Origin of the sequence: Amycolatopsis sp. (assembly GCF_035546795.1) — a bacterium.
Lineage (GTDB): Bacteria > Actinomycetota > Actinomycetes > Mycobacteriales > Pseudonocardiaceae > Amycolatopsis_E.
In genome coordinates, this window is sequence record NZ_DASZWC010000025.1 from 1 (window position 1) to 44,040 (window position 44,040).

General features: G+C 68.8%; 46 protein-coding genes, 1 tRNA gene and 1 pseudogene. 21 read left to right on the forward strand and 27 right to left on the reverse strand.

Annotation, left to right across the window (positions count from 1 at the left end):
* A partial coding sequence (locus VHD82_RS16355) for a hypothetical protein (RefSeq protein ID WP_325703765.1) occupies positions 1 to 181 on the forward strand: 181 nt, incomplete at its 5' end.
* A 56-nt stretch (positions 182 to 237) separates the two neighbouring features.
* Here the strand turns inward: VHD82_RS16355 and VHD82_RS16360 are convergent.
* The gene (locus VHD82_RS16360; RefSeq protein ID WP_325703768.1) at positions 238 to 1,005 is read right to left on the reverse strand and encodes a choice-of-anchor P family protein; all 768 of its coding nucleotides are present in this window, start codon (positions 1,003 to 1,005) and stop codon (positions 238 to 240) included.
* Positions 1,006 to 1,049: 44 nt separating this feature from the next.
* On the reverse strand, positions 1,050 to 1,847 hold the full coding sequence (locus VHD82_RS16365) for a L,D-transpeptidase (protein WP_325703771.1): 798 nt from the start codon (positions 1,845 to 1,847) through the stop codon (positions 1,050 to 1,052).
* Positions 1,848 to 2,254: 407 nt separating this feature from the next.
* On the opposite strand from VHD82_RS16365, the gene VHD82_RS16370 reads away from it, so the two are divergent.
* Positions 2,255 to 2,674, forward strand: coding sequence for a DUF6319 family protein (locus tag VHD82_RS16370; RefSeq protein ID WP_325703774.1), 420 nt, complete (start codon positions 2,255 to 2,257; stop codon positions 2,672 to 2,674).
* A gap of 132 nt (positions 2,675 to 2,806) precedes the next feature.
* Positions 2,807 to 3,457: a GntR family transcriptional regulator gene (locus VHD82_RS16375; RefSeq protein WP_325703777.1), complete on the forward strand. Its 651-nt coding sequence runs from the start codon at positions 2,807 to 2,809 to the stop codon at positions 3,455 to 3,457.
* Here the strand turns inward: VHD82_RS16375 and VHD82_RS16380 are convergent.
* Positions 3,444 to 4,760 carry an MFS transporter gene (locus VHD82_RS16380; protein ID WP_325703780.1) on the reverse strand — a complete coding sequence of 439 codons (1,317 nt, stop codon included), beginning with the start codon at positions 4,758 to 4,760 and terminating at the stop codon, positions 3,444 to 3,446. The genes VHD82_RS16375 and VHD82_RS16380 overlap by 14 nt on opposite strands.
* 113 nt (positions 4,761 to 4,873) lie before the next feature.
* Between VHD82_RS16380 and VHD82_RS16385 the strand changes: the two genes are divergently transcribed.
* Both VHD82_RS16385 and VHD82_RS16390 read left to right on the forward strand, forming a co-directional pair.
* A complete protein-coding gene (locus tag VHD82_RS16385; RefSeq protein ID WP_325703782.1) occupies positions 4,874 to 5,566 on the forward strand; it encodes a DUF2848 domain-containing protein in 693 nt (230 codons plus the stop codon).
* A 94-nt stretch (positions 5,567 to 5,660) separates the two neighbouring features.
* Complete coding sequence (locus tag VHD82_RS16390; protein ID WP_325703784.1) at positions 5,661 to 6,389, forward strand: VIT family protein; 729 nt, start codon at positions 5,661 to 5,663, stop codon at positions 6,387 to 6,389.
* Here VHD82_RS16390 and VHD82_RS16395 read toward each other — a convergent pair.
* A complete protein-coding gene (locus VHD82_RS16395) occupies positions 6,386 to 7,843 on the reverse strand; it encodes a peptide MFS transporter (protein WP_325703787.1) in 1,458 nt (485 codons plus the stop codon). The two genes, VHD82_RS16390 and VHD82_RS16395, sit on opposite strands and share 4 nt — an antisense overlap.
* A 225-nt stretch (positions 7,844 to 8,068) precedes the next feature.
* Here VHD82_RS16395 and nhaA point away from each other — a divergent pair, with 225 nt between their 5' ends.
* From nhaA to VHD82_RS16410, 3 genes are read left to right on the forward strand one after another with little or no spacing between them, the layout of a single operon-like run.
* Complete coding sequence (gene nhaA, locus VHD82_RS16400) at positions 8,069 to 9,277, forward strand: Na+/H+ antiporter NhaA (RefSeq protein WP_414637528.1); 1,209 nt, start codon at positions 8,069 to 8,071, stop codon at positions 9,275 to 9,277.
* A gap of 29 nt (positions 9,278 to 9,306) precedes the next feature.
* Positions 9,307 to 9,798 carry a phage holin family protein gene (locus tag VHD82_RS16405; RefSeq protein ID WP_325703793.1) on the forward strand — a complete coding sequence of 164 codons (492 nt, stop codon included), beginning with the start codon at positions 9,307 to 9,309 and terminating at the stop codon, positions 9,796 to 9,798.
* 14 nt (positions 9,799 to 9,812) lie between these two features.
* Positions 9,813 to 10,751, forward strand: a complete 939-nt coding sequence (locus VHD82_RS16410; protein ID WP_325703796.1) for an alpha/beta hydrolase — start codon at positions 9,813 to 9,815, stop codon at positions 10,749 to 10,751.
* A 1-nt stretch (position 10,752) separates the two neighbouring features.
* On the opposite strand, the gene VHD82_RS16415 is transcribed toward VHD82_RS16410, so the two are convergent.
* Genes VHD82_RS16415 through nth form a run of 4 tightly spaced genes read right to left on the reverse strand, consistent with a single transcriptional unit; the run spans position 10,753 to position 13,899 of the window.
* Positions 10,753 to 11,949: a MarP family serine protease gene (locus VHD82_RS16415; protein WP_325703798.1), complete on the reverse strand. Its 1,197-nt coding sequence runs from the start codon at positions 11,947 to 11,949 to the stop codon at positions 10,753 to 10,755.
* On the reverse strand, positions 11,946 to 12,629 hold the full coding sequence (locus VHD82_RS16420) for a CoA pyrophosphatase (RefSeq protein ID WP_325703801.1): 684 nt from the start codon (positions 12,627 to 12,629) through the stop codon (positions 11,946 to 11,948). Before VHD82_RS16420 ends, VHD82_RS16415 begins: the two co-directional genes overlap by 4 nt.
* Complete coding sequence (locus tag VHD82_RS16425) at positions 12,626 to 13,219, reverse strand: TlpA disulfide reductase family protein (RefSeq protein ID WP_325703804.1); 594 nt, start codon at positions 13,217 to 13,219, stop codon at positions 12,626 to 12,628. Before VHD82_RS16425 ends, VHD82_RS16420 begins: the two co-directional genes overlap by 4 nt.
* Entirely contained in the window at positions 13,216 to 13,899 is a 684-nt protein-coding gene (gene nth / locus VHD82_RS16430) for an endonuclease III (protein ID WP_325703806.1), read from the reverse strand. Before nth ends, VHD82_RS16425 begins: the two co-directional genes overlap by 4 nt.
* 179 nt (positions 13,900 to 14,078) lie before the next feature.
* Here nth and VHD82_RS16435 point away from each other — a divergent pair, with 179 nt between their 5' ends.
* From VHD82_RS16435 to VHD82_RS16445, 3 genes are all read left to right on the forward strand, one after another.
* The gene (locus VHD82_RS16435; RefSeq protein ID WP_325703809.1) at positions 14,079 to 14,330 is read left to right on the forward strand and encodes a hypothetical protein; all 252 of its coding nucleotides are present in this window, start codon (positions 14,079 to 14,081) and stop codon (positions 14,328 to 14,330) included.
* 218 nt (positions 14,331 to 14,548) lie between these two features.
* Positions 14,549 to 15,223 carry a Crp/Fnr family transcriptional regulator gene (locus VHD82_RS16440; protein WP_325703812.1) on the forward strand — a complete coding sequence of 225 codons (675 nt, stop codon included), beginning with the start codon at positions 14,549 to 14,551 and terminating at the stop codon, positions 15,221 to 15,223.
* Positions 15,224 to 15,742: 519 nt separating this feature from the next.
* Positions 15,743 to 16,999 carry an MFS transporter gene (locus VHD82_RS16445; RefSeq protein ID WP_414637527.1) on the forward strand — a complete coding sequence of 419 codons (1,257 nt, stop codon included), beginning with the start codon at positions 15,743 to 15,745 and terminating at the stop codon, positions 16,997 to 16,999.
* Here the strand turns inward: VHD82_RS16445 and VHD82_RS16450 are convergent.
* Positions 16,945 to 17,766: an oxidoreductase gene (locus tag VHD82_RS16450; RefSeq protein WP_325703818.1), complete on the reverse strand. Its 822-nt coding sequence runs from the start codon at positions 17,764 to 17,766 to the stop codon at positions 16,945 to 16,947. The two genes, VHD82_RS16445 and VHD82_RS16450, sit on opposite strands and share 55 nt — an antisense overlap.
* A 70-nt stretch (positions 17,767 to 17,836) precedes the next feature.
* Here VHD82_RS16450 and VHD82_RS16455 point away from each other — a divergent pair, with 70 nt between their 5' ends.
* A complete protein-coding gene (locus VHD82_RS16455; RefSeq protein WP_325703821.1) occupies positions 17,837 to 18,742 on the forward strand; it encodes a LysR family transcriptional regulator in 906 nt (301 codons plus the stop codon).
* Here VHD82_RS16455 and VHD82_RS16460 read toward each other — a convergent pair.
* From VHD82_RS16460 to VHD82_RS16485, 6 genes are read right to left on the reverse strand one after another with little or no spacing between them, the layout of a single operon-like run.
* Entirely contained in the window at positions 18,726 to 19,496 is a 771-nt protein-coding gene (locus tag VHD82_RS16460; RefSeq protein ID WP_325703824.1) for an MBL fold metallo-hydrolase, read from the reverse strand. The two genes, VHD82_RS16455 and VHD82_RS16460, sit on opposite strands and share 17 nt — an antisense overlap.
* A complete protein-coding gene (locus tag VHD82_RS16465; protein WP_325703888.1) occupies positions 19,493 to 20,263 on the reverse strand; it encodes an NUDIX hydrolase in 771 nt (256 codons plus the stop codon). Before VHD82_RS16465 ends, VHD82_RS16460 begins: the two co-directional genes overlap by 4 nt.
* Before the next feature lie 54 nt (positions 20,264 to 20,317).
* Complete coding sequence (locus tag VHD82_RS16470; RefSeq protein ID WP_325703891.1) at positions 20,318 to 21,499, reverse strand: hypothetical protein; 1,182 nt, start codon at positions 21,497 to 21,499, stop codon at positions 20,318 to 20,320.
* A 38-nt stretch (positions 21,500 to 21,537) separates the two neighbouring features.
* Positions 21,538 to 22,158 carry a hypothetical protein gene (locus VHD82_RS16475; RefSeq protein ID WP_325703828.1) on the reverse strand — a complete coding sequence of 207 codons (621 nt, stop codon included), beginning with the start codon at positions 22,156 to 22,158 and terminating at the stop codon, positions 21,538 to 21,540.
* Positions 22,158 to 22,613 carry a RidA family protein gene (locus VHD82_RS16480; RefSeq protein ID WP_325703830.1) on the reverse strand — a complete coding sequence of 152 codons (456 nt, stop codon included), beginning with the start codon at positions 22,611 to 22,613 and terminating at the stop codon, positions 22,158 to 22,160. The genes VHD82_RS16475 and VHD82_RS16480 overlap by 1 nt, the downstream gene beginning before the upstream one ends.
* Positions 22,614 to 22,665: 52 nt before the next feature.
* Positions 22,666 to 22,821: a hypothetical protein gene (locus VHD82_RS16485; RefSeq protein WP_325703833.1), complete on the reverse strand. Its 156-nt coding sequence runs from the start codon at positions 22,819 to 22,821 to the stop codon at positions 22,666 to 22,668.
* Positions 22,822 to 22,944: 123 nt separating this feature from the next.
* Here VHD82_RS16485 and VHD82_RS16490 point away from each other — a divergent pair, with 123 nt between their 5' ends.
* The 3 genes from VHD82_RS16490 to VHD82_RS16500 are packed head-to-tail and all read left to right on the forward strand — an operon-like array spanning position 22,945 to position 25,962.
* Positions 22,945 to 23,805, forward strand: coding sequence for an esterase/lipase family protein (locus VHD82_RS16490; protein ID WP_325703836.1), 861 nt, complete (start codon positions 22,945 to 22,947; stop codon positions 23,803 to 23,805).
* 37 nt (positions 23,806 to 23,842) lie between these two features.
* A complete protein-coding gene (locus VHD82_RS16495) occupies positions 23,843 to 24,847 on the forward strand; it encodes an ArsA-related P-loop ATPase (protein WP_325703839.1) in 1,005 nt (334 codons plus the stop codon).
* Positions 24,847 to 25,962 (forward strand): ArsA family ATPase, encoded by a 1,116-nt coding sequence (locus VHD82_RS16500; protein ID WP_325703842.1) that lies wholly within the window; start codon positions 24,847 to 24,849, stop codon positions 25,960 to 25,962. Before VHD82_RS16495 ends, VHD82_RS16500 begins: the two co-directional genes overlap by 1 nt.
* Here the strand turns inward: VHD82_RS16500 and VHD82_RS16505 are convergent.
* Complete coding sequence (locus VHD82_RS16505; protein WP_325703845.1) at positions 25,959 to 26,249, reverse strand: WhiB family transcriptional regulator; 291 nt, start codon at positions 26,247 to 26,249, stop codon at positions 25,959 to 25,961. The genes VHD82_RS16500 and VHD82_RS16505 overlap by 4 nt on opposite strands.
* Before the next feature lie 221 nt (positions 26,250 to 26,470).
* Here VHD82_RS16505 and VHD82_RS16510 point away from each other — a divergent pair, with 221 nt between their 5' ends.
* The 3 genes from VHD82_RS16510 to VHD82_RS16520 all read left to right on the forward strand — a co-directional run bounded on the left by VHD82_RS16510 (position 26,471) and on the right by VHD82_RS16520 (position 29,718).
* Positions 26,471 to 28,630 carry a transglycosylase domain-containing protein gene (locus tag VHD82_RS16510; protein WP_325703848.1) on the forward strand — a complete coding sequence of 720 codons (2,160 nt, stop codon included), beginning with the start codon at positions 26,471 to 26,473 and terminating at the stop codon, positions 28,628 to 28,630.
* A gap of 39 nt (positions 28,631 to 28,669) precedes the next feature.
* Positions 28,670 to 29,617, forward strand: a complete 948-nt coding sequence (locus tag VHD82_RS16515; protein ID WP_325703893.1) for a metallophosphoesterase — start codon at positions 28,670 to 28,672, stop codon at positions 29,615 to 29,617.
* A 27-nt stretch (positions 29,618 to 29,644) separates the two neighbouring features.
* A tRNA-Pro gene (locus tag VHD82_RS16520) sits at positions 29,645 to 29,718 on the forward strand.
* Positions 29,719 to 29,979: 261 nt separating this feature from the next.
* On the opposite strand, the gene VHD82_RS16525 is transcribed toward VHD82_RS16520, so the two are convergent.
* On the reverse strand, positions 29,980 to 30,726 hold the full coding sequence (locus tag VHD82_RS16525; protein ID WP_325703851.1) for a class I SAM-dependent methyltransferase: 747 nt from the start codon (positions 30,724 to 30,726) through the stop codon (positions 29,980 to 29,982).
* Between the two features lie 38 nt (positions 30,727 to 30,764).
* On the opposite strand from VHD82_RS16525, the gene VHD82_RS16530 reads away from it, so the two are divergent.
* Positions 30,765 to 32,597, forward strand: coding sequence for a S9 family peptidase (locus VHD82_RS16530; RefSeq protein ID WP_325703854.1), 1,833 nt, complete (start codon positions 30,765 to 30,767; stop codon positions 32,595 to 32,597).
* A 33-nt stretch (positions 32,598 to 32,630) separates the two neighbouring features.
* Here the strand turns inward: VHD82_RS16530 and VHD82_RS16535 are convergent, their stop codons facing one another.
* The 4 genes from VHD82_RS16535 to VHD82_RS16550 all read right to left on the reverse strand — a co-directional run bounded on the left by VHD82_RS16535 (position 32,631) and on the right by VHD82_RS16550 (position 35,709).
* Positions 32,631 to 34,022 (reverse strand): glutamate decarboxylase, encoded by a 1,392-nt coding sequence (locus tag VHD82_RS16535; RefSeq protein WP_325703857.1) that lies wholly within the window; start codon positions 34,020 to 34,022, stop codon positions 32,631 to 32,633.
* An 85-nt stretch (positions 34,023 to 34,107) separates the two neighbouring features.
* Positions 34,108 to 34,584, reverse strand: coding sequence for a DNA starvation/stationary phase protection protein Dps (gene dps / locus VHD82_RS16540; protein ID WP_325703859.1), 477 nt, complete (start codon positions 34,582 to 34,584; stop codon positions 34,108 to 34,110).
* Between the two features lie 24 nt (positions 34,585 to 34,608).
* Positions 34,609 to 35,034: an organic hydroperoxide resistance protein gene (locus VHD82_RS16545; protein WP_325703862.1), complete on the reverse strand. Its 426-nt coding sequence runs from the start codon at positions 35,032 to 35,034 to the stop codon at positions 34,609 to 34,611.
* A gap of 126 nt (positions 35,035 to 35,160) precedes the next feature.
* A complete protein-coding gene (locus VHD82_RS16550) occupies positions 35,161 to 35,709 on the reverse strand; it encodes an NADPH-dependent FMN reductase (protein ID WP_414637529.1) in 549 nt (182 codons plus the stop codon).
* 128 nt (positions 35,710 to 35,837) lie between these two features.
* Between VHD82_RS16550 and VHD82_RS16555 the strand changes: the two genes are divergently transcribed.
* Positions 35,838 to 36,896, forward strand: a complete 1,059-nt coding sequence (locus VHD82_RS16555) for an alpha/beta hydrolase (protein WP_325703868.1) — start codon at positions 35,838 to 35,840, stop codon at positions 36,894 to 36,896.
* A gap of 63 nt (positions 36,897 to 36,959) precedes the next feature.
* Here VHD82_RS16555 and VHD82_RS16560 read toward each other — a convergent pair whose 3' ends face one another.
* The 6 genes from VHD82_RS16560 to VHD82_RS16585 form a co-directional block, all read right to left on the reverse strand.
* Positions 36,960 to 37,490, reverse strand: a complete 531-nt coding sequence (locus VHD82_RS16560) for a hypothetical protein (RefSeq protein ID WP_325703871.1) — start codon at positions 37,488 to 37,490, stop codon at positions 36,960 to 36,962.
* 333 nt (positions 37,491 to 37,823) lie between these two features.
* On the reverse strand, positions 37,824 to 38,417 hold the full coding sequence (locus VHD82_RS16565; RefSeq protein ID WP_325703874.1) for a TetR family transcriptional regulator: 594 nt from the start codon (positions 38,415 to 38,417) through the stop codon (positions 37,824 to 37,826).
* A complete protein-coding gene (locus VHD82_RS16570) occupies positions 38,398 to 39,888 on the reverse strand; it encodes a DHA2 family efflux MFS transporter permease subunit (RefSeq protein ID WP_325703876.1) in 1,491 nt (496 codons plus the stop codon). The genes VHD82_RS16565 and VHD82_RS16570 overlap by 20 nt, the downstream gene beginning before the upstream one ends.
* 126 nt (positions 39,889 to 40,014) lie before the next feature.
* Complete coding sequence (locus tag VHD82_RS16575; RefSeq protein WP_325703879.1) at positions 40,015 to 40,368, reverse strand: hypothetical protein; 354 nt, start codon at positions 40,366 to 40,368, stop codon at positions 40,015 to 40,017.
* Positions 40,369 to 40,420: 52 nt separating this feature from the next.
* Complete coding sequence (locus VHD82_RS16580) at positions 40,421 to 42,772, reverse strand: SdrD B-like domain-containing protein (RefSeq protein WP_325703882.1); 2,352 nt, start codon at positions 42,770 to 42,772, stop codon at positions 40,421 to 40,423.
* Between the two features lie 99 nt (positions 42,773 to 42,871).
* Positions 42,872 to 43,909 (reverse strand): aspartate-semialdehyde dehydrogenase, encoded by a 1,038-nt coding sequence (locus tag VHD82_RS16585; RefSeq protein WP_325703885.1) that lies wholly within the window; start codon positions 43,907 to 43,909, stop codon positions 42,872 to 42,874.
* Between VHD82_RS16585 and VHD82_RS16590 the strand changes: the two are divergent.
* Positions 43,905 to 44,040, forward strand: a pseudogene (locus VHD82_RS16590) (ACT domain-containing protein); the annotation flags it as partial. The gene VHD82_RS16585 and the pseudogene VHD82_RS16590 overlap by 5 nt on opposite strands.

Here is a 44,040-nt window from a genome sequence, read left to right on the forward strand (position 1 = left end):
CAAACCCCGCCAGATCATGGTCGTGCCCGAACTCCCCAAAACCCGCTCCGGGAAAATCATGCGCCGCCTCCTGCGCGACGTCGCCGAAAACCGCGCCATCGGCGACGTCACCACCCTCGCCGACTCATCAGTCATGGACCTGATTTCGTCCGGGCTGCAGTCGGGCAAGGGCGAAGACTGACCTGAACGCGACTGGGGCCCCTTCCCACGGGAAGGGGCCCCAGTCTGTCTGCGGACTCAGCCGGTCACGTCGAGGTGCGCCTTGACCGGGGTCGGCGTCGGCGCCTTGCCGTTCGAGGTCGCCTTGTCCCCTGAGCCGGAACCCGAGCTGCCGCCCTTCGAGGAGGTCGGCGTGCTCGACGTGGACTTCGTCGGCTCGGTGGGCTTCGTCGTGGTCGTCTCGCCGCCGCCATCGCCGTCGTCACCGGGCGCGCAGGTCGCCGACGCGATGTCGATCTTCTGGACGTTGTCCACGTTGATCGAGATGGCGGTGACGGTGACCGAACCGTCCTTGTGCGTGACCTGCTTGTTCAGCACGACCGACAGCACCCCGGGGACCGATACCCCGGTGTTCGCCGGTACGGCCACGTCGAGCTTCAGGTCACCGATCTTCGCCTTGGCGAGCGAGGACGTGGCCTTGCTGCCGTCGCACTGCGCCTCGATGGCCGACGCGCTCAGCAGCGGCTTGCCCACACCGAGGCCAACCGACACGTCCGCGACGCTGGCCCGGGCGCCCTCAGCGCCGGCCTGCGCGTTCAGCACGTGCAGCGAGACCAGGCTGGCGGGCAGGTCGAGCTTGGCCAGCGACTCCTGCGAGAAGCCATCGGAGTCGTCGACGGCCGGGGTCTCCTTGATCGTGAGCAGCCCGGATGCGGAGATCGCGAACGCCGAGTTCACGCCGGAACCGGCCGTGGTCGCGCCGGCGGCGGGGGCGAGCAGCACACCCGAGACGAGCAGCGCGGACAGCGCGCCGACCCCGCCGACGACAGCCTTCTTTCTGGACAAGAAATCACCTTTCCTGGAATTGTTTCCCCGTTTTCCCTGCGCGATCAGACAATGTTGACGATCGTGCCGAGCGGCATTTTGACGAGCTGGTCCAATGCGTCCTGCGGAACGCGGATACAACCGTCGGAATTGGCTTTTCCGACGAAACTGTCGTTCGGCCAGGTGTGCAGGCCGACGGTGCCGGGGCCGCCGCCGAACGTCTCCAGCGAGTCCGAGTGGTAGCTCAGCGGGAGCACGATCGGGCTGTAGGTGTTCTTCGTTTCTTCGATCGACGCGATGATGTAGGCGCGGCCGGCCGGGGTGGGATGCTCCGGCTTACCGGTGCCGATGGTCCACTTCCCGGTCTGCTTGCCGTTCTCCAGGATCTCCAACGTGAACGAGGCGCGGTCGACGTTGATGGCGTAGTCGTTCTGCGCGGATTCCGCGGTGCCTTCGGGTACGTGCACCCAGCCCGCCGAAGCATTCGGCCTTGTCGGCAGCAGCACCTCGGCCCAGTCGTCCTGTTCGGCGACGACCGGAACCCAGGTCGGCGAGCCCATCTGAATCGTGGGCAACTTGGCGATCGGCTTGCCGCCCATGCTCGCGTAGACCACCAGATCGTTCTTCGGATGCAGCACCTTGCCCGCGCTCGCACCGGCTCCCGGCTGCGGATCCAGCGGGGCGCCGGTGACCGTGGCGAAGGTGTTGGCCTCCGGCAGTTGGGTCAGATCCTCCTGGCTGACCGCTGCCGGCGCGACGTCCGGGGAATCATTTCCGGAACAACCAGCCGTGCACAGCACCAGAATTGAGAAACCGGCGACCGCGAAGATTTTCCGGGCGCGCGAAACCGCAGTTTTTTGCATCTACCAATCCTCGAGACAACTTCGGACAGAAAATCCGCCGCGCCGTGTCTCCCCGTGGACACGTGACACTGCAGGGGCGTCTGGGTCAGATAGCTATCAGCAACACGTTCCGATGATCAACTATCGGGTAGCTCACCCTCAAGGCCGCCACCTGCGGAAACGTCGCATTTGCCAAGCTCGCGGAAAATCGGTCAATACACCCGATCGGGTGTTGATCTGTAACGGAAACCGCAGGCATCCACCCTGCCGTGGGCCACCCGGACGAGTGGCCACACCCCCAGCCGGGACACCGCCGGGGCTCGCCCGCACAATCTGACTCCGGGACCCACTATTCCCAAAGTCGAACACGTGTTCTAGGATTCCGGTCGTCGTAGCCGGACCCCACGAAGAGGGAGACCGCACCCGTAATGAGCTTGGACACCACGACCGCCCCGCAGGAGCAGGCCACCGACGAGGAGAAGCCTGCCGCGAAGCCCACCGAGGCCACTGAAACCGAGTCGGCCGAGGAGACCCCGAAGCCCAAGCGCGGCCGCGCGAAGGGCGCCACAGCCCGCAAGACCCGCACCGTCGAGTTGACCCTGACGGTCACCGGCACGGCCGATGGCGATTGGCAGGCAGAGCTCAAGCACGGCAGCACCTGGGTGGCGCGTGGCCTGGCGATCTCCGCCTCGGCCGTGTCCCGCGCGGTCAAGGAGCTGCACGAGGACCTGTCCACCCCGATCGACGAGGTGATCAACCAGGCCCGCGAGCAGCAGCGGGCCAAGGTCGCGCAACTGGAAGCCGAACTCGAAGAGGCGAAGCAGGCACTTGTCGAACTCGACAACTGACCTATAGTCGATAGCGCCCCAGAGACTCGCCGGGGCGGATGCTCACTCGATCAGGCATCCGCCCCGGCGTTCCGTTGTAACGGCATCGCTCCGAGTACGATCTGTATACAACGTGTATGGAGGGAGCGCCGGATGCCTGGCACAGCCAAGGCCGCAGTCTCGGGCCGTGAGAAGGCCTACCAGTTCCTGAAGCGCACGGTGCTGGCCGATCCCGAGCTCGAAGGTGCCTTCGTCAGCGAACAGGACGTGGCAGAGCAGGTAGGTGTTTCGCGAACGCCCGTGCGGGAGGCGCTGCTCCAGCTGGCGTCCGAGGAGCTCGTGCAGCTGGTGCCCAACCGCGGCGCGTACATCGCCCCGCTCAGCGGCCGTGACCTGCGCGAGCTGTTCGAACTGCGCGGAGTCCTCGAGCGATATGCCGCGCAGCGGGCCATCGAGACCGGCAACGTCCCGGTGGCCGAGCTCCAGGCCGCGATGGAGCAGCAAAAGCGGTTCGAGGACCCGGCGCACGCCAAGGAGTTCATCGAGTTCGACCACCTCTTCCACAGCGTGCTGGTCGACAGCGTGGGCAATTCGATGCTCAGCAAGACCTACGCTTCACTGCGCGCCCGGCAGATGCGTGCCGGGCTCACTGCGCTGTCCCGGTCCAGCGATCGCCAAGAGCGGGTGCTCGCCGAGCATTACGCCATCTTCAAGGCCCTCGAGCTGGGCGCCGTATCGACGGCGATCGCCGCGATCGACCACCACCACACGACAACGCTGAACACGCAGCTCACCGCGACGTGACCGACGCGTCCACCTCGGCCGGAGCATCGGCCGACCTGCGGGCGAGCACCACGCCGATCACGCTGACAATGCCCGCGACCAGTACGTACAGGGCGAGCACGAGCCAGGTACCGAATCCGGCCAGCAGGCTCGTGAACAGCAGCGGCGCCACAGCACCGCCGATCACGCCGGCCAGGGTGTACGCGAGCGAGCTGCCGGTGTAGCGCAGGCGCTCCGAGAACTGCTCGGTGATCAACGCCGCCTGCGGCCCGTACAGCGCCGCGTGGATCACCAGCGCGACCACCACGCCGAGCAGCACCGCGGCGAACGAGCGCGTCGACAGCAGCGGGAAGAACACGAACGGCCAGATCGCCCCGAGGATGGTGGCGACCAAGTACAACCGCCGGCGGTCAATCCGGTCGGACAGTGCGCCGAACGCCGGCATGAGCACGAGCTGACAGGCCGAACCGATCATCACCGCCGTCAGCCCCTCGCCGCGCGACATGTGCAACTGCTGGGTCATGTAGGTCAGCACGAAGACCGTGAACAACGCGTACATCACGTCCGGGCAGACGCGCACGAAAATGGCCGCGAGCAAGCCCCGCTTCTCGGTGCGGAACACCTCGGAAATCGGCGCCTTCGGCCGGTCACCGGTTTCGGCGATCCGGCGGAACACCGGCGTCTCCTCCAGCCGCAGCCGGATCCACAAGCCGAATGCGACGAGTACACCGGAGAGCAGGAACGCCACCCGCCAGCCCCAGGAGTCGAACTGGGCCTCGGTGAGCGCGAGCGAGAGCACGGCCAGGACGCCGTTGGCCAGTAGGTTGCCTGCCGGCGGGCCGATCTGCGCGGCCGACGCCCAGAAGCCGCGCCGGGCCGGGTCACCGAACTCGCTGGACAACAGCACGGCGCCGCCCCACTCGCCGCCGATACCGACACCCTGCGCGAAGCGCAGCAGCACTAGCAGCACCGCGGCCAGGCCGCCGACGGCCGCGTGCGTGGGCAGCAGGCCGATCAGGAACGTGGCGATACCGGTGAGCAGCAGCGTCACCACCAGCACCCGCTTGCGGCCGAGCACGTCACCGAGCCTGCCGAATACGAATCCGCCGAGCGGGCGGGACAGGTAGCCGACCGCATACGTGGAGAACGCGGCCATCGTGCTGACCAGCGGATCTCCGCCCGGGAAGAACTGATGCCCGAAGACTGTCGCGGCCGCGGCGGAGTAGGCGGCGAAGTCGTACCACTCCAGCGAAGTGCCGGACAGGCTGGCGAGAAACGCGCGACGCAGGGAAGTCGCGTCCGCCTTCGGCGTAGCGGAGGTCATTGCTCACATCCTGGTCTCGTTGGTCGGACTGATCCGGTAATACTGGTTGTATACAACCTGCATGCGCAAGGTCTGTCAGGTAAGAACTGGGTTACCCCGAAACGGAGAAGGCCATGACGACACCTCCCGAACTGCGGTTCCGGCTGCCCGACGGCGCGGAAGTGACGGTCGGCGTGCACACCCTGCTCAACGGCGGCTACGCCGGGCGGAACCAGGAAGACGTCGCGGCGCACGTCGCCGAACTGGCCGACCTTGGCGTCCCCGCTCCCGAGTCGACCCCGGCCGTCTACCCCGTCTCCCCGTACCTCGCGATGCAGACCGACGAAGTGCCCGCACAGCACGAGCGCACGTCCGGCGAGGCCGAATGGGCATTGCTCATCACCGGCCCACGCCCGGAGGATGTGCTGCTCACCGCGGCTTGCGACCACACCGACCGCGCGCTGGAAGTGCACGGCGTGGCCTGGAGCAAGAACGCCGGCCCGGACGTGCTGGCCCGCGACGCCTGGCGGCTGACCGACGTCGCCGACCGGATCGACGACCTCACCCTGCGCGCCTGGGCGGACGACACCCTGATCCAGGACGGCACGGCCGCCGAGTTGCTCAGCCCCGAGTACTGGCTCGGTTTCCTGACTGAACACAACCTGCACGAGACCGGCGTGGCCCTGCTCTCGGGCACCATCCCGATGCGCGCGGGCGTGGACCAGTTCGCCGGCCAGTGGCGCGTCGAGCTTGGGGACCCCGCCACTGGAGCGGCGATCGACCTCGGTTATCGCGTGCGGCGACTCCCGGAGTTCACCGGGAAATAGCAATTAGGCTAGCCGAAACTAACTGAGGTTTGCCTTTTCTCGGTCGACCGAACATAGCACGACAAATACGCGCGCGCTGTGTTTGAATAAAGCTGTGACCGAAACCCAGGACGCCACTTCGGCGCACTCCCACGAACCGCACAACGAGAGCATCGGCAGCAAGCTGAACTGGCTGCGGGCCGGCGTTCTCGGGGCCAACGACGGGATCGTGTCGGTCGCCGGGATCGTGGTCGGGGTCGCGGGAGCGACCACAGACCGCCCCGCCGTGCTCGTGGCCGGAATCGCAGGACTGGTCGCGGGCGCGCTTTCGATGGCGGGCGGTGAATACGTCTCGGTGAGCACCCAGCGCGATACCGAACGCGCCCTGCTCAGGCTGGAAAAGCACGAACTGAAAACAATGCCGGAGGCAGAGGAACGCGAACTCGCGGAGATCTACGAAGAGAAAGGGCTGTCCCCGAAGCTGGCCGCGGAAGTCGCGCGCGAGCTCACCGAGAAGGACGCGTTCCAGGCGCATGCGGAGGCCGAACTCGGGATCGATCCCGACGACCTGACGAGCCCGTGGCAGGCGGCGTGGGCCTCGCTGCTGTCGTTCTCCGTCGGCGCGCTGCTGCCGTTGCTGGCCATCGCGCTGCCGCCGCTGTCCTGGCGGGTGTGGGCCTGCGTGATCGCGGTGGCCGTCGGCTTGTTCCTCACCGGTTACGTCAGCGCCCGGCTGGGCAACGCGCGTGCCGGGCGGGCCGTGCTGCGCAACGTCGGTGTCGGCCTGCTGACCATGCTGGTCACGTACTACGTCGGCGCACTCTTCGGCGTGGCCACGAGTTAGCGCACGCCCGACATCAGCTTCCGGACGAACGGGCTCGCCATCGCCAGCAGCACACCGATCACGATCGCGACCGCGCCGAGGATGCCGAAATACGGGCCTTCGTTGTCGGCGCTGTAGTACTCGGCCAGCGAGCCGGAAAGCGCCGTGCCCAGCGAAACCGACAGGAAGAACAGCGCCACCATCTGCGTCTGGAACGCCTGCGGCGCGAGCTTCGTGGACAACGACAGCCCGACCGGCGAGAGCATCAGCTCGGCGAGGGTGAACACGAGCAGGATGCCGACCAGGCCGAGCAACGGGGCGCTGTTGGGCCCGCCGCCCGCCATTGGCAGGAACAGCAGGAAAGCCACACCCATGATCGACGTGCCGAGGGCGAACTTGATCGGCGTCGAGGGCTGGCGCCGTCCGAGTTTGGTCCACAGCAGGGCGAACAACGGCGCGAGCACGATGATGAACACCGGGTTGATCGACTGCACCCAGGACACCGGCATCTCCCAGCCGAACAGGTTCCGGTCCAGTCGCTTGTCCGAGTAGACCTCGACCACGGTGAACTGCTGCTGGTACAGCGACCAGAAGGCCGCGCTCGCGATGAACATCGGGATGAACGAGAACACCCGCTTGCGTTCCACCGTGGTGATCTTGCGGCTGGTCAGGATCACCACGAAGTAGATGATCGCGGCGACCGCGACCACCCACACGACGACGTCGGAGAGGTTCGCCGCGGTCACCAGCCCGGTCAGCACCGCCACCAGGATCACGGCGACCGCCAGCACGGCGACGCCGGTCATCGGCAGTCTGCCGCTCGCGGGCAACGGGTTCGGCACCGTCCTCGCCGACTCCGGCAGGTGCCGGCGGCCGATCGTGTACTGAATCAGCCCGAGCGCCATGCCGATCGCGGCCAGCCCGAAACCGAGGTGGAAGCCGACGTTGCTCTGCGCCAGCCCGGTCAGCAGCGGGCCGACGAAGCTGCCGAGGTTGATGCCCATGTAGAACAGGCTGAACCCGCCGTCGCGCCGCTCGTCCTTCTCGCCGTAGAGCGTGCCGACGACGGAGGTCGCGTTGCCCTTGAGGCCGCCACTGCCGAGCGCCACGCACACGAGGCCGACGCCGACCCCGAGGAAACCGGGCAGTACGGCGAGGGCGAGATGCCCGATCATGATCAACACGCCGCTGTAGAAGAGCGTGCGTTCCGCGCCGAGCAGCCGGTCGGCGATCCAGGCGCCGGCGATCGTCGACAGGTACACCAGCCCGCCGTACGCGCCCGTGATGCTGGTGGCGGTGGCCTCCGGCATCGCGAGCCCGCCGTTGGCGACGGAGTAGTACAGGTAGATGGGCAGGATGCCCAGCATCCCGTAGTAGGAGAACCGCTCCCACATCTCCACGCCGAACAGGTTCGCGAGCGCCAGTGGGTGCCCGAAGAACCTGCGGTCCGAATCAGCCTCGGTAGAGGTCGTCATCGCCGACACGTCCCTTTGGTCTAGACATTGTTGGCGATTCACATACTAGAACCTCGTTCTGGTTTGGTCGCGCCGGTCCCGTGCTGCGCCGTCGATTACCGATCCGATCACAGCCACGGCGGAACAAATCGCACGTCAGGCCGGCACCCTCCGTTCGCATCCGCCTGCTTTTGGCCGAATCGGTAAAATGACTTCCAGGTGCGCCGGGAAGTCTGGTCGGCAAGACTGAGCCGACCCCGAAGGAGCCCACCCGTGCAGCGCGCCGCCGCCGAGTTCGTTCGTTTCCTCCGCACCGAGACCACCGGCGGCCTGATCCTGCTCGGCGCCGCCGCGATAGCACTGATCTGGGCCAACTCCCCCCTCGACGACGCGTATCGGACGATCCGGGATTTCCACCTGGGACCGGACTTTCTACACCTGCGGCTGTCCATTGGGGACTGGGCGAAGGACGGCTTGCTCGCGTTGTTCTTCTTCATCGCGGGTCTGGAGCTCAAGCGCGAGCTGGTGATCGGCGAACTGTCGCACTGGAAGCGTGCGGCCCTGCCGGTGGTCGCCGCACTCGGCGGCATGGTGGTGCCCGCGCTCCTCGCGCTCGCGATCGCCGGCGGCACCCCGGGCATCGACCGCGCGTGGGCGATCCCGACGGCGACGGACATCGCCTTCGCGCTCGGCGTGCTGGCGATCACCGGCTCGAACCTGCCCAGCAGCGCGCGGGTGTTCCTGCTGTCGCTGGCGGTGGTGGACGACCTCGGCGCGATCGTGCTGATCGCCGTGCTGTTCACCACCGGTTTCAACCTGATCGCCGCGGCGGTCGCGGTGGTGGCGCTGGCGCTGTACGCCTGGCTGCAGCACCGCCGCGTCCGGACGGCCTGGATCTACGTGCCGCTGGCGTTGATCACCTGGGTCGCGGTGCATTCGGCCGGGGTCCACGCGACGATCGCCGGCGTCGCGCTGGGCCTGCTCACGCGCGTCCGGTCCGATCCCGGCGAGGAGCACGCGCCTGCTTTGCGCCTGGAGCACCGGCTGCAGCCGTGGTCGGCGGCGGTGGCGGTACCGGTGTTCGCGTTGTTCGCTGCCGGGATCAAGATCGACGCGCATTCGCTGACCGAGGTGTTCACCACCGCACTGCCGCTCGCCGTGCTCATCGGTCTGGTCGTCGGCAAGTTCGTCGGGCTGCTCGGCGCCTCCGCACTGGCGGTGAAACTGCGCTTCGCGGAACGGCCGCGCGGCACCGGTTGGCGAGACCTGGCGGCGTTGTCGCTGCTCGGCGGGGTCGGGTTCACCGTCAGCTTGTTGATCTCCGACCTGGCGTTGTCGGGTGAGGAGAGCGAGCTGGCGAAGACGGCGGTGTTGCTGGCTTCCGCGTTCGCGTCGCTCGCCGGGGCCGCGGTGTTGCTTCGCCGCAACAAAGTGCACGGCGCGCGGGAGGACTGACCGAGCCGCCCCGGGCGACACATGGCACGATGGCCCCCGTGAGCAGCCAGGAGCACGAACGCAACGGCCCAGACGGCCTCGGGGCCGTGCCCTACATCCCGCTGTCCGCCGATGACGGCGCGACCAACGGTTCCCAATCGATCGGCAGTCTCGTCGGGCAGGCGACACAACACCTGTCCACGCTGGTCAGGGCCGAGGTCGAGTTGGCGAAGTCGGAGGTCGTCGGCGAGGTCAAGAAGGGCGTCAAGGGCAGCGTCTTCTTTGTGATCGCCGGGGTCGTCGGGCTGTACAGCTCGTTCTTCTTCTTTTTCTTCCTCGGTGAGCTGCTGTCCGAATGGCTCAAGCGGTGGGCGGCCTTCGCCATCGTGTTCGGCCTGATGCTCGTGGTCACCGTGCTGTTCGCGTTCCTTGGCTGGCGCAAGCTGAAGAAGATCCGCGCGCCGGAACGCACCATCACCAGCTTCAAGGACACCGCGGCCGCGCTCAAGCCGAAGCGCGAGGCCGTTCCCGAGCACAGCTGACGTCCGCCGTCTCCGTGGAGCCGCCCGATCCGTCCACCGTCCGGTTCGCCGGGCCCTGGACGCACCGAGACGTGTCCGCCAACGGTATCCGGTTGCACGTCGCCGAGGCCGGTACCGGCCCGATGGTGCTGCTGCTGCACGGGTTCGCCGAGTTCTGGTGGGCCTGGCGGCATCAGCTGCGGTCGCTGGCCGACGCCGGGTTCCGCGTGGTCGCGGCGGATCTGCGCGGCTACGGCGACTCCGACAAGCCTCCGCGCGGGTACGACGCGTGGACGCTCGCCGGTGACGTCGCCGGGTTGATCCGTTCGCTCGGCGAGCGCCGGGCGCATCTGGTCGGGCACGCGTGGGGCGGCATGCTCGCCTGGACGGCGGCCTCGCTGCATCCCCGGTTTGTCGCGTCGGTGAGCGTGCTCGGCGGGGCGCACCCGCTGGCGTTCCGCTCCGCGATCGCCGGAACAGCGTTGCGGCGCAAGCACAACAGCCAGACCAGGGCGATGGGGCACCTGCTGCGTTTCCAGGTTCCGATGCGGCCGGAGAAATGGCTGGTGGCCGACGACGCCGCCGCCGTCGAGCGGCTGATGCGCGCCTGGTCCGGCCCCGTGTGGCCGACGACCGGGGATTTCCCCGACACGGTAAGGGAATTCCGCCAGGCGATGCTTGTGCCCGGGGTGGCGCACAGCGCGCTGGAGTACTACCGCTGGGCGTTCCGCGCGCAGTTCCGCGGCGAGGGTAAGCGCTTCACCAGCGCCGTCGGCACTCGCACCGCCGCGCCGGTCCTCCAGATCCACGGCAGCGCCGACACGTGCGTGCTGCCCGAGACCGCCCGTGATTCCGCGCCGTGGCAAGGGCCGCGGTCACGGTTCGAGTCCCTTTCGGACATCGGCCACTTCCCGCATCTGGAAGACCCCGGCCGCACGGACAAGGCGCTCATCGCGTTCCTCAACGAGCAGTAGCTCAGGCCGCGCAGGACCCCGTGCTGACCCGGGCGCTCAGCGAGGGCGCCTCCTCGATCACCGGGCTCACCTGCTTCGCCGTCAGCGTGAAGCCGGTGTCCGCGTCCTCCACGGAGGCCCCGAACACGACCCCGATGACCTGGCCGGACGGGTTCACCAGCGGGCCGCCGGAGTTACCGCTGCGCACCTGCGCGCGCACCGTGAAAACGTCCCGGCGCACGGTATGTGAATCGTAGATGTCCGGGCCCTGCAACGTGATCTCGTTGCGGATACGGGCCGCGGTGGCGGTGTACGGGCCGTCGAGCGGGTAGCCGAGCACGATCGCGCTGTCACCCGCCTGCCCCGGCGTGGACGCCATCGTCAGCGGTGTGGCGTTCAGCCGCGGCACGGCGAGCACCGCGATGTCGACCTCGGGATCGAAGTAAACGACCCTTGCCGGCAACCGACCCTGCGACGTCTCCACCGCCGTCTCGTCCGTGCCCGCGACGACGTGCGCGTTGGTCACCACGCGCTGCGGCGCGACGACGAAGCCGCTGCCCTCCAGCGCGCGCGAACAGGACGACGCCGTACCGCGGATCTTGAGCACACTGCCCTTCAACTGCTGCACGACGGCGCTGGTCTGCAGGCTCGTGTCCGGCGGCGCGATCTCGTTGATCTGGGTCTTCTGGAACGGGTCCACGACCGACGGGAACCCGGACGCGTCAAGGAGTTTCCGCAGGTCCGCCGGCAACCCTTCGGCGGCGGCCGGCATCGCCTTGTCGACCGCGCCGAGCACGGCCGAGTTGTTGATCGCCTTGGCCAGCCCCGGCAGCGCCGCGACCCCGGTCAGCGGGACCGCGATCAGCCAGGCGACCACGAACACCACGATGCCCTGCACGATCGCGCCGAGCGTCTGGTCGATGCCGGTGAGCTTGCTGGTGTCGAACCGCTGCTTGACCGTCATCTTGATCCGACGGCCTAGCCACACCCCGAGCGTTTCGCCGAGTGCCACCAGGAAGACCACCGTGGCGACGGCGAACGCGACCTTCGCGGCGGGGCTGCCGAACAGCTGGACCACCAGTGGGGCGAGCCGGATGCCGCCGATGGCCCCGGCGATCACGCCGATCAGTGCGGGCAGCGCGATGACGACACCTTGCCGGGCGCCGGAGATCGCGGCCAGCAGCGCCAGCACAATCACCAGCACGTCGACCCAGTTCATCGTGTCTCCCTTTCGTGATCGCGCAACGCTACGTCAAGATCGCGCACATCGTCGCGATCCCACTCGCGTTCCCAGCCACCCAGGGAAAGCAGCGCCGACAACAGGCCGGCCGTGAAGCCCCAGACGAACAACCCGTCGACGACGAAGACCGGGCTCCGGATCGGCATCCCGGGCCTGCTGACCTGGAACCGGTTTGCCGGCTCCGCCAGGTCGCGCACTGCGACCCTGGCCACCGCGGCCGTCTCGGCCGGGTCGACCGCATGCACCGGCGACGGCTTCTCCCAGTGCGCGAGCACCGGTGTCACCGCGAAATGCGACACGGGCACGAACAGCTGCGGGAGGATCGCGACCGGTCGCACACCGATGGGGTCGACGCCGGTCTCCTCCTCGGCTTCGCGCAAGGCCGTGTCGACGATCCCGTCGTCACCGTCCTCGACGCCGCCACCGGGGAACGCGACCTGCCCGGCGTGCGAGCCGAGGGTGTCGGCGCGCCGCTGCAGCAGGACGTCCGGGCCGCGCGGGCCTTCGCCGAACAGGATCAGCACCGCCGCCGAGCGGGTGTACTCGTTGTCCGGCGGGCTGAACCGCATGAACGTGCTGGAGTCGACCCGCCCGCTGGCCTCGACCAGCGGGCGCAACCACGCGGGGACCGAGCCCGCTTCGACCAGCGGGCCGCTCACGAGTACTCCTCCACGGCCTTGCGCACCGCGTCACTGTTGTCGAAGAGACGTGGGTTTTCGATGAAATGAACCTGTCCGTCCGCGGTGACCAGGTACGACGCCGGCAACGCGGAGGGCACCTTGAACGCCGAGCGCGCCGGGCCTGTCGAGCCTTCCCCGTCGAACGCGCTCGGCAGCCGCACGCCGAGCCGCTGGAGCAGTTCGAGTCCGTCCGCTTCCGAGCTGGCGACCTGCACCTCCAGTACCCGCACCGCGCCGACCTGCGCGGCGTACTGGTTCAGCACCGGTAACTCCGTCTTGCAGGGCTCGCACCAGGTGGCCCAGAAGTTGACCAAGGTCGGTGCACCGGCCAGCGCCGTACCGAGATCGATCGTCGAGCCGTCGCCGAGGCATTGCGCCTGCACGCCCTTGAGCTGCGGGACCTCACCCGTGCCGGTCGGGCAGGCCGGTAAGGCCGCCGCCGCGCGGGCCTGCGACAGGTCGGGCGCCGCGGTGTTCTGCGTCGTGCCGTTGTGCCGGGGCAGGACCGCGATGATCACCCCGAGCACCAGCACGCCGATCACCAGCGCCCACTTCGTCGCCTTGGTCACTGCCCTTGCACCATCGCCAGCAGGTGGTCGCGTTCCGGGCCCTTGACGAGCTTCGCCGCCTCTTCGAACCCGGTCGGGCCCGCGCCGTAGGACGGGCAGTCACGGGCGAGCGGGCACGCGCCGCACGCGGGTTTGCGGGAATGGCAGACGCGACGGCCGTGGAAGATCACCCGGTGCGAGAGCATCGTCCAGTCCTTGCGCGGGATCAGCTCGCCGACCGCGTGCTCGACCTTGACCGGGTCCTCTTCCTTCGTCCAGCCCCAGCGGCGGACCAACCGGCCGAAATGGGTGTCCACCGTGATGCCGGGGATGTCGAAGGCGTTGCCGAGCACGACGTTCGCGGTCTTGCGGCCGACGCCGGGAAGTGTGACGAGTTCCTCTATTTTGCGCGGCACCTCCCCGTCGAACCGCTCGACGAGCGCGGCGCCCAAGCCGATCAGCGAATTCGCCTTCGCCCGGAAGAACCCGGTGGGGCGCAGGAGTTCTTCGAGTTCGGTGCGATCCGCGGCGGCGTAGTCGGCCGCGGTTCGGTAGCGCGCGAACAACGCGGGCGTGACCTGGTTCACCCGCACATCGGTGGTCTGCGCGGAAAGTACGACGGCGACGATCAGTTCCAGCGGGCTGGTGAAGTCGAGTTCGGCCTGCGCGTCCGGATACGCCTCGGCGAGGCAACGCAGCATGCGGCGAGCGCGTCTAACAAGAGCAAGCCGGCTTTCGTCACCCTTTCGGGGTGCATAGCGAACGGCGGGGGGCACCCCGATAGCCTACGAAAGGTTCGTCGGCGGCCTCTCGGTGGCCGACACGCCGCAGCCCAGCTTGGCGCAAGAACCGAGCCAACATAAGCGAGGATCTGAAGTCAATGACGGTCTGGTTCGTAGTAGCGGTTCCGCTCGTGATGATGTTCTTCGCGCTGGCCATGGAACGCGTGGAGAGCCGCCTCAAGCACGTCGCCGTGCAGGAGGAAGAGGTCGAGGAGTTCCTCGAGCAGGCACGTCCCAACGAGGTCAGGGCACTTTACGGACACGGGATCGGGCGGGCACTGGAGTTGTTCCGGTTGCGCAGGCTCGGTGGCCGGGCCGCCAAGCTGCGTCCGCGCCGCTCGCGAGGCTAGTTCACGCACGTCACCGACCACCCTCGACGGAGTTCCCATGAGCGGCAGTTAAGCTGGGGCGTCCGGACGAGATCATTTCTCACCCTCGTGGGCGTTGGCAGCCTGCCATTCGGCGAGCCGTGCGGCGATCTCGCCCGAACGGCCTAGACTGCACGCAAGTGATCGGCGACACATCCCCATGTGGGGGTATTCAGTCGCCACCGACGAGGAGGCACGAGGTGGACGAGACCCTGGCCCGGGCGGGCATCTTCCAGGGGGTGGAACCGGCCGCGGCCGAGGCGCTCGCACAGACCTTGGAGACCGTGGAGTTCCCGCGTGGCCACGTGATCTTCACTGAAGGCGAGCCCGGCGACAAGCTGTACATCATCCAATCCGGCAAGGTCAAGATCGGCCGGAAGTCCCCGGACGGGCGCGAGAACCTGCTGTGGATCGCGGGCCCGTCGGACATGTTCGGCGAGCTGTCGATCTTCGACCCCGGTCCGCGTACTTCGAGCGCGACGACCGTGACGGAGGTCCGTGCGGTCAGCATGGACCGCCCGTCACTGCGGAAGTGGATCTCGAACCGGCCGGAGATCGCCGAGCAGCTGCTGCGGGTGATCGCCCGCAGGCTGCGCCGGACGAACAACATGGTCGCAGAGTTGATCTTCACGGACGTGCCTGGCCGGGTGGCGCGGGCGCTGTTGCAGCTGGCGCAGCGGTTCGGCAGCCAGGAGGCCGGCATCCTGCGCGTCACGCACGACCTGACGCAGGAGGAGATCGCCCAGTACGTCGGTGCGAGCCGCGAGACCGTGAACAAGGCTCTCGCCGATTTCGCCCACCGCGGCTGGCTCCGCCTGGAAGGCAAAAGCGTCCTGATCCTGGACCCAGAACGCCTAGCCCGCCGCGCAAGGTAAAACCCAAAAAGTGGCGGTCTTCCCCAGGAAGACCGCCATTTTTATGGCGGGTGACCGGCCCCCACACCGGCACCGGGTTGGGGGGTCCAGGGGGGCGAAGCCCCTCCTGGCGGGGGTTTGGGGGTTCGACCCCCAATGCGATGCCGAAGTTCACCAGCGAAGCGCGAAGCGCGAGCAGGCTGAACGATGAACGAAGGGCCGGGCGCCACCCCCGACGTGGCGCACCGGCCCTTCGCTTTGCGCGGGCCATCCCCCGACGGACCGCGCTCCCCGCCCTCCGGTTAGGCCCCGACCCAAGATCCGGAGGGAGTTCTTCTGTTATGTCAACCATGCCACGGCCCCTACCCCGAAGTTCAAGGCCGTTCATCCCAAAGGACGCGAGCGTGGCCGGTTCGTTGCGCGATTTCCGGAGAAAATCTTCGGTCGTTATCCAACCGAGATCTACTGCCCTGTTCCGGTGACCCAGATCGCCGGTAAATAAGTGGTACTCACGTACCAGATATGGGCATACTGGTACGCGTGTCTCAGTCCACTTCGCTCGCTGACTACCGGTCCGCGCTGACCACCCCCGGCTCCGGCCGCCCACTGGCCGCGTCGCTGCTCGCCCGCCTGCCGATAGCGATGATCGGGCTGTCGGCGCTGCTGTACGTCCAGCGTGAGACCGGTTCGTTCGCCGCGGCCGGGCTCGTCTCGGCGGGGTCGCTGGTGGGCGTGTCGGTCGGTTCGGTGGTGCAGGGCAGGCTGATCGACCGCTTCGGGCCGACCCGGCCGCTGGTGCTCGACACCGTGTTGTTCGCGGTCGCGATGGCGGTGCTCGCGCTGGCCATCGAGGCACATGCGCCGACACCCGTTCTGGTGGTTTTGGGCGGCGGTATCGGCATCACGGAGCCGATGGTCGGCTCCGCTTCCCGTGCGCTGTGGGGGCGGCTGGTCAAGGATGAACGCGCCAAAAACGCCGCCTTCTCCTACGAGGCGATCAGCATGGAGGTGTTCTTCATCCTCGGCCCTGGGCTGGCCGGGGTGCTGGTCGCCGCTCCGTGGCCGGGCACGGGCATGGTCATCGGCGGGGCGTGCATGGTGCTCGGCTCGCTGATGTTCGCGCTGAGCCCGGCGGTCCGCGCCTGGGGTCCGGCCGAGCAGCGGCACGGGTCGTTGCTCGGCGCGCTGGCGGGCCCGGGTATGCGCACGCTCGCGCTGGCCGCGCTGGGTTTCGGCATTGTGATCGGGTTCGTCGAAGTCGCCGTGCCTGCGGCGGCGACCGAGGCCGGGCAGCCCGCGCTGGGCGGGGTGCTGCTGTCGGTCTGGTCGGTCAGCTCGGTCGCGTTCGGCGTGGCGTTCAGCCTGCGGCCGTGGCCGCGGCAGATGTCCGCGCGGCTGCCCGCCCTGCTGGCCGCGTTCGCCTTGCTCGTCGCGTTGTGCGCCTGGCCGTCCACACTGTGGGGCCTGGCCCTGACGATGCTCGCCGCCGGCGCGATGATCACACCCCAGTCGTCGACGCATTCGGCGGCGATCGAGATCGTGGCCCCGGAGGGCACCGCGGCGGAGGCCTTCGGCTGGGTGCTCACCGCGATCACGCTCGGCCTGGCTTTCGGCCAGTCGGTGAGCGGTTACCTCGTCGAGCACCAGGGACCGTCGGCCTCCTTCCTCGCGGCCGGCGGGGCGGCGCTGGTGGTCGCGGCGCTGGTTTGGTTGCTGCGCGGGACAGTCCGCCGGAGCGAAGATCAGTCCAACGCGGTGCTCACGCTCAGTTCCTCCCAGGCGTCCAGGTCCGCCTGATTGCGGGCGTGCTTCGCACGGATGGCCTCGACGGCGTCCGCGCCCAGCGCAAGCCGCAGCGGCGGGTCCGGTGCGTCGAGCGCGCACAGGATCGCGGCCGCGGCTTTGGCCGGGTCGCCGGGCTGGGTGCCGTCCATGGTGTCGATCGCCGCGCGGGTTTCGAGCTCGTAGGCGTCGATCCGGCGCGAGCGGTGCATCCGCGCGCCGCCGAACTCGGTGCGGAAGGCGCCGGGCTCGACGATCAGGACCCGCACCCCGAACGGCGCCAGCTCACCGGCCAGCGCCTCGGAAATCCCCTCCAGCGCGAACTTCGCCGAGCAGTAGGCCCCGAACCCGGCCGGGCTGACCTGCCCGCCCATCGAGCTGATCTGTACGATCGCGCCGCTGCCCTGCGCGCGCAGATGTGGCACCACGGCCTTGGTCACCTCGACCGCGCCGAAGAACATGACCTCCATCAAGGCGCGCAGCTCGTCCATGCCGAGCTCCTCCACCGCGCCGACGGATCCGTTGCCCGCGTTGTTCACCACTACGTCGATCCGCCCGAACGCGTCGAGCGTGGCCTGCACGGCGGCTTCGATCGTCGCCGGGGCGGTCACGTCCAGCGCGCAGGTGCGCACCTGGTCGCCGGCGAGGGCTTCGAGCTGCTCAGGCTTGCGTGCGGTCGCCATCACCAGATCGCCCGCCCGTACCGCGGCCGGCACAAGCTCCCGGCCGAACCCCGACGAGCAGCCGGTGATCAGCCAGACGCGTTGTCGTCCTTCTGTCATGCGTCCAGCTTTCCGGCGGTGAAATGAGGTGTCCAACATCGGCTTCCTCCAGCCGCTACAGTCGATTCCTGTGAGGAGTCCGGAGCTACGGCAGCTGCGGTATTTCATCGCGGTGGCCGAGGAGCTGAGCTTCACCGATGCCGCGGGACGGCTCGGTATCGCCCAGCAGTCGCTTTCCCAGCAGATCAACGTGCTGGAGCGGGTGCTGGGTGTGCGGCTGTTCGACCGGGACACGCGGGGCACCCGGTTGACCGAGGTCGGCCTGCTGTTCCTGCCGGAGGCGCGGGCGGTGATCGACCGCACGACGAAGGCGATCAGCACAGTGCAGCGCGCGGCCCGCGGTGAGGTCGGCACGCTGAACCTGGCGTTCCTCGCGTCCACGGCGAACTACCTGCTGCCGCCCGTCGTGCGAACCGTCCGGGCGCGTTATCCCGACGTCGAACTGCACACCGAGGACGTGAGCATCAGCGAACTGGTTACCGGGCTGCAGGGCGGCCGGTACGACGCGGGGTTCACCCGGCCACCGCTGGTCGACGGGCTGGCCTCGCGGACGTTGCTCACCGAGCGGGTGTGCGCGGTACTGCCGACCGGACATCCCTTGGCGCAGCGGGAAAGCCTGCGCCTGTCGGACCTGGCGGACGAGCCGTGGGTGCTGACCCAGCGCAGTTCCTGGCCGCCGTGGCACGAGAAGTACGACCGGGACTTCCAGGAGGCCGGGTTCGAACCGCGCGTGGTGGAGCGGGCGTCGAGCGTGCAGAACCTGCTGGGCCTGGTGGCCGCCGGGGTCGGCGTCACCAGGCTGGCCGCTTCCGCACACAGCATCCGCCGCGGCGGCGTGGAATTCGTCCCGCTGGAGGGCGAGCAGGCGCACACCGACGTGGTCTGGCTGCCGGAGGCGAAGAAGCCGGCGTTGCGGCGGCTGCTCGAAGTGGTCACCGAACTGGCCGCCGCAACGGATCTCACTCAGTCCGGCTGACGCGCAGGTACTCCAGCTGCGCTCGCACGCTGTGCTCGGCCGGGGCCCACAGCGCCTTGTCGACGTCGGCGTAGACGTGCTCGACGATCTGCCGCGGCGTGGCGTCCTCGCCGAGCACGGCCAGCGCCGAGCGGACCTGGTCCAGCCGCTGTTCGCGGTGGTCGAGGTACTCCTGCACGACCGCGCGGAGGTCGGCGATCTCCGGCCCGTGGCCGGGCAGTCCGCTCAGCCCGCCGGGCAGTTCCAGCAGCCGGCGCAGGGAGCCGAGGTACGAGCCAAGATCGCTGAGCACCGTGGTGCCCCGGCCGAGGATGGTGTCCCCGGTCAGCACGTGCGAACCGACCCGCAGGCAGACCGAATCCGCGGTGTGGCCCGGGGTGTGCAGCACCCCGATCTCCAGACCGGCGGCGCGGATCGTGTCACCGTCGCCGAAGGCCCCGTCGCCTCTGCAAAGCGATTCGTCGAAGGCTCGCACCGGGGCGCCGACCCGTTCGGCCAGCCAGGGCGCGCCCTCGGCGTGATCGGGGTGGTGGTGGGTGAGCAGGATCAGCTCGACCGGCGCCACTTCGGCGAGTTTGGGCAGGTGATCAAGGTCCTCGTAGCCGGGGTCGACGAGCACGCAAGCGCTTTCACCCGGCGCGCGCAGCACCCAGCTGTTGGTGCCCTCGAGCGTCATCGACGACGGATTGTTCTCCAGCAGCACCGAAGCGGTTTCCGAGACGCGGCGCAGTTCGCCGTATGCCGGGTGTGTCATTCGTCCCCCACGATCACGCGGATCCGATCTCCCTCACGGCGCAGCGTCGGGATGATCGTCTCCACCTTGCGTTCGACGGCCAGAGCTTCCGCTGTGGAGCCGAATTCGGCGAGTTCGGTCAAGGTGTGCCAGGTCGGCGGCATCAACGTGCTGCGGCCGGCCTTGGCGTCGTCGAGCGCTTCCGCGGGACGTTGCCAGCTGGTGGATTCCGCCTCCGTGGTCGCGCCGTCCGCATGCTGCCCCTCGGGCAGGACCGCGGCGAAGAACCGCGTGTCGTACCGGCGCTTCTCCTGGATCGGGGTGATCCAGTGCGCCCACGGCCGCAACAGATCGGCGCGCAGGGTGAGGTCGTTGTGGGCCAGGAAATCGGCGAGGGAAAGCTCACGGGATTCCAGCTGCGCGCGGCCTTCGCGATAGCGGGCCGCGTCGGCGACGACTTCACCGGCAGTACCGGCGAGCAGAACTCCGGACTCTTCGAACGTTTCGCGCACCGCGGCACAAACCAGCGCGCGGCCGACGGACTCGGTGCCACCGAACCATTCCGCCCACTCGGCGGCCGACGGTCCCGCCCACGCGACCGAGGCGTCGGCATCTCGCTTGTCGACGGCGCCGCCGGGGAACACGGTCATCCCGGCCGCGAACGCCATCGCCGCGACCCGGCGTTGCAGGAACACCTCCAGCCCTCGGTCGCTGTCGCGGAGCAGGATCACGGTCGCGGCGTCGCGCGGGACGGCAGGGGTCTCCGGTGGTTCCACCGAGAAATCCATGCCGCCCGGCACGGAAAAACTAAGATCAGGCACGCACTGGAACTTACGCGCCGCTCACGATCCGGAGAAGCCGTCGACCCAACGCGGGTTGTCTTCGCCACGCCCGTTGAGCCGGACCTTGGAGGCTTCGGCCCGCTCACGCTCGGCGAGTTCAGCGTGCAGCTCGCGCAGCAGCTGACGGTCGCGTTCGGACAACTGCGGGTCGTTGAGGTCCAGCTCGGGGATCTCGATGACCTCGCCGGGCCCGATCGTCGCCGACGCGATCGCGCGGCCCTTCTCCGGGTCCTCGGCCAGCGCCGCCCGCAACTGGGCGACCTCGGCCGAGCTGAGGTCCATCGTGTTCTCCGCGCGGATCTCCGGCGGCGCCTCCCGCGGCCCGAACATGTGGCCGGGGCCCTCGGTCTCGGCGGGCTCGGGCGTCTCGGCTACCGGCGCCGTCGGCTCTTCCTCGGCGGGTTTCGGCTCCTCGACGGGCTCAGGCGTCGGCTGGGGTTCCTCAGCGCTGCCTGCGTTCCGCGCGACGTGCCTGCCGGACTTCTCCTCCACGGTGGCCGGCGCCGGCTTGGCCGACCGGCCGGATTTTCCCGCCGATGTTTCCCCAGCGAGCCAGACCGCGGTGGCCGAGTTAATCGCTTGTTCGTGGTAGCGGTGCCGCTCGGCGCCGTGTCCGGAGACCTCGACGACCGCACGGATCCCAGCGCGGCGCAATGCCGCGTCGACGCGGTAAGCGGCCGCGGGCGGGTTACCCTCCGGCCCGATCTCGACCAGGACCACGCGCTGCGGCAGCGGCCCCGGCACGCTGCCGGCCGGGGTGTTGCGCCACACCGCGTGCACCGAGCGCAGATCGGGCAGCACCTGCAGGGTGCGGTCGAGCGCGTCGGCGATGCCCTGCTCGGGGTTGTTGTCACCGGTGAAGTGGTGCAGCACGCCGTTGTCGGCCTCGGCGTCGTTGACGGTGAGGTGATCGGCGAGCGTCGCGTCGGAGCGGCTGAGCTCGAGCACCAGCCCGAGCTCGTGCTGCTCCGTCTCGCGCACCGGAAGCTTGCCCGCGATGAGCGCGCCCGTGGTCAGCTCGGCGGCTTCGTCGAGGCGAGCCCTCGCGGTCAGCTCGCGTGCCTCGGACAGCGCACTGTCGTCCAGCCGTCCGGCCAGCGCGAGCATCAGGTTGTGCAGCCGCAGCGGAACTGCGAACCCATCGGTTCCCAGCCCTGCGGCGTCACTGTGGACGTCCACAATTCTCCCTCCAGCGGCCCGCTCTCGGCGGAGACGAGCCGTTACGCAGCGGCGAGCCGGTGCCCCGTGTCCACAGCGCCGGTACAGACCAGCTCGGAACTCGCCAGCGCGGCACGGTGGTACGCGGGCAGGTCGAACCGCGGCGGCATCACCTCAACGCTGGGCTGTTCGTCGCCCAGCACTCGCAGTACCCGCTGCAGTTCCCCGGCCAGCCTTGGCAGGCCGGCCAGCGCGGTGATCAGCAGCACTCGCTTCGGCTCCGAACCGTCGCCGTGCCGCCAGCTCTCCCGCACCTCACCCACGTCCGGCCGGCCGCGCAACGTTGCGTGCACCAACGCGGACACTGAGTCTACGGAGTTCACCCAATCGGGTGCACTCCCCGTGAATGTGTACCGGTTCTCGGGGACCTCGTCCACCCCAAGCGTGGAACTCACCTGATGCCAGTCCGCACCGTGCGGAACCAACCCGGCGACCAGCAGCCGGTATTCGGGCTGGTCGAGGTCGATGTTGTGCTTGAGCAACGTGCGCGGCAGGGTGCGCGCGAGCGTGGTCATCGCGCCCTCGCCCAGCCAGTCCCGGTAGCGCCACAGCAACTGGTCCGGCATTCGGCCGGCCAGGCGCAGCAACAGCTCGTGACACGCAGCTTCGATGTCCGGATCCATTACTGAACCTCCACGATCAGTTCGACCTCGACCGGCGCTCCCAGCGGAAGCTCGGCCACCCCCACCGCCGAACGCGCGTGCGCGCCCGCTTCGGAAAAAATCTCGCCCAGCAGCTCGGACGCGCCGTTGACCACGGCGGGCTGTCCGGTGAATCCCTCTGCCGAGGCCACGAACCCGACGACCTTGACCACCTTGACGACGGAGTCGATGCCGGCGAGCGCGTGCACGGCGGCCAGTGCGTTGAGGACGCAGGTGCGCGCGTAACGCTTCGCCTCCTCGGGGCTGACCTCGGCGCCGACCTTGCCGGTGGTCTCGAGCCTGCCGTCGACGAACGGCAGCTGGCCGGACGTGTACACGTGCGAACCGGTGCGCACCGCCGGGACGTACGCGGCCACCGGGGCGGCCACGGCGGGCAACTCGATGCCCAGTTCGGCCAGCTTCTCCGACCAGGTCATGCGCCCTCCTCTTCGGACGGCATGGCGTTACATGATTCGCTCGCAAGCTCGCTCATGCCTTGGGCCTCTTGAGGTAAGCGACATGCTGCTCGCCACTCGGGTTCGGCAGCACGGTCACCAGTTCCCAGCCGTCCTCGCCCCATTGGTCCAGGATCTGCTTGGTGGCGTGGATCAGTAGCGGAATGGTGGCGTACTCCCACTTCGTCATGCGCCCGAGCGTAACGACCCGATCAAGCGAGCACCCGGCCACCCGAGCACTCTCACTGTCCGTCACCGGTTTCCACCCTGCTGTGTACTAGGCGCGATCGGCCTGTTCCAGGAATTTGGGAGCATGCGCCGACCAGCCGCTGTGCTCGCCACGCTCCTGCTCACCCTCTTCATCGGACCGGCCGCCGGTGCCACGCCCGCGGTCAACGAATGGTCCTGCCGCCCGTCGACGACCCATCCCGATCCGGTCGTGCTGGTGCACGGCACCGGGGACAACAAGGACTACACCTGGCGTCTCCTCGGACCTTTGTTGGCACAGAAGGGTTTCTGCACGTACGCGCTCACCTACGGGGTGCCGGCGGGCACCCCGGCGAGCGACGACCCGGTCGGCGGACTGACCTCGATGGACTCCAGCGCGGCCGAGTTGCAGTCCTTTGTGGACAAGGTGCGAGCCGCGAGCGGGGCGGCCAAAGTGGACCTCGTCGGGTATTCCCAGGGCACCTGGCTCGGCACCTACTACGCCAAACTCCTTGGCGGCAAAGACAAAATCGGCCGGTTCGTGAGCCTGGCGCCGGGCTGGGCCGGCACCGACCCGTACGGGCTCGCCGAGCTGTACGAGCTGCTCAAGGCGCTCGGCCTCGGTCCGGTCGCGCAGGCGGCGACCTGCGCGGTCTGTCCCGAGCTGCTCAAGGGTTCGGACCTGTTGAAGACGCTCCAGGCGGGCGGGGTGTTCCTGCCGCGGATCACCTACACCAACATCGTCAGCAAGGAGGACGGTCTCGTCGTGCCGTGGACCAGCGGGCTGGGTGAGGGGCCGAACGTGACGAACGTCGTACTGCAGGACGGTTGCGCGGCCGACCATGTGAACCACGCCGGGCTGCCCTTCGATCCGAACGCCCTGGGCTACGTGGTCAACGCGCTCGATCCCGCCGGGGCCAGGCCGGTCACGTGCGTGCCGATGTCGCCGGTCCAGCCCCACCACTAGCCCGACACCAGCCCCCCGGGTGATTTACGCTGCGGTAGTGAGCAACCCCCTGGCCGGCTGGACCGACGAACTCGCCCGCGCCCGGCTGCATTTCGTGACCGGCAAGGGCGGTACCGGGAAGACGACACTCGCCGCGTCCCTCGGCCTCGCGCTGGCGCGCGGTGGGCGGCGCGTGCTGCTGATCGAGGTCGAGGGCAGGCAGGGCTTCGCCCAGCTCTTCGACACCGAACCGCTGCCGTACGCCGAACAGCGCCTCGCGTCCGCGCCCGGCGGCGGCGAGTTGCGCGCGCTGCACATCGACGTCGAGGCCGCGCTGCTCGAGTACTTCGAGATGTTCTACAACCTGGGCTTCGCCGGGCGGACGCTGCGCCGGATGGGTGCGATCGAGTTCGCCACCACGCTCGCGCCCGGCCTTCGCGACGTGCTGCTGACCGGGAAGATCAAGGAGTGTGTCGGGCGGACCGAGTCCGACGGCAGGCACACCTACGACGCCGTGGTGGTGGACGCCCCGCCGACCGGCCGGGTGGTGAAGTTCCTCGACGTCACGAAGGCGCTGACCGATCTCGCCCGCACCGGGCCGATCCGGGCGCAGGCCGAAGGTGTGGTGCGGTTGCTGCATTCCGGCGAGACCGTCGTGCATCTGGTGACCCTGCTGGAGGAGATGCCGGTACGGGAAACACTGGACGCGGTGGCCGAACTGGACGGCGCCGATCTGCGGCCGGGCGCGGTGCTGGTCAACCGGGTGCGGCCGCCGCGGCTGCCGGCGCGTTCGCTGACCGCGGCCGCCGACGGGCGGGTGGACGCGTCGCGGGTGCGGTCCGGTTTGGAGGCCGCCGGGCTGGACCTTTCCGAGGCGACGGTGGACGCGCTGGTCGAAGAGACCGTCGAGCACGCCATCCGGATCGCCGCCGAGCAACGGGCCCGCGAGCAGCTTTCCGAAGCAGATCTGCCGACGCTGGAACTGCCGGACCTCACCGACGGGGTGGACGTCGCGGCGCTCTACGACATCGCGGAGTCGCTCGCCGAACAGGGGGTGCAGTGATGGCACTCGACGTGGACGCGCTGATCGACGACCCGGAAACCAGGGTCGTCGTCTGCTGTGGCTCGGGCGGAGTCGGCAAGACGACGACGGCGGCCGCGCTCGCGTTGCGCGCCGCCGAACGCGGCAGGCAGACAGTGGTCTTGACCATCGACCCGGCGCGCCGGCTCGCACAGGCGCTGGGGTTGCGCGAACTCGGCAACCATCCACGTCAGGTTCAGGTGGAGGGTTTCGACCCCAAGGGCGAGCTCTGGGCGATGATGCTCGACATGCGGCGCACCTTCGACGACATGGTGCGCGCGCACGCCGGCCCGCAACGAGCCGAGCAGCTGCTCGCGAATCCCTTCTACCAGACCATTTCCACGTCGTTCTCCGGCACGCAGGAGTACATGGCGATGGAGAAGCTCGGCCAGCTCGCCGCCACCGGCGACTGGGATCTGATCGTGGTGGACACCCCGCCGAGCCGGTCCGCGCTGGACTTCCTGGACGCGCCGACCCGGCTGTCCACCGCGCTCGACGGCCGGATGATCCGGCTGCTCACCGGGCCGGCGAAGGCGGGTGGCTGGGGCCTGCGCAAGGTGGTCACCGCCGGGTTCTCGATGTTCGCCAAGGCGGTTTCGACGATCATCGGCGGCCAGCTGCTGGCCGACGCGTCGGCGTTCATGCAGGCGTTCGACAGTATGTTCGGCGGTTTCCGTGAGCGCGCACGCAAGACCTCGGAACTGTTGCGCAGCAAGGGAACGGCGTTCCTGGTGATCGCCGCGCCGGAGCCGGACGCGCTGCGCGAGGCGAGCTATTTCGTGGACCGGCTCTCCGAGGAGTCGATGCCGCTTTCCGGGCTGGTGGCCAACCGGACGCATCCGGTGCTGGCCGATCTTTCGGCGGGCAAGGCGACAGCGGCGGCGGACCGGGTGGAGTCCAGCGCTCCACTGGCCACCGCCGTGCTGCGGCTGCACGCGGACAGGGTGGCGCTGGCGGAACGCGAGAACAGGCTGCTCTCGCGCTTCACCCGCGCGCACCCCGAAGTGCCGATCGTCCGCGTACCCGCGCTCCCCAGCGACGTGCACGACATGGCGGGCCTCCGCGACATCGGAGACCGGCTTTCGAACGGCGCCTAGGAGACCTTGACGTACTCCCGCTTCGCCGATTCCAGTAGTTCGGACCAGGAGCCGACCTCCGGGCGGCGGCGCAGCAGTGCCCGCCGCTCGCGTTCGGTCATACCACCCCAGATACCGAAGCTGATCCGGTTGTCCAATGCTTCTGCCAGGCATTCCGTGCGCACGGGGCAGCCCATGCACACCACCTTGGCCCGGTTCTGTTCCGCGCCGCGCACGAACAGCTCGTCCGGGTCGGTATCCCGGCACAAGGCGTCCAGGCGCCAGCTCTGCTGCTGATTCGAGTCCATGATGCCCCCAGCTCCTCACCCTCGGCTCACCTTGCTGAAGCCCGGCACCTCCCCGGCACCGGTCTTCGTGAGACGTTGACGGACTGTAGGGCCAGACGGTTCCCCTCGCCAAGATCCCGGCGAATTTTGTTACCGGAACACGTCGCATCGCACCGCCGGACGTGGTATCCGAACCCCCGTGCCCCGGCGGCGATATGCCCGTTCCCACTACCCTGGCTCCCGTGCGGAAGACGGATGGTCTGTTCAAACTGCTCGGCCTGTGCCTGCTCGCGGGGATCCTCGTCGCCGGGGTGCTGTTCCCCATCGTGGGAGCCGCCGGGGTGGCGTCCAACAAGGCGAGCGAGACGGTGGACAGCATGTCCGCCGAGCTCGCGAACGTGCCACCGCCGCTGGTCACGACGATCACCGACTCGGCAGGCAACCCGATCGCCACGCTGTACGACCAGTACCGCATCCCGACCGCGTCGAACGAGATCAATGACGCGATGAAGTGGGCGTTGGTCTCGACCGAGGACCGTCGCTTCTACGAGCACCACGGGGTGGACTGGAAGGGCACCTTCCGCGCCGCGCTGAGCAACAGCACCGGCAGCGAGACCCAGGGCGCCTCGACGCTGACCCAGCAGTACGTGAAGAACTACCTGATCAACGTCGTCTACCGGGACGATCAGGTGGGCCAGCAGAAAGCGCAGGAGCAGTCGATCGCTCGCAAGCTCAAGGAAGCGCGGGTCGCGATCCAGCTCGAGACGCAGATGAACAAGGACCAGATCCTCACCAGCTACCTCAACGTGGTCGAGTTCTCGCGCAAGATCTACGGCATCGGCGCCGCCGCGCAGACGTACTTCAACACGACCGCGGCCAAGCTGACGGTGCCGCAGGCGGCGCTGCTGGCCGGGATGGTCAACAACCCGCCGGTCTACGACCCGTGGAGCCACCCGGAAAAGGCCACCGAGCGCCGGAACCTGGTGCTGGATCGCATGGTGGAGAACCAGAAGCTCGCCAAGGAGGACGCGGACCGGTTCAAGGCCGAGCCGCTGGGCGTGGTACCCGGCGGGCCGTCCAAGCCGGCCGCGAACTGCACCGGCGCCGGGCCGGAGAACGGCTTCTTCTGCCAGTACGTGCAGGATTACCTGCTCACCAACGGAATGACGAAGGACGACCTGTACACCGGCGGCTACACCATCCGCACCACGATGGACCAGAACGCCAACCACCAGGCCAAGATCTCCGCCGAACAGCAGGTGGACAAGACGCAGAAGAACGTGGCGAACACGTTGTCCTTGGTGCGGCCGGGAAAGAACAGACACGAAGTGGTCGCGCTCGCCGCGAACCGGGATTACGGCCCGGACGCGGACAAGGGGCAGACGACGTACGCGCTGCCATCGGACGTGTCCAATGTGACCGGTGCGGGTTCGAGCTACAAGATCTTCACCACCGCCGCGGCGATGGAGCAGCACAAGGTCGGGATCTATTCGACCATCCAGACGCCGCAAAGCTATACGTCGAACGTCTTCGTCGGTGGCGGGCCAGGTTGTCCGCTGGTGGCACGGGGAACGCGCGCGTACTGCCTGAGCAACTACGGCGAAAGCGGCTACGGCCCGTCGATGACGTTGCAGCAGGCGCTCGCTACGTCACCCAACACGGGGTTCGTGATCCTGGAGGAACAGGCCGGGATGGGCGCGGTGACCGACATGGCGCGGCGGCTCGGGATGCGCAACACGATGGCGTCCAACGCGGCCAACGGCGGCGCGGTCGACCCGAACAACAGCCAGGCCGTCTACAACATGAGCCAGCAGAAGTACTTCGGCCCCGGCGGTTCCTCGCAGGCGGGTCTCGGCTCGTTCACCCTCGGCGTGAGCCCGACGAGCGGCCTGGAACTGGCCAACGTCGCGGCGACGATCATGAGCGGCGGCACCTGGTGCCCGCCGACGCCGATCGCCGCGGTGACCGATCGCGACGGCAAACCGAAGGTGATCACCGAAGCCGCGTGTGAGCAGGCCGTGCCGGAGGGACTGGCCAATTCGTTGGCGGTCGGGATGAGCAAGGACGACACCGACGGCACGTCGAAGGCCGCCGCGGCGGCGGTCGGCTGGAACCGGCCGATGATCGGCAAGACCGGTACCACGCAGAACTCCGGTTCGGCGGCGTTCGTGGCGGCCGTGCCGCAACTGGCCGGGGCCGCGATGGTGTTCCGGCCGGACAACCCGATCGGCGGGCTCATCGACGGCGGTCCGGGCAACGTGACCGCGACGAAGGGCAGCACCGACGGCAACATGTTCGGCGGCAAGACACCGGCCCGTACCTGGTTCGGCGCGATGACGCAGATCCTGAACGGGCAGCCGGTGCTCGGTCTCCCGGCGTCCGACCCGGCCTACGAGCACTAGGCACGTAACCTGAAGGGTGTGAGTACGGTCGGTGACAAGATGAGCGTGGCCCGGCTGGCCGCGGGAACCGCGGCGGTCGGAGCGGCTGCCGTCGGCTACGCGGTGGGCATCGAGCGGCGGCACTGGACCCTGCGGACGGCGGAGCTTCCGGTGCTGGCCCCGGGTTCGCGGTCGATCCGCGTGCTGCACATCTCGGACCTGCACATGATGCCGGCGCAGCAGTCCAAGCAGCGCTGGGTCGCCGCGCTGGCCGAGCTGGAGCCGGACCTCGTCGTGAACACCGGCGACAACCTGGCCCACCCGCAGGCCGTGCCGTACGTGCTGCGCGCGCTCGGGCCGCTGCTGGACAGGCCGGGCCTGTTCGTCTTCGGCAGCAACGACTACTACGCGCCGAAGCCGAAGAACCCGGCCCGCTACCTGATGCCGCGTGGGAAGAAGAAGCGCATCCACGGCCGGAAACTCCCGTGGCGGGACCTGCGCGCGGCCTTCGTCGAGCACGGCTGGGTCGACCTCACCCACGCCCGTCATTCGGTGCAGGCCGCCGGACAGACGGTGTTCGCCGCAGGTGTGGACGATCCGCACCTGCGCCGTGACCGCTACGGCGAGATCGCGGGCCCGGCGGAAGCTCACGCCGCTGTCCGCATCGGCGTGACCCACTCGCCGGAGCCGCGCGTTCTCGACCCCTTCGCAGGTGACGGGTACGACCTCGTCCTGGCCGGGCACACGCACGGCGGGCAGCTGCGCATTCCCGGCATCGGGGCGCTGGTCACCAACTGTGAGCTTGATCGCTCCCGGGCGCGTGGCGCCTCCCGCTGGGGCGCCGACATGTGGCTGCACGTGTCGGCCGGCTTGGGTACCTCGCCGTACGCCCCAGCGCGATTCGCCTGCCCGCCGGAAGCCAGCCTGCTCACGCTCGTCCCCCGGGGCAGCAGCCAGGAGAAGGCCCCAAAGGAAACCCGGCGGAAAGCCCCCAGCGACGTCCGCTAGACTTCTCAACGACCCGTTAAGGAACATCGGGGTGTGGCGCAGCTTGGTAGCGTGCCTCGTTCGGGTCGAGGAGGTCGTGGGTTCAAATCCCGCCACCCCGACGTGAAAGTTGGACCCCTGTTCGCGGAATGCGCGAACAGGGGTCTCTCACTTTGTGTCCTTTGGGGGGTCGAACCCCCAAACCCCCGCCAGGGAGGGCTCCGCCCCCCTGGACCCCCTTTCGGCTCGCCTTCGGCATTGCCGCTAGGTTCCGGGGCCAGTTAGGCGCATGGGTCACCGCCCACCCAACGCGAGACGGCAACGCACCGCCAGCCCAAGGGGATTCACACCGAGGGATTCCCCTCCCCAAATCCCGACCCAACTCAGCGAACAGCGGTCAGCTCGATCCAGCACTGCGAAAAATCCCCGTCCCCCGAATGGGACCAGGCCCAGGCGGAGCGGGCGGCGCTCGCCAGCTGGTCCCGGTCCACCTTCGACGCGGTCAGGGCCGCATCGAGCCGCGCCTCCACGTAGCGCGCCAAGTCTCGGTACGGCATGTCCGGGCGGAACCTGGCGTGCGAACGGATGTCCGCGAAACCCGCCTGCTCCACATGCCCCACGATCTGCTTACCGGCAAACGGATCCCCACCAGCACGGCGCCGCAGCAGGTAGTGCCCGCGCAGGGCGGCCACCACGTTCACCGTCTTGGGCCGGAGCACCGCGCGGCTCCAGTCCGAAGTGGACAAAGCAAGAGTGCCGCCGGGCCGCAGCACGCGCCGGAACTCCCGCAGCACGAGCGCGGGCTCACGCAGGTGCTCGAACAGTGCGTGCGCGAACACCAGGTCGATACTTTCCGACGCCACGGGTAACGCGTAGGCGCTTGCCGCGACGAAGTCCACAGTGGACTCTTTCGGGAACTGGTCCGGGCACAGGTCGATACCGAGCACCCGGCCGTCGCCGACCACCGGGACGAACCCGCGGGTGATGGTGCCCGGGCCGCAGCCGACGTCGAGCACGCGCATCCCGGGTTCGAGCAACCGCAACACGAATCCCGCCCGGTCGGTCGCCGTGCGCGCAGTCATCATCGACAGCGCGTCATCGGAGAACCCGGGCGCGTATCCCTCCAGCACACGCCCACCGTACGGGCAACACCTGGCAGGATCGAGGGGTGACTACCCAGCATCCGCCCGCTGTGATCCCCGAACGCCTCTTCGCCGACGCCGAGGCCGAGGCGCGCTGGCGCGCGCGCTTCCACGCCCCGCGCATGTCGGTACCGGACTGGGCGCTGGACGCACCGGCGAAAAACCTCTACGTGTCGAACGCCAGCGGCGTGTGGGAGGTCTACGCGTGGGACCGCGAGACCGACGAGCACCGCCGCGTCACCGACCGTCCGAACGGCACCCTGCATGCCACCACCTCGCCCGACGGCGCCTGGATCTGGTGGTTCAACGACACCGACGGCGACGAGTTCGGCTCGTGGATGCGTGAGCCCTTCACCGGTGGCGAAAAGGAAACCGCCGTCCCCGACGTGCACGACGGGTACCCGGCCGGTCTGGAGATCGGCCGGCGGCTGGTGGCTGTCGGCGTGTCCACCGACGACGGCAGCCGCCTGTTCGCGCACGCCGACGGCAAGACGAGCGAGTTCTATGCCAGCAAGGACGACGCCGGGGTGGCCTCGCTGTCCCGCGACGAGAGCCTGCTGGCGATCTCGCATTCCGAGCACGGTGACTCCCGCCATCCGGCGGTGCGTGTACTGCGCACCACGGATTTCTCGGCCGTCGCGGAGAAATGGGACGGCGAGGGCAAGGGCCTCGACCCGCTGGAGTTCTCGCCCGTCGCCGGTGACCAGCGGCTGCTTGTCCTGCACGAACGCCGCGGCCGCGAGGAACTCCTGATCTGGGACATCGCGGAAGACACCGAGACCGAACTGGAGCTGGACCTGCCCGGCGAGGTCAGCGCGGGCTGGTACCCCAATGCCGACGCGCTGCTGGTGGTGCATTTCCACGAAGGCCGGAGTTCCTTGTACCGCTACGAACTCGCCACCGGACAGCTGTCCTCTTTGGACACACCGAAGGGGCGGATCGGCGGCGCGAGCGTGCGCCCGGACGGCACGGTGGAGTACTCGTGGTCGAGCGCCGCGCAGCCGCCCGTGATCCGTGCCCGTGCGGCGGACGGCACGGACACCGTGCTGCTCACCCCGCCCGGCCGGCCCGCGCCGGAGTCGGCGCCGGTCGTGGACGCGTTCGTCGAAGGCCCCGGCGGCCGGGTGCACGCGCTGGTGGCGCGGCCTGCCGGCGCACCGGACGGCCCGCTGCCGACGGTCTTCACGCTGCACGGCGGGCCGCACGCGGCGGACGAGGACCGCTTCTCCGCGTACCGCGCGGTGTGGCTGGACGCCGGGTTCGCCGTGATCGAGGTGAACTACCGCGGTTCGACGGGCTACGGCTCGGCCTGGCGCGACGCCATCGAAGGCAGGCCCGGCCTGACCGAGCTGGAGGACGTCGCGGCGGTGTACGACTGGGCCGTCGAAAGTGGCCTGGCCGATCCGGCGAAATGCGTGGTCTCCGGCGCCTCCTGGGGCGGGTATCTGACGCTCCTCGCGATCGGCACGCAGCCGAAGCGCTGGGCCGCGGGCGTGGCGAGCGTGCCGGTGGCCGACTACGTCGCGGCCTACGAGGACGAGATGGAGCAGTTGCGCCTCTTCGACAAGGCGCTGTTCGGCGGCACCCCGGAGTCCGTGCCGGCGGTGTACCGCGAGTGCTCGCCGATCACCTACGTCGACGCCGTGCAGGCGCCGGTGCTGGTGCTGGCGGGTGACAACGACCCGCGCTGCCCGATCCGGCAGATCGAGAACTACCTGGACCGCCTCGCTGCGCGCGAAGCGCCGTACGAGTTCTACCGCTACGACGCCGGGCACGGTTCGCTGGTGATCGCCGAGACCATCAAGCAGACCGCGGCCGAGGTGCATTTCGCACTCCGGGCGCTCGACGCCGCGAAGTAGGCGCACTGATGCCGGGGCCGCGCGGCCCCGGCATCAGTGGTGGAACGAAGTGCTGGTGGACGGGCTGTGCTGCGGAGCGGCCTGCCCGTTCAGCTCGGGCAGGTAGTGCTCGAGGTGCTCGACGAGCAGCGCGGCCAGGTCACTGGTGAAACCGTTACGGCACACCACTCTCAGCACGGCCAGATCCGTCCGGTTCGCCGGGAACGTGTACGCGGGCACCAGCCAGCCCCGCTCCCGCAGCCGCCGGGACACGTCGAAGACGTCGAAAGCCTTGACCTCCGGCTTCGTGGTGAAGGCGAACACCGGGAGCTGATCACCTCTGGTGAGCAACCGGAAGGGGCCGAGTTTGTCGATCCGTTGCGCGAGATCCATCGCCACGTCACGCGAAGCCTGTTGCACCGCACGGAAACCTTCGCGGCCGAGCCGGACGAACGTGTAGTACTGCGCCGCGACCTCCGCGCCGGGGCGGGAAAAGTTCAGCGCGAACGTGGGCATCTCGCCGCCGAGGTAGTTCACGTTGAACACCAGCTCGGCCGGCAGCGCCTGCTTGTCCCGCCAGACCACCCAGCCGACGCCCGGGTACACCAGCCCGTACTTGTGCCCGGAGGTGTTGATCGACGCGACCCGCGGCAGCCGGAAATCCCAGGTCAGTTCGGGGTCGAGGAACGGCGCGATCATCGCGCCGGACGCGCCGTCCACGTGTACCGGGATGTCCCAGCCCGTGCGTTCCTGCAGCTCGTCCAGCGCCGCGGCGATGTCCGCGACCGGCTCGTAGCTACCGTCGAACGTGGACCCGAGGATCGCGACAACGCCGATCGTGTTCTCGTCGCAATGCGCGACGGCTTCCTCCGGGGACAGGTGGAACCGGTCGGCCTCCATCGGCACCAGCCGGGGCTCCACCTCCCAGTACTCGCAGAACTTCTCCCAGCACACCTGAACGTTGATCCCCATCACCAGGTTCGGTTTGCCGGTGCGGCCGAGCTTGGCCCAGCGCCGTTTGAACGCCATCCCGGCGAGCATGCAGGCCTCGGACGAGCCGGTGGTCGAGCAGCCCATGATCGCCGTCGGGTCCGGGGCGTGCCAGAGATCGGCGAGGATGTTGACGCAGCGCCGTTCCAGCTCGGCCGTCTGCGGGTACTCGTCCTTGTCGATCATGTTCTTGTCGACGCATTCGGCCATCAGGTCGCGGGCCTGCGGCTCCATCCACGTGGTGACGAACGTGGCGAGGTTGAGCCGCGCGTTGCCGTCGAGCATCAGCTCGTCACGCACGACCTGCAGCGCGGTGTCCGGCGGCACCGGCTGCTCGGCAAGGCGCTGGTGCGGCGGGGAAAGCCGGGCCGCGAGCGCCGGATTCGTGCCACCGAAGAACGGATTGCTCCCACCGCGCGATTCCGGACGACGGGCCTTACCCGAATGCAGGACCATGACAGGACCCTAGCCCCGGAACAGGCAAAGCACAGGGAAGAGCGGGCACCGCCGACGACGGTGCCCGCTCTTCCCGCTGCTTGGGTCAGGCCTGCTGGGCCTGCCACATCCAATGCGCCTTCTCCAGCTCCTGCGTGATCTCGATCAGCAGATCCTGGGTGACCAGGTCACTCTTGTCGGTCTCGTCGATGCGCTTGCGCAGCCGCTGGATGAGGTCGGCCAGAATGTCGACGATCGCCGCCACGGTGGACTCGACACTCTGCCAGTTGTCCGGGTACTCGGGCAGGCCCGAACTCTCCACGACCGTCTTCGCCTTGCCGTTCGGCGAAATACCGATCGCGTTGGCGCGCTCGGCCACCGCGTCCACGTAGTTGCGCGCGGTGGCGACCAGCTCGTCGAGCTGCAGATGCGCGCTGCGGAAGTTGGTGCCGACCACGTTCCAGTGCGCCTGCTTCGCGATCAGCGACAGGTCGACCAGATCGACCAAAGTGGACTGGAGGACGTTGCCGGTGATCTCCTTGTCGCTCTCGGGGAGCGGGCTCTTGATCGGAGAGTTAGCCATGGTGTGCGTGTTCCTCTCTTTCCCTCAACCGGTCTTGGCGGTTACCTCGACCTCGATGTTGCCGCGAGTTGCGCGCGAATACGGGCAAAGCTGGTGGGCCTGGTTCACCAGCTCGTTCGCCTTGCCCTGCTCGATCCCGGGCAGGGTGGCCTCGAGCTTGACGGCAAGGCCGAAGCCGGGGCCGTCCTTGCCGATGCTGACCTCGGCGGTGACCGTGGTGCCGTTCAGCTGCACCTTCGCCTGGCGGGCGACCGCTTGCAGCGCGCTGTGGAAGCAGGCCGAATAGCCTGCGGCGAACAGCTGCTCGGGGTTGGTGTGCTCACCCCCGGCGCCGCCCATCTCCTTCGGGATGGCCAGCTGCTCGTCGATCACGCCGTCGGACGAGGTGACCTCACCGTTGCGGCCGTCGCCGCGTGCGGTCGCCACCGCCGTGTACAACGCTTCCACCACATACCTCCCGTTGTTCCTGGCTGATTCCAACCTTGGCACCAGGAACAACATCTCGCAGTCGCCGAAAGGTGCCCGTCATGACGGGCCTCACTCCGACGGTTACCCGGAAGGTGCCGGTGTGAACCCTCAGCCGCGCTTGGCCTGGGCGAATTCGGTCACATGGCGCCCGATCAGGCGCAGCGTGCCCACCGTCTTCTCGTCGGAGGCGCCGCCGGCCTCGTCGAACTTGGTCTCGGCGGAGTTGACCGAGCCGCCGAGCGGCGTCGGCCAGCCACGCAGCGCGTGCGTGATGGTGCGGAGCTGGTCGAGCGTGGTGACCGCGGCCTGCCAGCCGTAGGCGACGGCGACCAGGCCGACGCCCCGGCCGTCGAGATACGGACGGCTGTCGGTGCGCAGGTCCTCGACGTAGTCCAGGGCATTCTTGATCAGGCCGGAGAGCGCGCCGTGGTAGCCGGGCGAAACGATGATCAGCCCGTCGGCGTTGCGCACCGCCTCGATCAGCCGTTCTGCCTCCGGGGTGCGCTCGGGGATACCTGAGTCGTAGAACGGCAGGACCAGCTCGCTGCCGGTGATCGCCAGCGTTTTCGCCCCCGCCTCCGCCGCGCCTTCGAGCGCGATGTTCAGCGCACGTTCGGACTGGGAGCCCGCGCGCAGGGAACCGCCGATTCCGACCACGTTGATCACCGAGGAGCTAGTCACGCATTCGAGGCTAACCCCTCCACTTAGGTGGAGGACCAGCATTTGGGACGGAGGTAGCGGTCACACCTATCCCTCTTGCGTACTCGTGAGTAACGTCTGGAGGCATGGCGAACCCTCTACGGTCCCGCGTCGAAGCGGCCGCGGCCCAATTGGTTTACGCGCTGCCCCGCCCGGTCCGGCGGCTCATCGCGGGCAGCCCAGTCCAGCGCGACGGTCAGGAACTGGCGCTCGACGCACAGCTGCTGCTCCGGCTGCAGCAGCTCGCGAAGACCACGATGTCCCAGGACACCCCCGAACTGGCCCGGAAGATGCTCGGCGATTCCCAGCATCTGGTCAGCGGCTCGCCCATCCAGCCGGTGGGCACCCGCGAGCTGACGATCCCGGACTCGAACGGCGGAATCCCGGCGACCCTGTACACCCCCGCCGGCCTGCCGAAGGATTCCGGGCTGCTGGTGTTCTTCCACGGTGGCGGCTGGGTGATCGGCACCCGCGCGAGCCACGACAACACCGCGCGGTTCCTGGCAAAACACGCGGGTGTGCGCGTGCTCTCGGTGGAATACCGGCTGGCGCCGGAGAATCCGTTCCCGGCCGCGGCGGACGACGCTGTGACGGCCTTCGACTACGCCTACGCGAAAGCGACGGACCTGGGTGTGGACCCGGCCCGCATCGCGGTCGGCGGCGATAGCGCGGGTGGGAACCTCGCGGCCGTCGCGGCGCAGGTGACCACGCGGCGCGGTGGCCCGGCTCCGGCGTTCCAGTTGCTGCTCTACCCGGGGGTCGACGCCTCGAAGGTGCGCCGGTCCAGGGAGCTGTTCGGGGCCGGCTTCTTCCTGACCGACAAGGACATGACGTGGTTCCTGGACCACTACGCCCCGGCCGGGGTGGACCGCACGGATCCACGCCTGTCGCCCCTGCTGAGCGAGGACTTTTCCGGGCTTCCCCCGGCCTACGTGGCGACCGCGGGCTTCGATCCACTGCGTGACGAGGGCGAGGCATACGCGGAGAAACTGCGTGCCGCCGGCGTGCCGACCGCGTTGAGCAGGCAGTCGGATCTCATTCACGGCTTTGTGAACTTCCTCGGCGTCGGCACCCGTTTCCGGGAGGCGACCGCGGAGGCGGCGGGGGCATTGCGACTCGGGCTTTCCGGAATCGCCGCCAAATAGCCGGAATCCGGCGTGTTGCCACGCCGGATTCCGGATTCCCCCTCTGGCAAACGAGGCTTTCAGTCAGACGCTGGGCAGTGTCGGTGTCGGCACCGGGAGCGCCGGCACCGGCAGGGCCGGCACGCTCGCGCTGCCCAGCAGGCCGCTGAGCAGGCTGGTCACCAGCGTCAGCAGGTTCTTCAACAGGTTGCTGACGATGTTCAGCGGCGGCGGCAGGTCGGGCAGCGAAGGCACCGGCGGCAGCTGCCGCGCGGCAGCCGCCTGGGACGGGTCCGCCAGGATGCGGCTGGCCTCGGTCGACTGGCCGTTGGCGGTCGCCGCCTGCTGCTGGTTCTCGGACTGGATCGTGTACTTCTGGCCTGCGGCGAGGTCGCCGAGCAGCGGGCTGAGCTGGTCGAGCGAACGCTCCGTGCCCGAGACGTCGGAGCCGTAGGCGGCCTTGGTGATCTGGTCACGCAGCTGCAGCACCTGCTGGCCGGCGGCCTCGGTGCTGGACGTGCCCTTGCCTCCCGCCGAGGCCACGCCTGCTCCGGCCAGAGCGAGCACACTCCCTGCGACCAGTACCGCGACAGCGCGGGCGATTTTCCCTTGCATTTCTTGGTTCCCTCCCTGGCTCATGGGCCCTGACTGGCTCAATGACTACCTGCCGTTCCGGGGGGCCGCACACCGAGCGAACCTGGCCCCCGACACGAGGAGGATTCGGAATCGAAAGAATTACCCGCGAAATGGTGAGACTTTCTGTGAGCTCGTTCGCCCATTGATCATGGACGCCGAGAGGACGGAACGCGCTCCGTGTCCGGTTCACCCGATGAAACACCCCGGCTCACCCGTACTGCTATATCTGGTTGGTACTGAACGAAAAGACTGCATCAGACGGGAACAAGCAACCGGGTGAGTGGCGGCGCCCGGGCGTGTCGCGGCCGCCCGTCAGCCCGGATCCCCCTCTTCGAGACAGGCCAGCTGCCGGTCCAGCTCCGGCATGAACCCGGCCGAATCGGGCATGGACTCGAAGTACGCCGAGAGCACGACCCCGAGCAGCACCCCGGACCAGGTGCGGACCCTGAGGTCGTCGGGCTCACGGCCGAGGCGCCGGGCCAGCGCGTCGTGCAGCATGTCCATGCCGTCGCGCATCTGGTCGATCAGCCGGGCACGCAGGCCGGGCACCTCGAAGATCAGCTGCTGCCGCGCGATCTCCAGCTCGGACGCCTCGCGCGGCAGCGCGGCCAGTGTTTCCCTGATCGACGCCCGCATCGCCGCTATCGGCGGCAGCTCCTTGGGTTGCTCCAGGAAGGACTTGATCATCACGGGATCCAGCCGGTCGTAGCTCACGGTGTCTTCCTTCGTCGGGAAGTACCGGAAGAACGTGCTCTGCGAGACCTCGGCGGCGGCCGCGATCTGCTCCACCGTGGTCGCCTCGTAACCCTGCTCGATGAACAGCCGCAGCGCATGGTCCTGGATCGCGGCCCGGGTCCGCGCCTTCTTGCGGTCGCGCAGGCCCGGCCTATCCGGCGACGAAGTCATGCACCGATTCTGCCTTCTGGACATCCTCGGCCTGCCGCGGCAGGAACGCGAGCGTCAAGATCACCCCCACCAGGGCGAACCCCGCGCACACCCAGAGCGTGCTGCTCATCCCGTGCACGAAGGCGTGCTGAACGGCGTCGAGCAGGCCCGGCACCCGGACTCCGGCCGCGGCGCTCTCGCGAGCCGCGGCGGGCGTCGAGGCAGGCAGGTCGGCGCGGTAAACGGCGTTGAGCACGGTCCCGAGGATCGTGACGCCCAGGGTGCCGCCGACCTGGCGAAGTGCTTGCAGCAGAGCGGAACCGACCCCGGCCCGCTGCGGGCTCAACGCGCCGAGCGCGAGATCCATCGACGGCGGCAGGGAGAACCCAAGCCCGATACCGACGAGCGATACCCACACCGCGACGAACCCGTACCCACTGCCGAACGCGGTGCCCGCGCCGAGCACCAGCCCCACGACCATGGCCACGAACCCGATGGCGACCACGATTTTCGCGCCCAGTTTCGGCCGGACCCGGTCGGCGACCTGCACGCCGACGAGCAGTCCGCCGACGACCGGCAGCAGGCGCAGGCCGGTGCCCAGCGCGTCCGTGCCGTACACCGCCTGGAAGTATTGCGGCAGCAGGAAAATCGCACCCATCATGGCGAACTGGGCGAACGTGGCGAGTATCCCGCCCCAGCGGAAACCCTTGGCGGCGAACAGCTTCACGTCGACCAGCGGATGGCTCGCCCGCCGCAGCCACGCCACGAAGGCGGCGAGCACGAGCACCCCGGCGCCCATCGGCACAAGCGCCGACGCCGAACCCCAGCCGCGATTGCCTGCCTCGACGAGCCCGTAGGTGAACGCGACCAGCCCCACGCTCGACAGCGCGATGCCTGGAAAATCGATGCGCTGCGCGGGATTCCCCGGGATCCGGGGCACCAGCCCGACCAGCAGCACGGTGCCGATCGCGATCGGCGGGATATTGATCAGGAACGCCGAACCCCACCAGTAGTTGTCCAGCAGCCAGCCGCCGATCACCGGCCCGAGCGGGATGCCGATCGACATGGCCGCCGCCCACACGGCGATCGCGCGCGCCCGGTCCTTGCCGGGGAACAGCTCGGTGATCACGGCAACCGACATCGGCACCAGAAACGCCCCGCCGACGCCCAGCGCCGCGCGCGCCGCGATCAGCTGACCGGCCGTGGCCGAATAGGCGCACGCGAGCGAGGCCAGCCCGAACAACACCAGGGCGAAAATGAGCATGCGCTTGGGCCCGAACCGGTCGCCGAGCAACCCGGCCGGAAGGAGGCCGGCGGCCAGCACCAGCGTGTAGGAGTTCGAGAACCACTGCAGCTCGCTGGTGGACGCGTCCAGGTCCACCGCGAGCGTCGGCAGCGCGACGGACAGCACCGTCACGTCGAGCCCGAAGGCCAGCAGCGCCACCGCGAGTGCGCCGAGAGCCCACCACCGGCTGCGGCCCGTTCCGTCCATCCCGGCCCCGATCTGAGAGTCACTGTCTTTTGGAAGCTACTCTCACTTTTGCCCAGGCGCCAGAGGTCAGGAGTGGCGAAGTGGGGCGGTGCTCACGTGGCAACCGATCAGAGGTGGCGCGACGCGTCAGAGGCACGCGGTGCGCAGCGCCGACAGGTTCGCCGCGTTCCGCTGCGCCCACTCGTTGAGGTTGCTCAGGTTGTCGAGCTTTCGCTGCTCCAGCGCGAGGTAGGAATCGGCGATCTTGCCGAGCTGCTGCTTCAGGTCCTGGTCGGAGACCTCGTCGGCGAGCGCACGCAACCTGTCGGCCTTCTGCCGCGCCTGCGCGGCCAGTTCGTCCGGATCCAGGTGCACGTCGATGTTGCTCAGCCCGAGCGCCTCGGCACACGCGCTGGTCTTGCTGGTGGCCGCATCGACCTGGTCACAGCCGGCCAGCAGCAACGCGAGCACGGCGATTCCGGTCCCCCAGGCAGGTTTCATACGCCCCAAGCTACCCAAAACGACCGCACCGCCGGTGTCGACCGCGTGCGCCTTACTGATCGACAGTCCTCCACCAGCGAACGGTGAACGCGACTCCCGCCATCACGACGATCGCGGTGAACGCCGCCCAGCCCAACGGAAAACCGCCGCCACCGGCACCGGTCGTGGTCTGCTCCGCCGCCGGGGCGACCGCCGGGCTCGGGGCGACGAGACCGACGCGCACGGAGAGGTCTTCCCGCGGTTTCGGACCGACCGAAAGCGGGCCGAGGCAGCCGTCCGGTTTGCCGGGAACCTGGAAGTTCGCGAACTCGGCAGGCAACTGGGTCAGGTCGAAACAGACCTGGTAGCTGCCGTCGGGCAGATCGTCGAGCAGGTAGTGCCCGTCCGGGCCGGTGCGCGTGGTGGCGACGAGCTTGCCCGCCGCATCCTTCATCGAGACCGTGACACCCGGCACGCCGGGCTCACCGGGATCGGGAGCACCGTTGGCATTGCGGTCGAACCACAGCAGGTCCCCGAGCCGGTTGCGGGCGGCGACCAGGCCAGCGTCCATAGTGGACACTTCACGATGACCGACGCCGACGGTCACCGGCGGCATGCACGAGGTGGCCAGCTCCACATCGGAATCGAGCGCGTCGTCCCCGGAGTCCGGGCGGGCCCATTGGTCGCCGGCGTAACCGGCCGGGAAAGTCTTGGTGTCAAAGCAAACCTGGTACGACCCATCCGGAATGCCGTGGAACGAGTACGCCCCGTCCGCACCCGTCGTGGTCGCTCCCGCGTCCCCGCCGCCGACCTTGACCAGCTTCACCGGCAGGCCGGAAACCCCTGGCTCGACCGGATCCTGCAGCCCGTTGCGGTTGCTGTCGAACCACACGCGGTCGCCGATTTCGTTGGTGGGGGAGGACAAACCGGCGTTGAGTGTCGTGTCCACCCGCTTGCCGAGGCCGATCGTCACCGGTCGCGTGCAGCCGGTGGCGGGATTGGCCGCGGAATCGCCCGCGTACTTGGCCGGGGTGTAGTCGGCGACCTCGGCGGGCAGGTTCGCCAGGTCGAAACAGACCTCGTACTCGCCGTCGGGAATGCCGTCGAAGAGGTAGCCGCCGTCGTCCCCGGTGGTGGTGAACGCGATCTGGGTGCCGTCGTCGGTGCGCAGTTTCACCGGTACACCACGGATTCCCGGTTCGTCCAAGGTGCGCAGGCCGTCCTCGTTGAGGTCGTGCCACACCCGCGCGGCGATCTGGTTCACCGGCGGGGCCAGCCCGGCGTCCATCGTCAGGTCCTCGGTGCGATCCGGGCGCAGTTCGGTCGGCGCGGTGCAGCCGGTTCCCGGATCCGGCGCGGAATCCTGACCCGGCGTACCCGCGCGCGCCTTGACCAGCTGGTAATCCGCATACTGCGCGGGCAGTTTCGTGGTGTCGAAACAGACTTTGTAGGTGCCGTCGGGCAGGTGCGAGAACGCGTACTGCCCGTGCGGACCGGTGGTGGTCGTGACGACCACCTTGCCGTCGGGCGTCTGCAGGCTCACCGGAACCCCGGCGATGCCCTGCTCGCCCGGGTCCTGCAGGCCATTGCGGTTCGCGTCGGCCCACACCAGGTCGCCGATCTTGTTCAGGCCGCCCACCACACCGCCGTCGACCGTGTCGTCCACCGAACCCGGCGGCCCCACCGTCACGCGTACGGTCCCGGTGCCGGGGTCCACAGTGGAATCCGCGGCAGGTGTGACGCTCGCCATCGGGGTCGTCCACTTGAGACCGTCGACCCGCGGCGCGCCCGGCAGCCCGGCGGTGTTGACCCCGGTGAAGTCGAATTTGACCGTGTAACAGGTGTTCGGCTGCAGCTTGTCGCCCGGGCCGAAGGTGTACTCGCCGACGGCATCGGTGGTCTTCTCCGCGAGCGGCGCGCCCGTTCCGTCGCAGGCCAGCAGCTGGACCCGCACCCCGGGCAGCCCCGGCTCGTCGCCGTCCTGCACCCCGTCGCCGTCGGTGTCGAACCACACGCGGTCACCGAGCTGGACGTCGCCGGTGCCGTTGCCGACGCCCATCGTCAGCTCGGCCGGCTTGCCGCCGGAAACGTCCACGAACTCGGTCAGCCCCGCGATTCCCGGCCCGCGCGGCGCGGGCTTGACGTCCGGCATCGACGCCGGGATCTGCGCCTCCACGCGGTACTTCCCGCCGGACAGGGACGCGGTGGGGAGCACGACCGTGCCGTCCGGCCCGGTGGTGCCGCTGGCGCTGGCACCGGACGGGTCGGTGGCCACGACGAGGATCCCGGCGACGCCGGCGTGATCGCCGTCCACCCGCACGACATGCACCGTGAGCGGCCCGTCCGTGCTGTCGGCGACTGCCGGCACGGGCAGCGTGCCCAATGCCATCAGCGCGACCACGGCGACAACGACCTGCCTCAGCAACGCGGCTCCCCGACTCGACCTGTTGAAAGACTGCGCTCACACTAGGAGTGCAGGTGCAAGATCGAGTGGAGAAGCCGCCTCCCTAAAGAGTGAAAGTTGCTAAGCGTTTTCCGCGATGAGCTCGGCGATCTGTACGGCGTTCAAAGCCGCGCCCTTGCGGAGGTTGTCGTTCGCGACGAACAACGCCAGCCCGCGACCGTCCGGCACGCCCTGATCAGCACGGATGCGGCCGACGTAGCTCGGGTCTTTGCCCGCGGCCTGCAGCGGCGTCGGCACGTCCGTCAGCTCGACGCCCGGCGCGCCGGCGAGCAGTTCCTTGGCCCGCTCCGGCGAAAGCGGGGCGGCGAACTCCGCGTTGATCGACAGCGAATGCCCGGTGAACACCGGGACCCGGACGCAGGTGCCGGAAACCAGCAGCGCCGGGATGTCGAGGATCTTGCGGCTTTCGTTGCGCAGCTTCTGTTCCTCGTCGGTCTCGTACGTTCCGTCGTCCACAATGGACCCGGCCATCGGCAGTACGTTGAACGCGATCGGCGCGACGTACTTGGCGGGCTCCGGGAACGTCAGCGTACCACCGTCGTGCGTCAGTTCCGAAGCGCGGGAAGCGGTTGCGCTCGCCTGCGCCGCCAACTCCTCCACGCCGGAAAGGCCGCTGCCGGACACCGCCTGGTACGTGCTGGCGATCAGCCGCACCAGACCGGCCTCGTCGTGCAACGGCTTGAGCACCGGCATCGCGGCCATCGTGGTGCAGTTGGGGTTCGCGATGATCCCCTTGCGCGCCTCACCCACCGCCTCCGGGTTGACCTCGCTCACCACGAGCGGGACGTCGGGGTCCATCCGCCAGGCCGAGGAGTTGTCGATCACGGTCACGCGGGCCTCCGCGAAACGCGGGGCGAGCGAGCGGGAGGCCGTGGCGCCGGCCGAGAAGAGCGCCAGGTCGAGACCGCTCGGGTCGGCGGTGTCGGCGTCCTCGACGGTCACCTCGCGCCCACCGAACGGCAGCACCGTGCCGGCCGACCGCGCCGAGGAGAAGAAGCGGACGTCGGCGATCGGGAAGTCGCGCTCGAGCAGGATCTGCCGCATCGCCGCGCCGACCTGACCGGTCGCGCCGACGACACCGACATTCAAACCGCTCATCGGCGCCGGCATGCGCTCCCACCCCGGCATCACCGCCAAGTTCTTCGCGGCCCTGGCCAACGCCGGCGTCAACATCGAGATGATCTCGACCTCGGAGATCCGCATCTCGGTGATCGTCGACGAGGGCGACG

Coding starts and splice junctions, on each gene's coding strand:
- VHD82_RS16450 (WP_325703818.1), bottom strand. CDS start 17,766: ATGACAGAAGGACGACAACGCGTCTGGCTGATCACCGGCTGCTCGTCG.
- VHD82_RS16570 (WP_325703876.1), bottom strand. CDS start 39,888: ATGGACGGAACGGGCCGCAGCCGGTGGTGGGCTCTCGGCGCACTCGCG.
- VHD82_RS16535 (WP_325703857.1), bottom strand. CDS start 34,022: ATGGTCCTGCATTCGGGTAAGGCCCGTCGTCCGGAATCGCGCGGTGGG.
- dps (WP_325703859.1), bottom strand. CDS start 34,584: ATGGCTAACTCTCCGATCAAGAGCCCGCTCCCCGAGAGCGACAAGGAG.
- VHD82_RS16375 (WP_325703777.1), top strand. CDS start 2,807: ATGCCTGGCACAGCCAAGGCCGCAGTCTCGGGCCGTGAGAAGGCCTAC.
- VHD82_RS16485 (WP_325703833.1), bottom strand. CDS start 22,821: ATGACGAAGTGGGAGTACGCCACCATTCCGCTACTGATCCACGCCACC.
- VHD82_RS16465 (WP_325703888.1), bottom strand. CDS start 20,263: ATGGATTTCTCGGTGGAACCACCGGAGACCCCTGCCGTCCCGCGCGAC.
- VHD82_RS16435 (WP_325703809.1), top strand. CDS start 14,079: ATGACGGTCTGGTTCGTAGTAGCGGTTCCGCTCGTGATGATGTTCTTC.
- VHD82_RS16415 (WP_325703798.1), bottom strand. CDS start 11,949: ATGAACTGGGTCGACGTGCTGGTGATTGTGCTGGCGCTGCTGGCCGCG.
- VHD82_RS16370 (WP_325703774.1), top strand. CDS start 2,255: ATGAGCTTGGACACCACGACCGCCCCGCAGGAGCAGGCCACCGACGAG.
- VHD82_RS16555 (WP_325703868.1), top strand. CDS start 35,838: ATGGCGAACCCTCTACGGTCCCGCGTCGAAGCGGCCGCGGCCCAATTG.
- VHD82_RS16500 (WP_325703842.1), top strand. CDS start 24,847: ATGGCACTCGACGTGGACGCGCTGATCGACGACCCGGAAACCAGGGTC.
- VHD82_RS16490 (WP_325703836.1), top strand. CDS start 22,945: ATGCGCCGACCAGCCGCTGTGCTCGCCACGCTCCTGCTCACCCTCTTC.
- VHD82_RS16560 (WP_325703871.1), bottom strand. CDS start 37,490: ATGCAAGGGAAAATCGCCCGCGCTGTCGCGGTACTGGTCGCAGGGAGT.
- VHD82_RS16460 (WP_325703824.1), bottom strand. CDS start 19,496: ATGACACACCCGGCATACGGCGAACTGCGCCGCGTCTCGGAAACCGCT.
- VHD82_RS16365 (WP_325703771.1), bottom strand. CDS start 1,847: ATGCAAAAAACTGCGGTTTCGCGCGCCCGGAAAATCTTCGCGGTCGCC.
- VHD82_RS16475 (WP_325703828.1), bottom strand. CDS start 22,158: ATGGATCCGGACATCGAAGCTGCGTGTCACGAGCTGTTGCTGCGCCTG.
- nth (WP_325703806.1), bottom strand. CDS start 13,899: ATGCTGCGTTGCCTCGCCGAGGCGTATCCGGACGCGCAGGCCGAACTC.
- VHD82_RS16395 (WP_325703787.1), bottom strand. CDS start 7,843: ATGACGACCTCTACCGAGGCTGATTCGGACCGCAGGTTCTTCGGGCAC.
- VHD82_RS16585 (WP_325703885.1), bottom strand. CDS start 43,909: ATGAGCGGTTTGAATGTCGGTGTCGTCGGCGCGACCGGTCAGGTCGGC.
- VHD82_RS16380 (WP_325703780.1), bottom strand. CDS start 4,760: ATGACCTCCGCTACGCCGAAGGCGGACGCGACTTCCCTGCGTCGCGCG.
- VHD82_RS16575 (WP_325703879.1), bottom strand. CDS start 40,368: ATGAAACCTGCCTGGGGGACCGGAATCGCCGTGCTCGCGTTGCTGCTG.
- VHD82_RS16505 (WP_325703845.1), bottom strand. CDS start 26,249: ATGGACTCGAATCAGCAGCAGAGCTGGCGCCTGGACGCCTTGTGCCGG.
- VHD82_RS16385 (WP_325703782.1), top strand. CDS start 4,874: ATGACGACACCTCCCGAACTGCGGTTCCGGCTGCCCGACGGCGCGGAA.
- VHD82_RS16565 (WP_325703874.1), bottom strand. CDS start 38,417: ATGACTTCGTCGCCGGATAGGCCGGGCCTGCGCGACCGCAAGAAGGCG.
- VHD82_RS16480 (WP_325703830.1), bottom strand. CDS start 22,613: ATGACCTGGTCGGAGAAGCTGGCCGAACTGGGCATCGAGTTGCCCGCC.
- VHD82_RS16515 (WP_325703893.1), top strand. CDS start 28,670: ATGAGCGTGGCCCGGCTGGCCGCGGGAACCGCGGCGGTCGGAGCGGCT.
- VHD82_RS16405 (WP_325703793.1), top strand. CDS start 9,307: ATGGCCCCCGTGAGCAGCCAGGAGCACGAACGCAACGGCCCAGACGGC.